The following is a 56,311-nucleotide window of genomic DNA, read 5'->3' as shown; positions in this document are numbered from 1 at the left end:
CGCCATCACCTCCGCCTGGTTGTAGGGCGCGGGGCGGGGTGGCAGGTCGCGGGCGAGGTGGAAGACGAATTCCGGCTCGGCGACCAGCATGGCATTGGCGCCGAGCGGCACCTCTGCCCCATCGGCGAAGACCCGGCTGGCGAGGATGCGGCCAGCGAGCGGCCCGTCGACGCCGATATGCGCCTGCCCGGCCCGGCTGGTGGCGGCGATCTTCCAGCCGAAGAGCGGCCGACCGTCGCGCCCTTCGAAGCGGGACTGGATCGCGTAGCCCTCGGCCCGGCTGCCGGGCCGCAGCGAGGCGGGGAGGGCATCGAGGCGCCGTCCCTCCTGCCAGTGGCGCCAGAGCAGCGCGGCGGCCTCCTTGGCCGCTCCGTCGTCGAGCATCGTCGTCTCCCGGTCTAGAATCCTTCGAGCACGATCTTGCCCCGCACGCGCCCCGCCTCGATGACGGCATGGGCGCGGCGCAGGTTCTCGGCATTGATCCGGCCGTAGTTCTCTGGCGCCGCCGGGCGCAGCCTGCCGGCATCGATCAGCGCGGCGGCCTCGGTGAGGATCGCGTGCTGCCGTTCCATGTCGGCGGTGCGGAACATCGGCCGGGTGAACATCGCCTCCCAATGGATCGAGACGCTCTTGAACTTCACCAGCCGCAGGTCGAGCGGCTCCGGGTCGTCGATCAACCCGAATCGCCCCTGCGGCGCGATCAGCTTGGCGATCTCGGCCCAGACGGCGGCATCGGTATGGGTGGAGAAGACGTAGCGGACCGGGCCGAAGGGTTTCACCTGCGCCGCGAGTGGCTGGCTGTGGTCCACCACCTCATGCGCGCCGCATTCGCGGACCCAGGCGGCGCTCTCGGGGCGGGAGGCGGTGCCGATGATGCGCAGCCCGGTCAGCGCCCGGGCCAGGGCGATGGCGATGGAGGGCACGCCCCCGGCGCCGCCGAGCATCAGCAGCGCCTCGCCCGCGCCGCCGTCGCGCGGGATCTCCAGCCGGTCGAACAGCATCTCCCAAGCGGTCAGCGTGGTCAGCGGCAGGGCGGCGGCCGCCGCATGGGAGAGGGTCTCCGGCTTACGGCCGACGATCCGCTCGTCGACCAGCTGCAATTCGGCATTGGAGCCGGGCCGGTCGAGCACGCCGGCGTAGAAGACCGCATCGCCGGGGCGAAAGAGCGTGCAGCTTGGCCCCACCGCCTCGACGATGCCGGCGGCGTCGTAGCCCAGCACGCGCGGCGCCTCGGCCGAGGCGTCGAAGACGGCCCGGCTCTTCGCGTCGCGCGGATTGACCGAGACGGCCTCCACCCGGACCAGCAGGTCGCGCCCCTCGGGCTGGGGCGGGGCCGGCAGGTCGAGGTCCTGGAGCGAGCGCGGATCGCCGATCGGCAGGCCGCGCTCGGCATAGCCGACGGCCTTCATGCCGCGCCGCCCCGGAGCGGGCGGAAGAAGGCGGCGATCTCCTCGGCCAGCGCCGCCGGCTGCTCCATGGCGGCGAAATGCCCGCCGCGCTCCATCGGCGTCCAGCGGCGGATGTCGGTATAGGTCCGCTCGGCGATGCTGCGCGGCGGGCGGCGGATCTCCTTCGGGAAGGCGGCATAGCCCATGGGCACGTCGACGGTGCGCCCCTCTGGAATCGGCCAGGCTCCGTGCATCCGGGCGTAGTAGGGCCAGAAGGAGGCGCCGATGCAGCCGGTGAACCAGTAGAGGGCGATATTCGCCAGCAGCCGGTCGCGCGGATGGACGCTCTCCACGTCGCCGTCGCAATCCGACCAGGCGCGGAATTTCTCGACGATCCAGGCGGCGAGCCCGGCTGGGCTGTCGTTCAGCGCGAAGGCCAGGGTCTGCGGCTTCGTGCCCTGGATCCATTGGTAGCCGGTCTCTTCCCTCATCCAGTGATCGACCTCGGCGAGGTAGCGCCGCTCCTCCTCGCTGGGGTTCTCGGGCGGCTTCTGGTCGGGGCGGAGGGAGAGCAGGTTGAGGTGGATGCCGACCAGCTTCTCCGGATGCGCGACCCCGAGGCGGGAGGCGGTGAAGCCGCCCCAATCGCCGCCCTGCGCACCGAATCGCTCATAGCCCAGCACGCCGGTCATGAGATGGGCGAGGCAGTCCGCCACCGCCTCGATCGGGAAGCGCGGCTGGCCCGGCTTGAAGGAGAGGCTGTAGCCCGGCAGCGAGGGGACGACCACGGTGAAGGCATCCGCCGGGTCGCCGCCGAAATGCGCGGGGTCGGTCAGGCGCGGGATGATGTCGAGGAATTCGAAGACCGAGCCGGGCCAGCCATGCATCAGCAGCAGCGGCATCGGCGCCGGCCCTTGGCCCTGGACGTGCAGGTAATGCAGGTCGATCCCGTGCAGGGGGACGGTGAATTGCGGGAAGGCGTTCAGCCGAGCCTCGGCATGACGCCAGTTGAAGCCGCTTTGCCAATAGGCGAGCAGGCCGCCCAGATAATCGACATCGGTGCCGGTCGCCCAGGGCTCGCCAGGCGCCTGGTCGGGCAGCCGGGTCAGGGCGAGGCGGGCCTTCAGATCGGCGATGGCCTGGTCAGGGATCTCGAGCCGGAACGGGTGGGGGGTGGGGAGCATTGTTTCCTCCTCCGCCCAGGCGAGCGCGCGGGGCGCCGCGCGTCAAGCGACGAACGCTGCCCGATGCGTCGCGCCCGGCTTGACGGCGGTGCGGCGGCCACGGCCAATGCGCCCCAACGAACCGGGAAGGAGCACGCCATGCATCGCCGTCAAGTGATCGGGGCCACGGGCCTGCTGCTCGCCAGCCGCGCGGCGCGGGCGGAGGAGGAATGGCCTTCCCGCACGGTGACGATCGTGGTGCCCTTCGCCCCCGGCTCTTCGTCCGACATCATCGGCCGCGCCCTGGCGCAGGGGATGCAGCAGTCCCTCAGCAAGCCCGTGGTCGCCGAGAACCGGCCGGGCGCGACCGGCGAGGTCGGCGCGCGCGGCGTCATCCGCAGCGCGCCCGACGGCTACACGCTGATGCATGCGCCGATCAGCACCTGGGCGATCAATGTCGCGCTGCGGCCGAACCTCGCCTACGACCCCGTCACGCAGCTGACGCGCATCACCCAGACGGTGCGGACGCCGAACGTGCTGGTGGTGCATCCCGGCCAGGTGCCGGCGAAGACGCTGCCGGAACTGATTGCCTGGCTGAAGGGCAGTGGCGGCCGCGCCTCCTACTCCACCAGCGGCATCGGCTCGTCGGACCATCTGACGATGGAGATGTTCAAGCAGGCGACGGGCACCGAAGTGGCGCACGTCCCCTATGCCGGCGGCGGGCCGGCAACGACCGACCTGATCGCGGGCACGGTGCAGATGTCCTTCCAGAATCTCGGCTCCATCGCGCCGCAGATCAGGGACGGCCGGGTGCGGCCGATCATCATCACCAGCGAGGCGCGCAGCCCGTTGCTGCCGGAGGTGCCGACGGCGGGCGAGGCGGGGCTGCGCGACTTCGTCGTCTATTCCTGGCAGGGCTTCGGCGGGCCGGCGGGGATGCCGGCACCGCTGGTCGCCAAGGTGCATGCCGCCGCCATCGCCGCGCTGCGCGCGCCGCAGACCGAGTCGCGGCTGGCCGACCTTGGCTTCGAAGTGGTGGGCAATTCGCCGGAGCAGTTCGCCGCCTTCCAGCAGGCCGAAATCGCCCGCTGGAAGCGCGTGGTGACGCAGGGCGGGATCACCGCGGAATAGCGGAACCCTGCTGCGGCGCCTGGCGTCCGGCGGCGGCGCCGGCGAGCCAGCGGTCGCGGTAGCGGATGCGGAGGCGCCGCGGCGAGTGCGGCATCAGCCGCATCCCCTGCGCGGCGATGCGGTAGACAACACGGCGCAGGATGTCCTTCGGCAGCGAGCCGGCGACATAGTTGCGGCCCTCGCCGGCGCCGTAGCGGAAGGCGCGCTCGAGGATCCAGCCTTCCTCCATCTGCTCCGGGCGGATGATGTGGCGCAGGCGGGCCGAGGCCTCGAACCAGCCGCGATGCCCGGCCATCTCCAGCCGCCGCAGCAGCTCCGTCTCGCTGCCCATGGCGTAGAGCGGGTTGGTGCCGTCCGGCCCGACATGCTCGGCGAAGCGCGTGCCGGCGCGGAAGATATCGGCGCGAATCGCCATGTTGGGGCCGAAGATGTCAGCGAAACCGCAGGGCCCGCTCGGCCGCAGCTGCTGCGAATAGAGCATGCTGAACTCGACGACCTCTTCCGAAAGCCAGTCTGGCTTCGGCCGCGGCCATTCCGGCGCCACCGTGCCGCCGAACATGTCCGCCTCCGGATGCTCGTCGGCCGCGGCGAGCAGGCGGACCAGCCAGTCGGCATCCGGCAGCACGTCATCATCGGTGAAGACGGCGAGGCGGCCCTGCAATTCTGGCAGGGCCAGGTTCAGGGCGCGATTCTTGCCGGGCTTCGGGCAGGAGAGGATGGTCAGCGGCAGCCGCCCGGCAAAGCCCTCCAGCACGTCGAGGGTGCCGTCGCTGCTGCCGTTGTCGGTGACGACCAGCTTCCACCCGGCTTCCGGCGATTGCAGGCCGGTGAAGGCCTCCAGCACGCGCGGAATCGCGTGCGCGCGATTGCGCGTGGCGAAGAAGACGGTAAGGGCATGCTCGCTCATCGATGGGTCTTGCCGGCTTCGTCGGCGCGGGCGCCGATGTCAAGGGTCGGGATGACGGGCTCGCCGTCGCGGCGCAGCAGGGCGCGCAGCAGGCGGCCGGGCAGGCTGCGCTTCTTCTGCTCGCCCATCAGTGCCATGCGGGTGAAGCCGCGCGCATAGGCGAGGCGCCAGCGCAGCGCCAGCAGCGCCGTGCTGCTCGCCGGCAGCAGCGAGCTCGGCAGGGTGAGGGCCTCGACCACGAGGCGACGCGGCAGCTCGCGCCAAACCTGCTCCGGCGCGCCGAGGATGCGGCGCGTGGCGACCGTCGATGCGCCCTGCCAGTAGAGCCGGTCCAGCAGCCATTGCGGATTCAGACGCTTCGCCTGGATCTGATGGCGGACGACGATGCTGCTGTCGTACCAGGCGGAATAGCCGCGGTCCTGCAACCGCCAGCCGACCTGCACATCCTCGTCGGAAAGCAGCAGCTTGCCGACGCGGCCGAGCCGGTCGGCGAAGCCGCCCATCTCCAGCAGCGGCAGGCGCTGCACGATCATGTTGACACCGTAAGGCTCCAGCCCGGCCGGCACTTGCGGCGTGCGGAACTCGCCGGTGCCTTCCCATTCGATGATGGAGAGCACGCCGCGCAGGCTATCCGGCCACCAGCCCGGCAGCGGCGCCTCCCAAACCGGCAGCACGCGGCCGGCGAGCACGCCCGGCCACGGGTCGCGCTTCGCCGCGACCTGCTGGATCCGCTCGATCCAGTCCGGCATGGCCAGCGCGTCGTCATCGAGATAGGCGACGAAATCCGCCTCGCTCGCCTCGGCGCCCAGGTTGCGCGCGGCGCTGGCGCCGGGTCGATCCACGCGCAGCAGCCGTGCATTCGGCAGCGGGGCGACCAGCGCGGCGAGCTCCTCGCTGACCGCGGGCGCGGAGCAGCTATCGACCACGATGATGTCGAAGCCGTCCGGACCGACCGTCTGCTGGCGCAAGCTTTCGAGGCAGCTGCGCACGTAGTGCGGCCTATCATGCGTGACCAGGCAGGCGGTGACGCTCGGCACGCGGGCGGTGGGTGGCACCGCCGCCTCACCATGGTGTGTCGTTGTCATCCTGTCCTCGGTAATGACCGTATCCTGCATCCGCCACCATGTCCCGGAAGCCGCCGGAAAATAGGAGCGGAACACATGTAAAGGAAAGATCGTGCCGCCTCACGGTGCTGCGGTTGCGGTCACGTTGCGTTGCGTGCGCGGACCGGCCCGGAAACGCGCCAGAGTTGCACCAGTCTTGTGCATTTGTGGTCAAACCTTAGTGTGCATAACGAGACGTTTCTGCGTGAAGTTGCATGTCTCACGCCAATGGCATTACCCGAAGCCGGGAGCAGATGTGATTTTGCGCTGCGGCATAAGATCGGATCGGTATTGTATGGAAGACGTGCAGACGAGCGAGGCGCTTCCCGGGACGGCGCGGTTGTTGCCGCTCGCTGTCGACCTCGATGGGACGCTGCTGGCCACCGATACGCTGCATGAAGGATTGGTGGAGGCGCTGCTGCACAGCCCCACCGCCGTTCCCGGCCTGCTGCGCAGCCTGCCGGAGGGCCGTGCCGCCTTCAAGCGCCGCGTCAGCCAGCAGGCGCCCGCCGATGCCGCGGGGCTGCCGCTGCGCCAGCCCTTCCTCGACTGGTTGCGCGAGCAGCACAGCCTCGGCCGCGAGCTGCACCTCGTCACCGCCGCCGACCAGGCGATTGCCGATGCCATTGCGGCCCATGTCGGCCTTTTCCGCAGCGCGACGGGCAGCGATGGCACGCGCAACCTGCGCAGCGAGGAGAAGGCGGAATTCCTCCGCCGCTCCTTCCCCGAAGGCTTCGCCTATGCGGGCGACAGCCGGCACGACCTGCCCGTCTTCGCCGCCGCCACCGAGATCGTCCTGGTGAATGCCAGCCCGGCGACCGCCGCCGCGGCGCGCAGCATCAACCCCGCCGTCGCCGCTGAATTCCCGCCCGAGGGCTCGCGCCTCCGCACCTGGATCAGCGCGCTCCGCATCCATCAGTGGTCGAAAAACGTCCTGGTGCTGGTGCCGCTGCTGCTCGGCCACAAGCTGCACGACGCGACGGCCATCCTGCACTGCGTGCTGGGCATGCTCCTGCTGAGCCTCGCCGCCTCCGGCACCTACCTGCTGAACGACCTGGCCGACCTCAACTCGGACCGGCAGCACCGCAAGAAGCGGCACCGCGCCATCGCCTCGGGGCGCATCCGCCCGCTGCATGCGCTGGCCGTGGCGCTCGGCCTCATCACCTTCGCCCTGCTGGCGCCGCTGCTGTTCCGGCCGATGCTTTCCGTCGCCATCATCGGCTATTGCGGGCTGTCGCTGCTTTATTCCGGCGGCCTCAAGCGCATCGCGCTGATCGACACGCTGACCATCGCCGCGCTCTTCACCATGCGGCTCTCGCTCGGCATCGAACTCGCCGATGTTCCCTATTCGCCCTGGCTCGTCGCCTTCGCCGCCTTCTTCTTCTTCTCCCTGGCGCTGGCCAAGCGGCATTGCGAGCTGATGGAGGCGCGCGACGGCGGCGGCCTCGCCCGTCGCGGCTGGGAGGTGGAGGACTGGCCGCTGACGCTCGGCTTCGGCGCGGCGGCGGGGATCGGCGCCCTGCAGATCATGATCCTTTATGTCGCCAACGATGCGCTGCCCTCGCGCATGTACAACAATCCGGCCTGGCTCTATGTCGCGCCGGGCGCGGTCGCCATCTGGCTGATGCGAATCTGGCTGCTGGCCCATCGCCGGGAGTTGCAGCATGACCCGGTGGTCTTCGCCCTGCGCGATCCCTGGTCCTGGGGCATCGGCCTGGTCGCCGCCGTCGCCATCGTCCTGGCGCTGTAGGACAGGCCCCCATGCCCGATACGCTGACCGCGCAAGCGGCGACGCGCACCACCGCCTGGAAGCAGACGGCCCTGCAAGGCTGGGGCCGCTCCAGCCTCAGCCCCTGCCTCGCCGCGCGGCCGGAGCGGCTGCGCGAGCTGCGCGCCGCGCTCGAGGCGCCGGAGGGACGTACGCTCATCGCCCATGGCGGCGGGCGGAGCTATGGCGATGCGGCGCTCAACACCGATGGCGCCGTGGTCATCACCGGCCGGCTCGACCGCATCCTCGGCTTCGACCCGGCGACGGGCGAACTGGTGGCGGAGCCCGGCGTGACTTTCGCAGATCTGCTGGAGGTCTTCCTGCCGCGCGGCTTCGTCGCCCCGGTCTCGCCGGGCACCTCGCATGTGACGCTCGGCGGCGCGCTGGCGAATGACGTCCATGGCAAGAACCACCACCATGCGGGCAGCTTCGGCGAGCATGTGCTCTGGTTCGACCTGCTGCTGCCCGACGGGCGGATGCAGCGCGTCTCGCCGGAAAGCGACCCCGCCTTGTTCCAGGCAACGGTCGGCGGCATCGGCCTCACCGGCCTCGTCGCCGCGCTCTGCGTCCGGCTGATGCGCGTGCCCTCCAACGCGCTGGCGGTGCGCCGGCGGCGGGTGCGCGACCTCGACGATTTCCTTGCCGGCTTCGCGGCCGCGGCGGGCGCCACCTGGTCGGTCGGCTGGATCGATGCGCTGGCCGGCGGCGCCTCCCTCGGCCGCGGCGTGCTGGAGACGGCGGAGCCGGCCGAGTCGGGCCTCGAGGCCCGGCCGGCCAAGGCAAGGCGCTTTCCCATCGACGCACCGGGCTGGCTGCTGAACGGCGCCAGCGTGCGCGCCTTCAACGAAGTCTACTGGCGCCGCGTGCCGGCTTCCGGCCAGCAGGTGACGGTGCCCTACCGCCAGTTCCTTTACCCCCTCGATGCCATCGAGGGCTGGAACCGGATGTACGGCAGGCAGGGCTTCCGCCAGTTCCAATGCGTGGTGCCGCCCGGCCCCGGCGAGGCGGCGCTGCGCCAGCTGCTGGAGACGGTGGCGGCGGGCGGCAATGCATCCTTCCTCGCCGTGCTCAAGGTGATGGGGCCGCAGGGGCAGGGAATGCTTTCCTTCGGCATGCCCGGCTATTCGCTGGCCCTCGACATTCCCGCCCGGCCCGGCAGCGAGGCGATCTTCGCCCGGCTGGAGCGCATCACCCGCGATGCCGGCGGGCGCATCTACCTGGCGAAGGACAGCCTGCTTTCGGCCGAGGGCTTCGCCGCCATGTATCCGCGGGCGGACGAGTTCCGGGCAGTGCGGGAGCAGGTGGACCCGAACCGGCGCCTTTCATCCGATATGGCGCGGAGGATCGGGCTGTGAGCGACACCTGGCTGATCCTCGGCGCCTCCTCGGCCGTGGCGCGGGCCTTCGCGCGGGAGGCTGCTTCGCATGGCGCGGCGCTGCTGCTGGCCGGGCGCGACATGGAGGACCTGGAGCACCAGGCTGCCGACCTCTCCATCCGCTACGGCGTTCCGGCCCGGCCGATGCGCTTCGAGGCGCGGGACCTCGCCAGCCATGCCGGCTTCGTCGCCGAATGCCGCCAGCATGCGGCCAGCGGGTTGCTCAACGTCTTCCTCGCCTTCGGCGTCATGCCGGAGCAGGCGGAGGCGGATGCCGACCCGGCGGTCGCCGCCGGCATGGTGGAGGCCAATTTCACCGGCGCCGCCTCGGTGCTCGGCGCGCTCGGGCCGGTGCTGGAAGCGCAACGGGGCGGCACGGTCGTCGCCCTCGGCTCGGTCGCCGGCGACCGCGGGCGGAAGCGCAACTTCCTCTACGGCGCCACCAAGGCGGCGCTCTTGGTCTATCTGCAAGGCTATGCGGCGCGGCTCTCGGGGGCTGGCGTGCGGGTGCTTTGCATCAAGGCAGGGCCGGTCGACACGGGGATGACCTGGGCGCTGCCGCGGCTCCCCTTCATGGCGTCGCCCCGCCAGTTCGCCGCCGCGGCCTGGCGCCGGGCGGGGCGCGGCGGGGGCAGCGCCTACCTGCCGATCATCTGGTGGCCGGTGATGACCATCATCCGCCTGTTGCCGACGCCGATCTTTAACAAGCTGAACATCTGAAGGCTGGACATCTGACTTTCTGCACCGTCTGACGCTGGCTGCAGCTTCTCTAATATACCATTAACATACATGAAATACCGAGGACATGAATGGCGCAAGGCATGGCGCGGTTGAATCGCAGGGACCTTGATTCGCCCAGGCTGGGCTTGGCCAGCCGATGATCGGCGTGGCACGGCGGATTCTGCCCGCTTCCGGCTCCCCTGCCTGGGTGGCGGCGGAAACCCTCGCCTCGGCGGCCTTCTCGCTGGTCGGGCTGCTTTTCATCGCGCGGCTGATCGGGCCGGAGGCGGCAGGCATCGGCGCCATCGCGGCGAGTGCCTTCCTCACCATCGACTTCCCCATCGCCGCCCTCTTCGGCGACGCCTTGCTGCAGCGGCGGAACCTCGAGGAGCGGCACCGCTCCTCCGCCCTTTGGGTGACGATCGGCGTGGCGCTGATCGCCGTGCTCGGCCTTGGCCTCGCGGCGCCGCTGATCGCGCGCGCCATCGGCGCGCCTATCCTGACCGACATGATCCATGTGCTGGCCCTGCTGCTGCCCTTCTCCGCCGCCTCCGGGCTGATGGCGTCGCTGGCGCTACGGGCCCGGCACTACCGGCTGCTGGCGCAGCGGGTGCTGATCTGCCAACCCCTCTCGGTCGGGCTCGGGATGCTTGCCGCCGCCGCCGGATGGGGTCCCTGGGCGATGGTGGTGCAGCAGGCGGCGGCGACCTTCGGCGTCTTCCTCCTTCTCAGCCTGCTGTCCGGCTGGCGGCCACGGCTGATGCTGGACCGGGCGGCGATCAACGACCTTTGGCCGATCGCCGGGCCGCAGATCCTGGCGCTGCTGGTGCTGAACGGGCGCTACCGGATCTTCATCCTCGTCCTCGGCACCATGGTGGCGGAAACGGTGGTGGCGGTGACGCACATCGCCTTCCGCCTGCTCGATGTCTCCATGTCGGTGGTGAGCGGCGCTTCCGCCCGTCTCGCCATGCCGCGCCTTTCCGCCCTCCAGCATGACCGGGACGCCATGGCGCAATGCTACGGCGACTTGGCGCAGCTCCAGGCGTTGATCGGCCTGCCGATCGCGGTCGGCCTCGCCATCACCGCGCCGCAGCTCGTCACCCTGTTGATGGGCGGCCCCTGGGTTGCCGCCGCCGACCCCGCCCGGCTGGTGGCGCTGGCGGCGATACCGGCCTTCCTGATCGGCCCGGCGCCGGCGCTCTGGCTGGCGCTCGGGCGGACGCGGATGAACCTTATTACCCAGCTCATCGCCTTCGCCGTGCCGCTGCTGGCGCTGCTGGCGATGCGTCCAGCCGATGCCGCCGGGGCAGCCGTCTGCTGGGTGGGCGGGACGCTCGCCGTCGTGCCCTTGCAGCTGACCCTCGGCCTGCGCGCCCTAGAGCGGCCGCTGCGCTGGCTCTGTGCCCAGCTGGTGGTCCCGGTGGTGGCGACGCTCGCCATGGCGGCGGTCGCTATGCTGGTCGCGCAGCATGTGCAGGGCAAACCGGCACTGATGGCGATCTCCATGATCGGCGGCTGCGGCGCCACGACCTATGTGGCGATGCTGGCGCTCCTGCTCGGCGGCCGCTGGCCGCGGGCGCTGAGGGAGGCGTAGGGGGCATCATGGCCGGGGCCCCGACCCGGCCATCTTCCCCTAGATGAACTGGCCGCGGAGGAAGCCCAGCGCGGGGAGGGGGGTCCATTTCCGCGGCAACTCGGCCCGGGTGATGGGCGCCACGCTGTAATGCGGCACCGGCTGGCGGCTGCGGCGGAGGAAGTCCTCATAGGCTTTCACCTGCTGCGCCCGCCAGTCGCGGTCCGCGAGCGCCGCGGCGCGGCTCCGATAGACATCGGCTACGCGGTTGATGCGCCCGACCGTGGCGTAGACGGCCCAGAGACGATCATCGTCACGGCCGACGGGAAAAAGGTCCCTCACGCCCCATAGGTCGCAACCCGCTTGGCGCAGGTCAAGGGTTCAGCCCAGTTCGCGCCGACCTTCCTCAAGCTGTGTCCGCGCCTCCGCCGTCATCACCGGGTAGTGCAGGTCGAGCGATTCGAGGGTCTGCGCCAGCGCCTCCGCCACCACCAGCCGCGTGAACCACTTATGATCGGCGGGGACGACGTACCAGGGCGCGGCCGGTGTCGCGGTCGCGCGGATCGCCTTCTCATAGGCCTCCTGATAGGCGTCCCAATGCCGCCGCTCGGCGATATCGCCCATCTCGAATTTCCAGTTCTTCTCCGGCTCGTCGATCCGCTTGAGGAAGCGCCGGCGCTGCTCTTCCTTGCCGAGATGCAGGAAGAACTTCACCACCACCACGCCCTGCCGGCCGAGATAGCCCTCGAAGGCGGCGATGTCGGCCAGCCGCTCCTCCCAGATGCGCTTGGTGCGCAGCGCGGCGGGCAGCTTCTGCCGGTCCAGCACCTGGGCATGGACGCGGGCGATCAGCACCTCCTCATACCAGGAGCGGTTGTGGATGCCGATCTGCCCCCGCGCAGGCAGCGCCATCACATGCCGCCAGAGGAAGTCGTGGTCGAGCTCCACCGGCCCCGGCGCCTTGAAGCTGGTGGCATGGCAGCCCTGCGGATTGACGCCGGTGAAGACGTGCTTGACGGCGCCGTCCTTCCCTGCCGCGTCCATTGCCTGGAAAAGGCAGAGCACCGCCCAGCGGTCCTGCGCATAAAGCTTGTCTTGCAGCCCGGCGAGGCGCTCCACGCCCTCCTGCAACAGCCGGGCGGCCTCCTCCTTCTTCAGGTCGAGGCCGGCGGTATCGCCGGTTTCCCAATCCGCCAGGCGGAAGCCCTTACCCTGCTCCACCTGGTAGCGTTCAACCAGCTTGCGGCGCTGCTTGATGTCCATCGTCATTCTCCTCGGGGCAGGCGCAGGCGGATGCTGAGCGGGCAATGGTCGGAAAGGCGCTCGCGCCAGTCCCGCCCCTGCTCGGCATAGGCAAGGACGCGCAGGCTGTCCGGCACCAGCCAATCGCGCGCCCGGCCACCCAGCAGGATATGGTCGATGAAGGCCCGTCCGCCACGCGGCCCCGCCCAGCAGGGGTTGGAGACGCCCTCCGTCACGCGCGTGAGCGGGGCGGCCGCGCTGAGCCGGCCCCAGAGCGGCTCCTCCGGCCGTTCGAAGGCGCGGTTGAAGTCGCCGAGCAGGGCGAAGGCCACGCCTTCCCGCCGCCGCGCCGCGATCCAGCCGGCAAGGACCTCGCCCTGGCGCGCGAGCTGCTCGCAATCCCGGTCCTCCCGCTCCAGCCGCCCGCTGCTGCACCCGCTCTTCAGATGCAGCGAGAGCAGCCGCAGCCGCGCCCCGCCCGCCTCCACGGTGACATCCGCGCCACGCCGGAGCGAGCGCTGGGCCTCCGGGTTGAGGTCGAGCGCCTCGAGATCTGGGTTGCGGATGACGCGCAGGCCCCGCCGGATGGCGAAGCCGGAGCGCTGGAGGTCGTCCTCCTCCGGAAAGTAGAAGGCATAGGCCCGCGGATCGAGCACCTGCGCCGCCGCCTCCGGCCCATCGACCTCCTGCAAGGCGACGATATCGGCGTCCAGCCGCCGCGCATACTCGGCGAGCCGGGCGACGTCGCCGCTCTCCCGCGGCGCCCTGTCCCGCGGCAGCAGCGCCGTGCGGCTGGTGAGCCAGGCGATGTTCCAGCTCGCCAGCTTCAGCTCCGCCCCCAGGGCGAGGCCAGGGGCGAGGAGAAGCAGGGCAAGAATCAGGATGCGCATGGGAGGGAGCTTGCCGGGCCGCCGCCGGGGTGCCTAGCCTCCTGCATGACCCGGCCGCTCGTCGCCCTCGCCCTGTTGATCGCGCTCCCCGCCGCCCAGGCTCCGAAGGATGCGGCGACGCCGCTGCAGCGCATCGCAACCCTGCCCGCCGAGGCCGCCGGCTGGCGCCGCGCCAGTGTCACCGATTTCGAGGCGAGGCCGAACGGGGCCGGGCTCGGCGCCGCCGCCGAGTACCGCCCCTCGCCCGGCGGGCCCGGCGTCGCCACCCTCTACCTCTACGACCGCAGCCTCCCGGGCGGCGCGACCGCCGAGAGCCTGGCCGCCGAGTTCACCCAGGCGGTGCGCGAGGTCGAGATGCTTGGCCCCATGCGCCGCTACCGCATCGAGTCGCGCCAGCCCGGCCCGGTCATCACCCTGTCGTCCGGCGCCGAGGCGATGCGCTGCGAGGAATTCAGCCTCGCCTTCGACGGCGGCAGCCGGTCGGACAGCTATCTCTGCCTCGGCCTCTCGCGCCGTGCCTTCGTGAAGCTGCGGGTGAGCCTCCCGTCCGTCGTGCCGGCGGTGGAGGCACAGCAGCTCCGGATGCTCGGCGGCGAGTTGGCCGCGGCTATTCGATGAGGGAAGGAAACAGGATGCAGGACAACACGGCGCCGCTCACGGTGCGGCTCGACGGATTACGCGTGGCGATCAGCGCCGGCGCGGGCGGCATCGGCCGCGCCATGGCCGATGGTTTTGCGAGTTGCGGGGCGAAGGTCTTCCTCTGCGACGTCGATCAGGAAGCGCTGGCCGCCTCGCCCCACCCTTCCATGCTGGCCGACATGGAAAGCGTCGAGGGCTGCGAGGGCTTCGTCGATGCCGCCGTGGCCCATCTCGGCGGGCTCGACGTGCTGGTGAACAATGCCGGCATCGCCGGCCCCACCGCCCGCGTCGAGGACGTGACGCCGGAGGCACTGAGCCGCACGCTGAAGATCGACCTCGAGGCCATGTTCCATTGCGCCCGCCGCGCGGTGCCGGCGCTGCGCGCGGCGGGCGGTGGCTCCATCGTCAACCTCTCCTCGGCCGCCGGGCGCTTCGGCTTCCCCCTCCGCAGCCCCTATGCGGCGGCGAAATGGGGCGTCATCGGCTTCACCAAGTCCCTTGCCATCGAGCTTGGGCCGGAGCGAATCCGGGTGAACGCCATCCTCCCCGGCCTCGTCGCCGGCGACCGCATCCGCCGCGTCATCGAGGCCAAGGCCCAGGCGAACGGCCGCAGCTTCGCCGAGCAGGAGGCGGAGGCGCTGCGCGCCGTCTCGCTCCGCTGCTACGTCACGCCGCAGGACATCGCCAACATGGCGCTCTACCTCTGCTCGCCCTTCGGCGCGACGATCAGCGGCCAATCGCTCTCGGTCGACGGCGACATGCAGGTGCTGGCGTGAGCCTCGCACCCATCGCCTCCTTCGACGAGCTTTCGGTCGGCCAACGCTTCGACTTCGGGACGCTGGAGATGACCCGCGACGAGATTCTCGATTTCGGCCGCCGCTTCGACCCGCAGCCCTTCCATGTGGACGAGGCGGCGGCGGAGGAGGGGCCTTTCGGCGGCCTCATCGCCTCCGGCCTGCACACGCTCTCGGCCAGCTTCGCCACCATGATCCGCACCGGCGTGCTGGCGAAGGTCTCGATGGGCGGGGCAGGGATGGAGATCGCCTGGCCTGCCCCGGTGAGGCCCGGCGACACCCTGCACGTCACCGGCGTGGTGGAGGAGCTGACGCCGAGCCGCAGCAAGCCGGACCGCGGCGTGGCCAAGCTGCGCTTCACCGCGCACCGCGTCGCCGACGGGGCCAAGGTGCTGGACGTGCTGGGGACGGTGATCCTGCGGCGCTAGGTCTTGGCCCGCGCGATGATCCCCGTCGTCGAGCGCCCCGGCAGCAGGTCGAGCAGCACCACCTCGCCGCCGGCCGCCTCGACCTCGGCCGCGCCGACCACCGTCTCCTTCGTGTAGTCGCCGCCCTTCATCAGCACGTCGGGCAGCAGCAGGCGGATCAGCTCGATCGGCGTGTCCTCCTCGAAGGCGATCACCGCATCGACCGAGGCGAGGCCGGCGACGACCGCGGCACGATCGGCCAGCGGGTTCACCGGCCGCGTCGGCCCCTTCAGCCGCCGGACGCTCGCATCCGCGTTGAGCGCCACCACCAGCCGGTCGCAGCGCCGCCGCGCCGCACGCAGCGAGGCCACATGGCCGGCGTGGAGAATGTCGAAGACACCGTTGGTGAAGCCGACCCGCAGCCCATGCGCCCGCCACTCGGCGACCAGGCGCCGCGCCGCCTCCCGGTCGAGCAGCGCGCCCTCGTCCGGGGCAGAGCCGCTTTCGGCCCGCAGCGCATGGGTGAGCTCATCGACCCCGACCGTCGCCGTGCCGAGCTTGCCGACGACGATGCCGGCCGCCGCATTGGCGATGCGCATCGCCTCCTCCAGCGGCTGGCCGGAGGCATGGACCAGGGCGAGGGTTGCGATCACCGTGTCCCCGGCACCCGAAACGTCGAAGACCTCGCGCGCCAGGGCCGGAACGCTGCTGGCCCCGGCGCCGGCGCGGACCAGCACCATGCCATGCCCGGCCCGCGTGCAGAGCAGGGCGGCGAGCCCCGCCTCCGCCATCACCCGTTCGGCGGCCGCCACCACCTCCGCCTCGGTCCCGACCGGCATGCGGGTGGCCCGCGCCAGCTCCCGCGCATTGGGCTTCACGCAATCGGCGCCGCGATAGACACGGAAATCCTCGCTCTTCGGATCGACCAGCACGGGGATGCCCCGCGCCCGCGCCGCCGCGATGGCCTCGGCGATGACCGGGGGCGAGAGCACGCCCTTGGCATAGTCCGACAGGATCATCGCCTGGCAGCCGGGCAGGGCAGCCCGCACCGCCGCCAGCATCGCCTCGGCCTCCTCGGGCTCCGCCGCCCGCGTCGCCTCGTCGTCGACGCGCACCACCTGCTGGGTCCCGGCGATGATGCGCATCTTGCAGATGGTCGGACGCCCGGCGCTTTCCACCATCCGGTCCTCGATGCCGGGATCGGCGCCGAGCAGCGCCCGGAACTCCGCCCCGGCCGCATCCGGCCCGAGCAGCCCCACCAGCACCGCCCGGCCGCCGAGGGCGGTGATGTTGCGCGCGACGTTGCCGGCGCCGCCCGGCATCGCCATCAGCCGGCGCTGGCGCAGCACCGGCACCGGCGCCTCGGGCGAGATGCGCTCCACCTCGCCATAGAGGAAGCGGTCGAGCATGGCATCGCCGAGGACGAGGATGCGGAGGGCGCTGAAGTCGAGCATGGCAGGGGCATAATCCCCTGCCGCGCTTAAGAAAAGCAAACGGCGCGGGGGTTGGCCCCCGCGCCGCCGGCCTGCCGGACCCTGCCGAGAGGGATCAGGCGCTGTTCTTCATGATCTCGTCCGCCACGTTGCGCGGCACCGGATCGTAGTGGTGGAACTGCATCGAGAAGGACGCACGCCCCTTGGTCATGCCCCGCAGGTTGGAGATGTAGCCGAACATCTCCTTCAGCGGCACATGCGCGCGCACGATGACCGAGGTGCCGGCCATGTCCTGGCTCTGGATCACGCCACGGCGGCGGTTGAGGTCGCCCACCACGTCGCCGACATGATCCTGCGGCGTCGTCACCTCGACATCCATGATCGGCTCAAGGATGACCGGGCCGGCCTTCTTCATGCCCTCGCGGAAGCAAGCCTTGGCGGCGATCTCGAAGGCCAGGGCCGACGAGTCGACGTCGTGGTACTTGCCGTCCACCAGGCTGTACTTGAAGTCGACCGTCGGGAAGCCCGCGAGCACGCCGGTATCGGCCTGCACCTTGATGCCCTTGTCGACCGCCGGGATGTACTCCTTCGGCACCGCGCCGCCGACCACCGAGTTCGAGAACTCGATGCCGGTGTTCCGCTCCTTCGGCTCGAAGGTGATCTTCACCTCGGCGTACTGGCCCGAGCCGCCAGACTGCTTCTTGTGGGTGTAGGTCTCGGTGTGGCTCTTGGTGATCGTCTCGCGATAGGCCACCTGCGGCGCGCCGATATGGGCGTCGACGCCGTATTCCCGCCGCAGCCGGTCGATGATGATCTCGAGATGCAGCTCGCCCATGCCGGAGAGGATGGTCTGGCCGGTCTCCTGGTCGGTCTTGAGGCGCAGCGAGGGGTCCTCGCCGGCCAGCTTCTGCAGGCCGAGCGTCATCTTCTCGACGCCCTCCTTCGTCTTCGGCTCGACCGAGATGTCGATGACCGGGATCGGGAAGGCCATGCGCTCCAGCACCACCGGGTCCGCTTGGTCGGCCAGCGTGTCACCCGTGCCGGTGTCCTTCAGCCCGACGAAGGCGGCGATGTCGCCGGCGGTGACCTCCTTGATCTCCTCGCGCTTGTCGGCATGCATCTGGAACATGCGGCCGATGCGCTCGCGGTGGCCCTTGGTCGTGTTCATGACCATGTCGCCCTGCTTCAGCACGCCGGCATAGACGCGCACGAAGGTCAGGTTGCCGTACTTGTCGTTGATGATCTTGAAGGCGAGGCCAGCGAAGGGCAGCGTCTCGTCGGCCGGGATGATGCGGCGGTCGGCGGTCTCCTCCTCGCCTTCCTCGGCGGCGACCTTGATGCCGGGGATGTCGATCGGGCTCGGCAGGTAGTCGAGCACGCCGTCCAGCAGCGGCTGCACGCCCTTGTTCTTGAAGGCGGTGCCGCACATTACCGGGCGGAAGGTGCCGTCGATCGTGCCGCGCTTGATGGCGCGCTTCAGCGTCTCGACCGAAACGTCACCCTTCTCGAAATACTCCTCCATGCCGGCGTCGTCGACGCTCAGCGCGGTGTCGAGCAGGAGCTGGCGGTACTCGGCCGCCTTCTCCTTCAGATCCTCCGGGATCTCCTCGTCGTGGTAGGCGGCGCCGAGCTCGTCGCCCTCCCAGATGATCGCCTTCATCTCGACCAGGTCGACGACGCCCTTGAAGGTGTCCTCGATGCCGATCGGCAGCTGCAGGGCGATCCAGGTGATGCCGAGCTTCTCGGTCAGCGTCGCGGCCGCGCGGTAGAAGTCGGCGCCGGTGCGGTCGAGCTTGTTGATGAAGATCAGCCGGGGGACGTTGTAGCGGTCCGCCAAGCGCCAGTTGGTCTCGGACTGCGGCTGCACGCCCGCCACGCCCTCGATGATGAAGACGGCGCCGTCGAGCACGCGGAGCGACCGGTTGACCTCAATGTTGAAGTCGATGTGGCCGGGCGTGTCGATGATGTTGATCCGGTGGTCCTTCCACACAGCGGTCACGGCCGCGGAGGTGATGGTGATCCCCCGCTCGCGCTCCTGCTCCATGTAGTCGGTCGTGGTGTTGCCGTCATGGACCTCGCCGATCCGATGCGACTTGCCGGTGTAGTAGAGGATCCGCTCGGTCGTCGTGGTCTTGCCCGCGTCGATATGCGCGGTGATGCCGATATTGCGGATTCGGTCGAGCGGGGTGCGCGCCACGATGGGCCTCCATAGGCAAAAGCGGGCCCGGCCGCGGATATCTCTCCGCACCGCCCGCCGAGGTCTGACTCAATCGGTCTGGTATCGCGGGGGAGATGCCCCCTCCGGCCCGGTTTTGCAAGCGGGTTTCGAGCAAGGCGCCATTAACCGGATGACAATCACAAGGGCGTTACGAAACTCGATCGGTTCGAATTCCCGGGCCGCAGCATCGGACGCCATCATGCTGAACGCCTTTCGTCATGCCCGCCTGTCCTTGAAGGTCATGCTGCCCCTGGCCGTGATGGCTTCGGTGGCGCTGGGAGCCGGCGCTTTCGTCAGCCGCTCCCTGGTCACGCTCGATGCCGCCTATGCCAGCCTGCTCGCGCGGGAAAGCCAGGGCGCAACCCATGCCACCCGGGTCAACGTCACGATCGTCGACATGCCCCGCGCCCTCTGGCGGGCCTTCGCAGTGCCGGAGGCGGTGAACATCGCCCAGTCGGCCAAGGATCTGGAGGCCATCGGGTCGACCTTCGCGGAGCGTGCCGCGGCGCTGCGGGCGGCCGTGGCGGGAACGCCGCATGCCGCGACCCTCGCCGGCATCGAGCGCGAGTTCGAGGCCCTGCACGCAACCGGGCTGCGTGGCATCGCCATGCTGCAGGCGGGGCGCGGCGCCGAGGCGATGGCCCTGTTGCGGACGGAGTTTTTCACTCAGATCACCAAGCTGCGCGAAGAAAGCAGGGAGATGACGGCGTCCCTGCTCGCATCGGCCGCCGCGAAATCTGCGGCGCTGCGGGACGAGGCTCAATCCACCATCTGGACAGCCGTCACAGTCCTTGGCACTGGCATCCTGCTCAGCCTCGGCCTCGGCCTCTGGATGGCTCGCCTCACCGTGATCCAGCCCTTCGCCCGCCTCCAAGGCGCCATGCAGCGGCTGGCCGGCGGCGACCTCGCCACGCCGATCGACGATGCCGACCGCCGCGACGAGATCGGCAGCATGGCCCGTGCCCTCCAGGGCTTCGCCACCAGCCTGCAGCAGGCCGAGACACTGCGCGCTGGCCAGGAGGCCGCCAAGCAGCGGGCCGAGGAGGAGCGCAAGGCCGGCCTCGCCAGCCTCGCCTCCAGCCTTGAGACCAGCATCGGCGGCGTCACCGAGCACATCGCCTCGGCGGCGGCCGAGCTCAACGCCGCCGCGACATCCAAGGTCGCCATCGCTGACGGCACCAGCGAGCGGGCCGGCACGGTCAGCGGCGCCACGCAGGAAGCGAGCGGCAACGTCAACACCGTCGCCGCCGCGACCGAGGAACTGGCAGCCTCGGTTGCCGAGATCAGCCGGCAGGTGGCTGAAAGCGCGCGCATGGCGGCCAGCGCCGCCGACCAGGCCAACCGCACCGATGCGACGGTCGCCAACCTGAACGAGGCCGCGGCAAGGATCGGGGAGGTGACCCGGCTGATCGACAGCATCGCCGGCCAAACCAATCTGCTGGCGCTGAACGCGACGATCGAAGCGGCGCGGGCCGGCGAGGCTGGCAAGGGCTTCGCCGTGGTGGCGAGCGAGGTGAAGGCCCTGGCCAATCAGACGGCGCAGGCCACCGGAAACATCGCCGCCCAGATCCAGTCGATGCAGGCTGCCACCCGTCAGGCAACCACCGATATCGGCGTGATCCGCGACAGCATCGGCGCCATCAACGAGGTCACCGCGGCCATCGCCGCGGCGGTGGAGGAGCAAGGCGCCGCGACGCGGGACATCGCCCAGAATGTGCAGCAGGCGGCGGCCGGCACCGCGGCCATCGCCGGGGCCATCGACGGCGTTACCGCCGCAGCCGGCGAGACCGGCGGCGCCGCCAGCCAGGTGCAGGCAACCTCGGCCACCCTCGCCGAACAGGCGGAAACCCTCCGCCGCGCCCTGGGCGAAACCCTCGGGCGGCTCCGCGCCGCCTGAGGATGAGGACCGAGCCCGGCCGGATGCGATCATCCGGCTGGGAATGCCGGTTCAGCCGAGCAGCCTGGCCGTGATCCCCGCCACATGCCGGCCCTGGAAGCTCGCCATTTCCAGCTCATTGGCACTTAGCTGCCGCTCGCCCTTGCCGCCGGCGATGGTTGTCGCGCCATAGGGGCTGCCGCCGCTGACCTCGTCGAGCCGGGTCAGCCCCGATGCCGAATAGGGCAGGCCCACCACGACCATGCCGTGATGCAGGAACATGGTGTGCATCGCCATCAGGGTCGTTTCCTGGCCGCCATGCTGGCTGGCGGTGGAGGTGAAGCCGCTGGCGACCTTGCCGATGAGCGCGCCACGTGCCCAAAGCCCGCCCGTCTGGTCCCAGAATTGCGCCATCTGCGCCGCCATCCGTCCATAGCGGGTCGGGCAGCCGAGGATGATGGCGTCGTATTGGTCCAACTCCTGCGGCGAGGCTTCGGGCGCCGCTTGGTCGAGCTTCGCTCCGGCCTTCTCCAGCACGGGGCGCGGCGCGAGCTCCGGCACCCGCTTTACCGTCACCGTGGCGCCAGCACCGCGGGCGCCTTCGGCGACAGCCCCGGCCATGGTCTCCACATGGCCATACATGGAATAATAGAGCACCAGAATACGCGCCATCGGTCCCTCTCCGGCAGTCGCAATGACTGCGCTACGCAGCACCCGGCCGAGCGTTCCGCTACCAGATCAGGCGTTCCGTTTCCGTATCGGTGTAGAGGCGCCGGGCGAGATCGGCGTGGCCAGCCTCCGTCGCGTAATCCGCGGCGCTACGCCCCTCGCGGTCGCGCAGCGCCGGGTCGGCGCCGAATTCGAGAAGAAGGGCGATGGCATCCTGCTGCCCCGCCGCGGCTGCCTGCATCAGCGCCGTCGGTGCCTCGCGCGGGTCGCCCTCCGGCTCGCCCTGGCCGCCGCGTTCCAGCAGCAGCCGCAGCACGGTGAGATGGCCGAGCCGGGCCGCCAGCGCCACCGGGTCATCCGCCCGCCCGCCGCGCGGCGCGGCCAGGTCCGGCGCCGCATCGAGCAACGCGCCGACCGCCACCGCATCGCCCCGGCCGACCGCTGCGAGCAATTCCTCCCGCTCCGTCATGCCTGCCTCCCTCGCCGAAGCAGGCGAAACGCTCAGGACCCCCGGTAGGTTGTGTAGCCGAATGGCGAGCAGAGCAGCGGAACATGGTAATGCCCCTGGTTCGCCTCGAGCCGCACCCGCACCGGAACCACGTCATAGAAGCTTCGGCCCGCCGCGCGCCCCGCGAAATATGCGCCGATGCCGAAGCGCAGCTCGTGCAGCCCCGCGACGAACCCCGCCCCCTCCGGGTAGAAGGCCTCGGCATTCCGCCCATCCGCCATCGTCACCGTCCGCGCGACGAGCACCGGCACCGGCTCCAGCCGCCACAGCTCCACCGCGATGCCGGCGCCCGGCACCCCCTCCGCCGTGTTCAGCACATGCGTGCTGAGATACCCCGCCATCGGCCATTCCCCTTCGTTGCAGGGCGCGGTCTAGCACGGCTTGACGCCACCCTGCCGCCTGCGGTTTGTCCCCGGGCGAATGAGAAGGGATGGGACGATGAGCGAAGCGGTCGCGCCGAACCTGGTCGCCGCGGTAAGCGAGCAGCGCCAATGGGATCGGCTGATGCAGATGGCCCGCCTCGGCGCCATCACCGGCGCCGACGGCTCCCCCGGCGTCAACCGCCCCTGCCTCTCCCCCCTGGACCGCGAGGCCCGCCGCCTGCTCATCGCCTGGGGCGAATCGATCGGTCTCACCCCCTCCATCGACGCGCTGAACAACCTCTTCCTTCGCATGGAAGGCCGCGAGCCCGGCCTCGCCCCCGTGCTGACCGGCAGCCACATGGACAGCCAGCCGGCGGGCGGCCGGTTCGACGGCATCTGGGGCGTCCTCGCCGGGCTGGAGGCGATCCAGGCGATGCGCGAGGCCGGCATCACCCCCCGCCGCCCGATCGAGCTGGTCGCCTGGACCAATGAGGAGGGCGGCCGCTTCGCCCCCGGCTGCATGGGCAGCATGGCCTATGCCGGCCACAGCGCCGCCGACACCTGGGACGCGGTGGAGGATGGCGAGGGCATCCGCTTCGGCGACGCCCTCCGCGAGCAACTGGCGCTCGAGGCCGACCTCCCCCGCCGTCCCCTCGGCGTGGTCGAGGGCCGGGCCCCCCACGCCTATGTCGAGGCCCATATCGAGCAAGGCCCGCGGCTGGAGGCGGAGGGTCAGGACATCGGCATCGTCACCGGCATCCAGGGCAGCCGCTGGTTCCTGGTCGAGCTGCGCGGCGAGAGCGCCCATGCCGGCACCGCGCCCCTCTCCATGCGGCGCGACGCGGTGCAGGACATGCTCCGCGCCATCACCGCGCTGAACGCGCTGATGGACGACCCGACCGACATCCTCCGCTTCACCGTGGCGCGGATCGAGGTCCACCCCAACAGCTCCAACAGCGTGGCGGAGCGGGTGCGCTTCACCATCGATTTCCGCCACCCCTCGGCCACGGTGCTGACGGAGCGGGGCGACGCCATCGCGCCCACCATCCGCGCCGCCGTGCAGCACTGCGAGGTGACGGTGACGGAGCGCTTCCACGCCCTGCCGGTGGACTTCGCGCCGCAGGTGACGGAGGCGGTGGCGCGCGCCGCGGCGGCGCAGGGGCTGCGCGCGCTGCGCATGCCCTCGGGCGCATTTCACGACGCACAGTTCATGGTGCCGCTCTGCCCGAGCGGGATGATTTTCGTCCCGAGCCGCAAGGGCATCAGCCACAACCCGGCGGAGTATTCCTCGCCGGCCCAGCTGGCGGCGGGGGCCCGGGTGCTGGCGCAGGTGCTTCACGAGGTAGCGGAGGGGTAGGGGGAAGGTAACCCGGTTTAGTGTAATAAAACGCTACTATAGTATAATAAAAATGGCCAAACAGAAATGAATTTGCAGATTAATACCTTTCGCAACCATCATACATAGCGGCAAATCAATGTAAGAAAAAAATATGGAGGGGTAATTCCTGGAGATCAGGACCGGTTGGCTGTTTCCATGTTTCATTATCATGAACACGACTTCTACGCTGCGTGTCTCGCCGGTTATCGGCTCATCCTCTGTCCCGCAGCCGTCACCACCGAACACATTACTAAAGATGCTGTCGCACAACAAAGTGAGCGATGGTGTTGCGTAGGTGAACTGCACGTTAGGAAGCCAAGTGAGCCTACGAGAGACCCGACAATGTCCGATACCATACATCCCGCCGAACCAAAGTCATCTCCGCTGCGGAATGTAGTACGGCATGCTGCCCAGTATGTACCAGCCTTGGACGCGGTTTTGCGGGAGCGACATCTTCGCTACCGCATGCGTGCCGCTTTGGGATATGACCCCAATCTTTCTCAACCAGCGACTTTCAACGAAAAGCTTGGTTGGCGGATACTCCACGATAGGAATCCGCTGCTGGCGCTGACGACGGACAAGATCAATGCCCGCCGCTACGTCGTGGATCGCGTCGGAAATGACGTGCTCGTGCCGCTGCTCGGCATCTGGAGCCGCGCCGAGGACATCGAGTGGGAGAAATTGCCCAGCCGTTTCGTGCTCAAGGGCAGCCACGGCTGGAACATGAATCTGCTCGTCCATGACCGCACGGCGCTCGACATCCCCACCGCCGTCTCCCAAGCGAATGGCTGGCTGCGTCGCAATCATTATGAAACAGCTGGGGAATGGGCCTACCGTGATCTCACGCCGCGCCTCCTCGCTGAGGAGATGTTGCTGGACGCGGATGGCGGCATCCCAGCCGACCTGAAATTTTACGTCTTCCATGGGCGCGTCAGGCTGCTGCGTGTCCATATCGGGCGACATGGCCATCATCGGGCCAACAGCTATAACGAACGGCTCGAGCCGTGGTCGGTCCGGCAGGCGCACGAACCCGATCTCGGCTATGTACTCCCCCCGGAAACACAGGACGCCCTGCGCCTGGCGGAGCAGATCGGCGGGGAGTTCGACTTTGCGCGCGTCGATCTGTACTGCGTGGGTGGCCGGGTGTTTTTCGGCGAGATCACCCATTATGACGGCAACGCGTGTTCGCCCTTCAGCCCCGCCGGCTTAGACCGGGTGATAGGCGACTACTGGACCCTGCCGTCCAGCCATCGCAGCGCCTCCTCAACGGCCATCGTCTCACGCTGAACTACGATCTGGCTGATACACCTGGGCGGGTTCTCCCAACGGAAATCCCCCCTTACGGGCGCCAGCGAGGTACGATTCCCAACCATCCCAAGCTTGCGCAGAGGTTCATCGCTGGCACCTGCCGAAGCGGGACACAGTTCGTCAAACCCCGCTACAACGGTGGAGGCGGCGAGCGGACGGCGGTCACCATGAACACCGACGCCCGCTTGGCCTTGGCGGCGATCCATCAGGCCATCGCTGTCTTCGTCCTTGCCGCCGCTACCGTCCCGCGCCGGGCCGCCCAACGAAGCGAGTGCGCCCGCCGAAGCTGGCACCTGGCAGGGGTGTCCGGCAGTCGAGCCGGCTCACCAGCGCCTCCTCGTAGGGCAGGCGAAAGGCTACGGGCGGACTTCGGGCAGGTCGAGGCTGCCGCCGAAGGGCAGGGTGCCGAAGGCCTCCGCCGCCACCCCCGCCGCCGCACGGGCCTCGGCGAGCCAAACCTCCGGCCCCTCGATCGCCTCGTCGGTCAGCCCGGCGAAGGTGCCGAAATGCATCCCCACGCTCCGCCGCGCCCCAAGCGCCTGGTGCGCCTGCACCGCCTCGCCCGGGTCCATGTGCTGGGTGCGCATGAAGAAGCGCGGCTCATAGGCCCCGATCGGGATCAGGGCGAGGTCGATGCGTGGGAAGCGCGCCGCGATCTCCGCGAAATGCGGGCACCAGCCGCTGTCGCCCGCGAAGTAGACGGTGGCCTCCTCGGACTCGAGGACGAAGCCGCCCCACAGGCTGCGGTTGCGGTCGCGCAGCGTGCGGGCGGAGAAATGCTGCGCCGGCACATAGGTGACGCGCAGCCCCGCCACCTCAACGGATTGCCACCAGTCCAGCTCGGTGGCGCCCCGGATGCCGGCCTTCGCCAGGTGCCGCGCATTCCCGAGCCCGGTGACGGCCGGTGGCCCCCAGCGCTGCCGCACCCGCCGCAAGGTCGGCAGGTCGAGATGGTCGTAGTGGTTATGGCTGACCAGCAGCAGGTCGCAGCCGGGCAGCGCCTCCAGCGCCTGCCCCGGTGCCCGCACCCGCCGCGGCCCGGCGAAGGCGAGGGGGCTCGCCCGCATCGACCAGACCGGATCGACCAGCACGCAGCGCCCGCCAAGCTGGACGAGGAAGGAGGCATGCCCGATGAAGGTCACGCCGATCCGCCCCGCCGGCAGCCGCGCCGGTGCGGGCTGCGGCGCATCCTCGATCCAGCGCGGCCAGGGCACCGGCTTGCTCTCGCGCCGCCAGCGGAGGACGTCGCGGAAGCTCTTCACCGTCCGGTCATGGACATTGTGGAAATGCCTGCCGTCCCAATGGTCGGAGGGGGCTATTTGCAATCGAGGACCCGGAGGTCATAGACCGGGTGCTCCAGCATGCTGACGCCCGGCGCATTGGCAAACATCCAGCCGCGGAACACCTCCTGGAAGCCGGCCGCCCGGCGGCTGTCGCTCACTTCGAGGAAGGCGGCGGCATCCGGCACCTCGTCTGGCGGGCGGGCATTGCAGGCGGCGACCTTGACGGTGAGCGTCCCGAACTGCGTCGCCTGCCCGACCGGCGCCCGGAGGACGGAGACGCGCGCCGTCACCTTGTCGAGCAGCTGCAGCTCGGCCTGCCCCTTCGGCAGCCAGTCCTGCGACTGCGCCCAGGCGGCGACCGGCAGCAGCAAGGCAAGGGCGGCGAGGCGCCTCATGGCTTGCGCTTCGGGCTCGGGAGTTCGGCGACCATCTCGTTGAACATCCGCCGCAGCGCCGCCTCGTCGACGCCCATCAGCACGGCATCCTCGAAGGCGTCGCGCATCACCTGAGCGAGCTCCGCATGGTTCTCGGCCAGGACCTTCAGCTTCTCCCGGCAGGAGATCGGGCTGCCATCCGCCCCCAGCCAGGTCTCGGGCGGGGCGAGGCTCATCGTGCCGGGGCGGGCGGGGGGGCCGCGCCGCCCTGGCCGCCCTCTTGCTGCTGGTTCTGGCTGTTCATCTGCGTCACCGAGAAGATGAAGCGGCCAAGCAGGGATTCCAGGCTGACCGAGCCCTGGGTCTCGGTGATCCGCCCACCATCGGCGAGGAGCTTGTCGCTACCCCCCGGCACCAGCGAGACATATTTGCCGCCGAGCAGCCCCTCCGACGTGATCTCGGCCGAGGTGTCGTCCGGCAGGCGGAGGCTGCGGTCCACCCGCATGGTCAGCACCGCGCCGAAGCTTTGCGGGTCGATCCGGCTGTCGGTCACGCTGCCAACCTTGACGCCCGCGATGCGGACGTCGGCGCCGTTCGAGAGGCCGTCGATCTTATCGAAGCGTGCGGTCAGCGACATGCCGTCGGCATTGGCGCTGCCCCGGCCGCTATGCAGCACCGCATAGGCGAGGAAGACGGCGGCGATCAGGAGCACGATGCCGCCGGTGGCGACCTCGGCGAGGCTGCGTCCCTTCATGCCTTACGAACCCGGCGTCCAGGCTTCGTAGTCGCCAGTGGTCGTGGGGCGGGCGCCACCGACATAGTCGTGCCCGGACGGACGATAGGAATGCGCCGTGCCGGTGAGGTTCGGCAGGTGCTCCTTCTGCCAGGGATAGCGCTTCACCTCGGGCATCGGCGCATCCGTCGTATGATGCAGCCAGGCATGCCATTCCGGCGGCACCACGGTCGGGTCGCCGCCCTTGGCGAAGATCGCCCAGCGCCGGGTGCGGTTGTAGATGGGCTGCTTCGAACGGCTCTCGAAATACACATTGCCGAAGCGGTCGGTCCCGACCTTGCGGCCGAAGAGAGCGGATTGGAGGCGCAGCAGGACAGGCATGGGGCCGGGAAAGCTCCTGGGGGATGGCGGCCCAGCACATGGGGGCGGGATCGCGGGCGGACAATCGCATAAGCCCTGCTGCGGCGCAAAGGCGGGCGGGCCGACGCAGCTATCCACAGGATGTTGCGTCCTTGGAGTGGCCTCAGCACCAGATACGGCTTCCCGCCCGGCCCGAGGCGCCGTAGCATCACGTCATGGCACTGATCACCGGAACCCTGTGGGAAGAGGTCGCCCTGCGCCGGACCCGCGCCGCGGCCGACCCTGATGCGCCGCCGCGCGCCGTCGCCCTGCCGCTCGGCTGGGATGCGGGGGCCGCCGCGGCGCTCGCCGCCCTTGCCCCGGGGCAGGGGCCGGTCACCCTGCCGCGCCTTGCCGAAGGCTGGATCGCCCGCGTCACCCGCGCCGGCCAGAAGTCCGGCATCGTCGATGCCGCCGGCGCCGCCCGTCTCGCCGAAGGGTTGCGCGGCCTGCTGCTGACCCGGCGCGGCGCGCCGGGCGCCGAGGTCTGGCGCGGCGAGGGGAGCAAGGCCGAACCCCGCTTCGTGCTCAACCTGCCGGCCTTTCTTGAGCCCGGGGGCGGTTTCGACCTCGAGGGCTATGCCGAGGCCTGCGCCCTCGCCATCCGGTCCCTCGACGCGCTCGGCGGGGCGAAGGCCAGCCGCCTGCGACTCGGCTTCGCCGATCTTGCCGGGCTGCTGGCCGCGCTCGGCCTCGCCTATGACAGCCCCGAGGCACGCGCCACCGCCACCGCCATTGCGGCGCTGACCCGCGGCGCGGCCGAGGCCGAGTCGGGCCGTATCGCCGCGACGCTCGGGGCGCGGGAGCCGGTCGCCCTGCTTTGGCCGGCACCGCCCGCCGAGACGCCGGTGCCTGGCCTCGCCGCCGCCGCCCGCGCCGCGCTCGATGCCGCCGCGGCCTCGCCGGGGCTCCGGCACCAGGGCCTGCTGGCGCTCGCCCTGCCCGACGCGGTCGAGGCACTGCTCGGTGCCGAGACGGGCGGCATAGCGCCCGCCGCCGGCTCCACCCGCGCCGTGCTGACCGAAGCCGGCGAGGTGGCCGAGGTGCCGACGCGCGCCGCCCTCATCGTCACCCGCGACCATCCCGCCCGCGCCGGCACTCTGCTCGCCTCGGTCCCGGACCGCGCCCGGGCCGCAATGCGGGAGGCCGTCGCCCAGTTCCTGCACGCCGCCCCGCCGGCCCCCGTCGCGCTGCCCGCCCCGGCCCAGCCGGTGCCGAAGCCGCAGCCCATGCTCCGCCGCCATGCCGGGACGACGCTCCACGTCACCGTCGGCGGCCACAAGGTGGCGCTACGGACGGCGGAGGATGCCGCCGGCCGCCTGCTGGAGATCGCCTTCACCCTGTCCAAGGAAGGGGCGGCCTATCGCAGCCTGATGGACGGCTTCGCCCAGTCCGTCTCGCTCGGCCTCCAGGCCGGCGTGCCGCTGGCCGACTATGTGGAGGCCTTCGCCTATACCCGCTTCGGCCCGGCCGGGCTGGTGGAGGGCGATCCGGCCATCCCGCGCGCCACCTCGGTGCTCGACTGGGCCTTCCGCCGCCTCGCCCTCGACTATCTCGGCCGGCGCGACCTGCCGCAGCCCTCCGAGGAGGACTGCCTGCCGGACTCGCCCGGCACCGCCGCGCAGCAGGCGCCGCTGCTGCCGCTCGACCTGCCGCCGCAGCCGGCGCCTGGGCGCGAGGCCGCCGCCGCCAGCCCGCGCGGGCGGCGGCGCACCCTCAGGCTCGTAGGATAAGGATAGCATCATGGCCGGACGCATCGAGGCCCGCCTCGCCGAACTCGGCATCGCCCTGCCGACCCCGGCGGCGCCGATCGCCAACTACGTGCCCTTCAACATCAGCGGCAACCTCGTCATCGTTTCCGGCCAGATCCCGCTGCAGGACGGCAAGATCGCCGTGACCGGCAAGGTCGGCGCCGGGGTCTCGATGGAGGACGCCGTTGCCGCCGCCCGGCTCTGCTTCGTCAACCTGATGGCGCAGGTGAGGGCCGCCGTGGGCGATCTCGACCGCGTCGCGCGCGTCGTCCGCCTCGGCGGCTTCATCGCCGCCGGCCCGGACTTCACCCAGCATGCGGTGGTGATGAACGGCGCCTCGGACCTCGCCGTCGAGGTCTTCGGCGATGCCGGGCGGCATGCGCGCACGACCATCGGCGTGCCCTCGCTGCCGGGCGATGCCGCCGTCGAGGTCGAGGGGATGTTCGAGATCGCCTGACCTGACGCGAGTGGCTTGACGCGCCGGGCCATGCGTCGCCTCTTTCCCGTCAAAGGCAGGAGACGCGCATGAGCCAGACCACGCCGACGCCCCGCTACCGGGGCGTCTTCCCCGTCGTGCCGACCATCTTCGACGAGCGCGGCGCCCTCGACATCGAGGGCCAGAAGCGCTGCCTCGACTTCATGATCGAGGCCGGCTCCGAAGGCCTCGCCATCCTCGCCAACTTCTCCGAGCAGTTCCTCCTCGCCGACGAGGAGCGGGAGCGGCTGACGCCGCTGATGATCGAGCATGTCGCCGGCCGCGTGCCGGTGATCGTGACGACGACGCATACCTCGCCACGCGTCTGCGCCGAGCGCTCGCGCCGCGCGCAGGAGGCGGGGGCGGCGATGGTGATGGTCATGCCGCCCTATCACGGCGCGACCATCCGCTTCCCCGAGGCCGCGATCCACGCCTTCTACCAGACCGTCTCGGATGCGATCGACATCCCGATCATGATCCAGGACGCGCCGGTCGCCGGAACGCCGCTCTCCGCGCCTTTCCTCGCCCGCATGGCGCGGGAGATCGAGCATGTCGCCTATTTCAAGATCGAGGTGCCCTTCGCGGCGAACAAGCTGCGCGAGATCATCGCCCTCGGCGGCGAGGCGATCGAAGGGCCTTGGGACGGCGAGGAGGCCATCACCCTCATGGCCGACCTGGAGGCCGGCGCGACCGGCTCCATGACCGGCGGCGGCTACCCGGACGGCATCCGCCAGGTCACTGATGCCTGGTTCGCCGGCCGGCGGGACGAGGCAGCGGCGGCCTACCAGCGCTGGCTGCCGCTCATCAACTACGAGAACCGGCAGTGCGGGCTGCTGGCGGCCAAGGCGCTGATGAAGGAGGGCGGCATCATCACCTGCGATGCGCCGCGCGCGCCGCTCGCCCCGCTGCATCCGGCGACGCGGGCCGGTCTGATCGAGCTCTCCCGGCGCTGCGACGCGATGGCATTGCGCTGGGGCAAGTAGCGGGAGGGGGCCTTGCCCTCGCGCTGCGCCGCAGCACATGCTCCGGGCAATGGCCCCCACCAACCTGACCCTCAGCCTCCACCGCGCCATCGCCGAAGTGCCGGCCGCGGAGTGGGATGCTTGCGCCGGCGGGGGCAACCCCTTCGTCAGCCACGCCTTCCTCGCCGCGCTGGAAGAGAGCGGCAGCGCCACCGCGCGTACCGGCTGGCTGCCGCAGCATGCCGCGCTGCGCGACCCCGAGGGGCGGCTCCTGGCCTGCGCCCCCTGCTACGCCAAGAGCCACAGCCAGGGCGAGTACGTCTTCGACTATGGCTGGGCCGATGCCTTCGAGCGGGCAGGGGGGCAGTACTACCCGAAGCTGCAGGTCTGCGCCCCCTTCAGCCCCGTCCCCGGCCCGCGCCTGCTGATCCATCCGGAGGCCGGGATCGGCCCCGCCGCCATGGCGCAGGGCCTCTCCCAGGCCTGCGAGGATCTCGGCCTCTCTTCCGCCCATGTCACCTTCTGCGAGGGCGCCGAGTGGGAGGCGCTGGGCGAAGCCGGCTGGCTGCAACGGTTGGGGACGCAGTTCCACTGGCACAACAAGGGCTATGCCAGCTTCGAGGATTTCCTCGGCGCCCTTTCGTCGCGCAAGCGGAAGGCGATCCGGCGCGAGCGGCGCGATGCCGCGGCCTCCGGCTTCGTGCTGAAGACGCTGCGCGGCCATGAGATCACGCCGAAGCACTGGCGCGCCTTCCACCGCTTCTACCGCAGCACCACCGACAAGAAATGGGGCCGCAGCGCCTACCTCACCCAGCGCTTCTGGCCGCTGATGGGCGAAGCGCTCGGTGATGCCGTGGTGCTGATGGTCGCCGAGCAGGAGGGCGAGCCGGTGGCCGGCGCGCTGAACCTGCTGGGGCGGGAGGCACTCTACGGCCGGAACTGGGGCAGCCTGGTGGATGCGCCCTTCCTGCATTTCGAGCTCTGCTACTACCGGGCGATCGATTTCGCCATCGAGCACGGTCTCCCGCGCGTCGAGGCCGGCGCCCAGGGCGAGCACAAGATCCAGCGCGGCTACCTGCCGACGCCGACCTACAGCGGCCACTGGATCGCCCATACCGGACTGCGCCGCGCCGTTGGCGACTTCCTCGAGCGCGAGCGCCCGGCCATGCTGCGGGAGATCGAGGCCCTCGCAACCCTCTCCCCCTTCCGCAAGGATGGCGAGGGCGAGTAGCCCGCCTGGCGCCGTTGCTGCATTGCGGTAAGGTAATCCGTCTGTTAGGATGAGAATGCTTCTCAGTGGCGGGCTGCTATTCCCCCGTCCCGGCGACGCTGCGCGCCGCCATCGAGAATGTCGCCGTTGCCAGCTACCGGCGGTTCGCTCTTCCTCGCCCGGCTGCGGACCTGCCTGCCGTTCGTCGGTACTGCTTTCCAGGGACTTCGCCATGCGCCGCATCCTCACCCTGCTGCACCGTTGGGTCGGCCTCTGCATCGCCGCCTTTCTCTTCGTCGCCGGCTTGACCGGAGCGGTGATCTCCTGGGACCATGAGCTCGACGAATGGCTCAACCCGCACCTGAACGAGGCACGGGCGCCGGGGCCGGCCCTGCCCGCGCTCGACCTCGCCCGGCAGATGGAGGCGCGCGACCCGCGGATCGAGGCGATCCATGTCCCGCTGGCGGCGGAGCCGGGCCATTCCCTCTCCCTTTTCGTCCTGCCGCGGCTCGACCCGACGACGGGGCGGCTGTTCGAGCCGGGCTACAACCAGGTCTTCCTCGACCCGGCGACGGGGGAGGAGCTGGGCCGGCGCCAATGGGGCCAGGCTTGGCCGATCACCAGCGAGACCTTGATCTCCTTCCTCTACAAGCTGCACTACAGTCTCCACATCCCGGAGATCTGGGGGATCGACCGCTGGGGCATCTGGCTGATGGGCGGCATCGCCATCGCCTGGACGCTCGACTGCTTCGTCGGCCTCCTGCTGACCCTGCCGGGACGGCGCGCGACGGGCGGGCGCGGCTTCCTCGCCCGCTGGGCGCCGGCCTGGAAGGTGAAGACCGGCGGCAGCGCCTACCGCACCACCTTCGACATCCATCGCGCCTTCAGCCTCTGGACCTGGGCGCTGCTGCTGGTGCTGGCCTTCACCGCCTTCTCGCTGAACCTCTACCGCGAGGTCTTCCTGCCGGTGATGTCGCAGGTCTCGACCCTGTCGCCGACGCCCTTCTCCGAGCGCAGCCCGACCGCGCTGCATGCGCCGGTCGCGCCCCGCCTGACCCGGGAGCAGGCCGTGGCGATCGGCGCGGCGGAGGCGGAGCGGCGCGGCTGGGCGGAGCCGCCGGGGTCCGTCTCCTACGCCCTGCAATACGGCGTCTACACGGTGCGCTTCTTCCAGCCGGGCGACGACCATGGCGCGGCCGGCGTCGGGCCGGCGGCGATCCACCTCGATGGGCAGGACGGGCGGGTCCTCGGCGAGCTCCGGCCCTGGCATGGCACGGCCGCGGACATCTTCGTCCAGGCACAGTTCCCGGTGCATTCCGGCCGCATTCTCGGCGTGCCGGGGCGCATCCTCATCTCGGCGATGGGGCTGGTCGTGGCGGTGCTGAGCGTGACGGGGGTGGTCATCTGGTGGCGGAAGCGGGCTGCCCGCCGCGCCATGGAGCAGCGCCGCGCCCTGGCCGGGGCGGCGCCGCTGCCGGCCGAGTGATCAGACCCGCTTCACGCCCCAGAAGGAGACGACTTCCGAGATCGGCTCGGTGATCGTCTTCCGCCAGGCAGTCGAGGCGAAATACTGGCCGAGCGGCAGGTAGGGCACCTCGTCGAGCACCACCTGCTGGATCTCGGCGGCGACCTTCTGCTGCGCGGCGAGGTCGGGCGCGTCGAACCAGGAAAGGCGCAGCGTCTCCAGCTTCGGCACGTCCGGCCAGCCGAACCAGGCATTCTGCCCGTTGGCCCGCAGATAGGTCATGACGCCGGGACTGATGCCATCGATCCCGTTCCAGGTGGTGTGGAACATGCTCCACCCGCCCCGCTCCGGCGGCTCCTTGCTGGAGCGGCGCTGCACCAGCGTACCCCAGTCCGAGACGCGGAAATCCACCTTCATGCCGAGGCGCTTCAGCAGGTCCTGCCCGACCTCGCCGAGCGCGGTCAGCGCCGGCTGGTCGGTGGGGCTCATCAGCACCACCGTCTCGCCGTTGTAGCCGGCCTCGCGCAGCTCCCGGCGGGAGCGCTCGATGTCGCGCGGCCCGGTGACCGCCTCCAGCCCCGCCTCGTTCGCCAGCGGCGTGCCGGGGGTGAAGACGCCGACGCCCGCCTTCCACAGCGAGGGGTCGGCCCCCGCCGTCGCCGTCATGTAGTCGGCCTGGGACAAGGCGCGGAGCACGGCGCGGCGCACCGCCGGCTTGTCGAAGGGCGGGTGCAGCGTGTTGAAGATGCCGGTGCCGAAGGTGCCGAGCGGATTGCCAGTCTTCATCATCACGTCCCGCACGCGGCGGAGCACCGGCAGCAGGTCGTTCGGTGGGTTCTCCCACCAGTCCACCTCGCCGTTCTGCAGGGCGGCGGCCGCCGTCGCCGGGTCCGGCATCACCGCCCATTCGACGCGGTCGAAGAAGACCTGCTTCGGCCCCGCGGCCCAGTCCGCCGTGCCGCCCTCGCGCGGCTTGTAGTCCGGGTTGCGCTCGTAGACGACGCGGGCGCCGACGACGCGCTCATCCGCCTTGAAGCGGAAGGGGCCGGAGCCGATCACCTCGCGTATCTGGGTGTTGGCATCGACGCTGGCGATGCGCTCCGGCATGACGAAGAGGGCGGAGGGGCCGACCTTCGCCAGCGTCTCCAGCATCGGGCCGAAGGGCTTGTTGAGGCGGATGGTGAAGACCCGGTCCTCCGGCGCCGCCATCTCCGCGACGCGGGCCATCAGCGCCTGGCCGAGCGCATCCCGCTGCGCCCAGCGCTTAATGGAGGCGATGCAGTCCCGCCCGCGCACCGGCTCGCCATCATGGAAGCGCAGGCCCTCGCGCAGGGTGAAGCGCCAAAGCAGCCCGCCCTGCTCCGCCACATGGCCCTCGACCATCTGCGGCTGCGGCCGCAGCTTGCTGTCGAGGCCGTAGAGCTGGTCGTAGACCATCATCGAATGGTGGCGGGTGATGTAGGCGGTGGTGAAGACCGGGTCGAGCACGGTCAGGTCGGATTGCGGCACGAAGCGCAGCACGCGGGCGGCGCTGGGCTGCGCCAGCGCGGGGCCGGCCAGCCCGGCGGCAGCGGTGGCGGCGGCCCCTGTGAGCAGGGTGCGTCTCAGCATAAGCGGTCTCTCCCGGCGCGGATGGGGGACCGGCGTCTCCGGCGCGGAGGCAAGCACCCCCCGATGCGGTGCGCAAGCACCATGCTATGAGCCGGAAGGGAAGGGGGATTGCCGCCGGTGCTGCTTGCCTATGCCCAGCTGGCCGGCGCGATGGCGCTGGTCGGCGCCAATGTCGGCGTCGCCAAGCTGCTGGCCGCGGCGCTGCCGATCCCGATGATCGCCTGCCTCCGCTGTCTGCTCGCCTGCCTGGTGCTCTGGCCGCTGGCGCGGGCGATGGAAGGGCGCGTCCGGGTCGGCCCGGCCGCGCTGCGCAACCTCGCCCTCCAGGCCCTCTTCGGCACCGCGCTTTACAATGCCGGGCTGTTGGCCGGCCTGCGGCTGACCACGGCGCTGGAAGGCGGCCTCGTCCTGGCAACCTTGCCGGCCGTGGTGGCGCTCGGCAGCGCGTTCTGGCTGCGCGAGCGCCTCTCGCCCCGGCAATGGGCCGCGGCAGGGCTGGCTGCGGGCGGCATGGCGGCCATCACCCTGGCCCGGCTCGGCGGCGGTGGGGCTGGCCATGCGCTCGGCAACCTGCTGGTCTTCGGCGGGGTGCTGGGGGAGGCGGCCTATGTGCTGCTCGCCAAGCGCATCGCCGGCTCCGTGCCGGTGGTGACGGCGAGCCTCTGGATGCAGGCCTTCAGCGCGGCGCTGCTGCTGCCGCTCTCCCTGCCGGGGATCGGCGCGCTCGCCGCGCTGGCCGAGCCTCGCCTCGCCGGCCTGCTGGTCTTCCACAGCCTGACGGCGAGCGTGATCTGCCTGCTGCTCTGGTATGCCGGCCTCAGGCGCGTGCCGGCGGGGGTGGCGGGAATCTTCACCGCCTTCCTGCCGGCCAGCTCCTCGCTGGTGGCGGTGGCGGTGCTGGGAGAGGCGTTCACCGCCGTGCACGGGCTCGGCTTCGTCCTGATGGGAGCGAGCCTGCTGCTAGCGACCTGGCCGAGAGGTCGGGCATGAGGGCCTGGCTGTCGCTCTCGCTCGGCGAGTTCCGGACACTGTCGCCCGAGGAGGTAGCGCGACGGCTCGCCTATGCCCAGGCCGGACGCTTCGCCACGCTGGAACTGGCGCAGCGCCATGCTTGGGAGGCGGCGGCGCAGATCCTTGGCGAAGCGCTGGCGGATGGCGGCCCGGATTGGCGCATCCTCTTCGAGTTCGACCTGATGCGGCTCGAGAAGCGGGCCGATGCGGTATTGCTGACCGACCGGGCCGTCGTCTCCGTCGAGTTCAAGCATGGCGCCCGAAGCTACGCTGCCGCCGACCTGCGCCAGGCGGAGGATTATGCGCTTGACCTGCACGACTTTCATGCCGGCAGCCGGAGCCACCCGATCCTGCCGATACTGGTAGCGACGGAGGCATTGCCGCCGCGGCAGGCGATGCCGCTGATCTGGCATGGCGTGGCGCCGGTGCTGCTGGCCAGCCGCGCGACGCTCGGGCCGTTGCTGCGCGAGGCACTGGCGGCGATTGGCCCGCCGGCCCGGCCGCTCAGCCCCGCGGCCTGGGAGATGGCGCCCTATCGCCCGGTGCCGACGGTGCTGGAAGCCGCGACCCTGCTCTATCGTCGCCACTCGGTCGCGGAACTGGCTGAGGCGAGGGCGGATGCGCCGAACCTCACCCGCACCACGGCAGCGATCGGCCAGGCGATCGAGGCGGCCCGGCGGAACAAGGCCCACAGCGTCGTCTTCGTCACCGGCATCCCCGGGGCGGGCAAGACTTTGTGCGGCCTCAACGTCGTCTTCGGCGCCCTGCGCGAGCACGGCGCCGCCTTCCTCACCGGCAACGTCCCGTTGGTGAGCGTGCTGCGCGAGGCGCTGGCGCGGAATGCGGCGCCCATGGGCGGCAAGGCGCGCGGCCGGGCCCATGCCGAGGCCAGCCGCGTGTTGCAGAACGTCCACCGCTTCCTCGATGAGCATGTGACCAACCGCGCGCATGAGGCGCCCGAACACGTCATCGTCTTCGACGAAGCGCAGCGCGCCTGGGATGCCAGGCAGGCAACGCGCGACACGCAGCGGCGCACCAGCCGCCTCACGATGAGCGAGCCGGCGCATGCACTGGAGATCATGGGCCGCCACCACGACTGGTCGGTGATCGTGGCGCTGATCGGCAACGGCCAGGAGATCAACACCGGCGAGGCCGGGCTGGCCGAGTGGGGCCGGGTGATCGCCGCCGATTCACGCTGGCGCGCGGTCGCCGCCCGACGCGTGCTGGAGGCAGCGGAGCCGGCGCAGCGTCTCGCCGAGGGGCAGCCGGACTGGCTCGCCATCGATGACAACCTCGACCTTGCCGTGCCGATGCGAAGCGTGCGCGATGCCGCGGGCGCGCCCTGGGTCGATGCTGTGCTGCGGGACGAATCTGACCTTGCCTGGCGCATCGCAGCGGAAGCGGGTGGCGTGCCCTTCTATGTCACCCGCGACCTCGACGCGGCCCGGGTCGCCTTGCGGACCTTCTGCCGCGGGCTGCGCCGGGCGGGACTGGTCGCCTCGGCCGGCGCCAAGCGGCTGCGGGCGGAAGGGCTCGGCGTCCAGGTGGCGGATGTGGCCGACTGGTTCCTGAACCACTGGCCGGACATCCGCGGCTCCGAGGCGCTGGAGACCTTCGCCACGGAGTATGATTGCCAGGGGCTCGAGCTGGATGCCGTCGGCCTCGCCTGGGGCGGCGACTTCATCCGCGGCGAGTCCGGCTGGGGGCCGCGTCGCTTCGTCGGCGCTGGCTGGCAGCGCGTGCGCGGCGCGGAGGAGCGCCTCTTCATTCGCAACACCTACCGCGTCCTGCTCACCCGCGCCCGCTACGAGACCGTCATCTGGGTTCCACCTGGTTCCCCTATCGGCGACCCCTTCCACGACCGCACCCGCCCCGCCGCCGAGATGGACGCCATCGCCGCCTACCTCCTGGCCTGCGGTGCCCGCCCGCTGCCACTTCCGGCCCCGCCCCGCCCGGCGCCATCGCTGCTATGATGGCCGCTCCCCCCTTCGGAGCTCCCGGATGACCGGCACCACGATCGTCCTCATCGTCCTCCTGCTGCTCGCCATCGTCACCGCCGCCCGCGGCATCCGCACCGTCCCGCAGGGCCAGGTCTGGACGGTGGAGCGCTTCGGCGCCTTCACCCGGCTGCTGCAGCCGGGGCTCAACTTCCTCATCCCCTTCATCGACGCGGTCGGCCACAAGCTGAACGTGCAGGAGGTGGTGCTCGACATCCCCGAGCAGTCGGTCATCACCAAGGACAACGCGACCGTCGTGGTGGACGGCATCGTCTATTACCGCGTGATGGACCCGGCCAAGGCCGCCTACCAGGTGCAGAACCTGCAGCAGGCGTTGAATGCCCTGGCGATGACCAATATCCGCGCCGTCATCGGCGAGATGGACCTCGACGCCACCCTCTCCTCGCGCGAGCGCATCAACTCCTCCCTGCTCGCCATCCTCGACGGCGCGACCGACCCCTGGGGCGTGAAGGTCAGCCGCGTCGAGCTGCGCAAGGTGGAGCCGCCGGAGAACCTGGTCCGCGCCATGAACCTGCAGATGACTGCCGAGCGCGAGCGCCGCGCCACGGTGATGAAGGCCGAGGGCGACCGGGCGGCGGCCATCCAGCGCGCCGAGGGCGAGAAGCAGGCCCTCGTCCTCCAGGCCGAGGGCCGGCAGCAGGCCGCGTTGCGCGATGCCGAGGCGCGCGAACGCCTCGCCGAGGCCGAGGCTCGCGCCACCGAGATGGTCGCCGCCGCAGCGGCCGGGGCGGGCGGTGATGCGCTGCGCTACTTCATCGCCGACAAGTACGTGAAGGCCTTCGAGGCGCTGGCCGCCAACCCCGCCAGCAAGCTGGTGGTGGTGCCGATGGAGGCCTCGGCGATGGCCGGCGGCATCACCCAGGCGATGGAGTTGCTGCGGCAGAACCCGCCCGCCTCCGGGCCGGCACCGGTGGGGAGCGGCCCGTGGAACCGGGGCTGATCTGGATCCTCGCCGGGCTGCTGCTGCTGCTGGCGGAGCTGGCGATTCCCGGCGTTTTCCTTGTTTGGATCGGCCTCGCCGCTCTCGGCACCGGCGTCCTGCAGCTGCTGGCCGTGCTCTCCTTCGGGATGGTGGTGACGGTCTTCCTGCTGCTGCTCGGGGCCGGCATCTGGCTCTCGCTGCGGCTCCGCCGCGCCGCCCCGCCGCCAGCGCTGAACACGCCCAGCTCCGGCCTGGTCGGGCGGAGCGGCATGCTCCTGCCGCTTGGTGAGGCGGAAGGTCCGGGGCTTCGCGTCCGCATCGGCGATTCGGAATGGCAGGCGCGGCTGCCGCTCGAGATCCGCGCGCCGGAGCGGCCGCTGCGCGTCCGGGTCGAGGCGGTGGAGGGCACCACGCTGATCGTGCGGCCGGAATAGCGGGACGGGCTTGAACCGGGCCGGGGTTGCGGCAACATCTCCCCCATGGACGCTTTTCGGCGCCCCGGCCCGCCTGGCCGGGACCCATCCCCGCCCGTGCTCGACATGACGCCCGAAGGGGAGTTCCGGGACCCGCTCCCGCCGCGCCGAACCTGGCTGGACCGGGCGCTGGGCCGTGTCGGCGGGCTGGCCCTGCTGGTGACGCTCGCCACCGGCGGGTTGCTGCTGGTGGCGCTGGCCGTGGTCTTCGTCGGGCTGCTGCTGCCGGTGGTGATCGGCGCGGGGCTGGTCGCCTTCGTCTCGCTCTGGTGGCGGGTGCGGCGCGCGCGCCGGGCCGGCGCGCCGGGGGGCGGATCGGGGCCTGTGCGCTTCGTCGTCATCCGGCGCTGAGCCATTTCCGTCTCCGCATCGATGGCGGACGAGCGGCTTCCCTTCCGCATCGACCCCGCACGCCTCTACGAGGTCGGGCGCGACGGCACCCCCCGCACCGATAGGGGCGAGGCGCCGGAATGGCTTGGCCCGCGGCACCGGCTGATCCTGGGTTGGGTGATGCTGACCGGCTTCGCCGTGGGCGGGCTGGCCGGGCTTTCGGCGCTTTGCTTCGTGCTCGGGGCGAGGCTCTGGGCGGCCGGCTTCGCCCTGGCCATGCTGGCGACGACACCGCTGCTGGCGATCGGGCCGGGGCTCGACTGGTGGCGCCACCGCCGGCCGCATCGCCGCCGGCACCACAGCCGCAGCCTGGATTTCCCACCCGGTTGACCCAGGCCTATCCGGCGGCGAGCGGGGCCGCGGCGGGCTTCAGCCCGAAGGCGTCGGCGAGCAGGCGATAGCTCCGCTGCCGCGCCGCCGGGTCGTGGCAGGGGCTGAGCACCGCCACCTCCTGCGCGCCATGCGCCGCAGCCAGCGCCTCCAGCTTCGCCTTCACCTGCTCCGGCGCGCCGACGATCGCCTTGGCGCGGATGCGGTCGAGATGCGTCCGCTCCGCCTCGCTGTACGGATAGGCCTCCGCCTCCTCGACGCTCGGCAGCGGCGGGAAGCGGCCAGTGTCGCGGAACAGCCGCCAGAGCTCGCGCGACTTGTAGAGCCGCCAGGCCTCCGCCTCCGTATCCGCGGTGAGGGCGAAGACGCCGAGCGCGCAATGCGGCGCACCGAGTCGCCCCGGCTGCGGCCGGAAGCCCTCGCGGTAGAGCGCCGTCACCCCCTCCGACCCGCGATCCGAGATGAAATGCGCGAAGCAGTAGGGCAGCCCCAGATAGGCCGCGAGCTGCGCCCCGTAGTCGCTGGAGCCGAGAATCCACACCTCCGGCCGCGTCGGCACCTGCGGGTTGGCCGCGACGGCGCGGAACGGGTGCCCTTCCGGCAACCCGTCGCCAAGCCAGCCGAGCACGTCCATCACCTGGTTCGGGAAGCGGTCCGCCGCCTCATTGGCCTGCGGATTGAGGGCGTAAGCCGTCCGCCCATCGCTCCCCGGCGCCCGGCCAAGGCCGAGATCGATCCGCCCCGGCGCGATCGCCTCCGCCACCTTGAACTGCTCGGCGACCTTCAGCGCCGAGTAGTGCGGCAGCATCACCCCCGCCGTGCCGACCCGGATGCGGTGGGTGGTGGCCGCGATGGCGGCGACCAGCATCTCCGGCGCCGAGCCGGCATGGGACTGGCTGTTGTGATGCTCGGCCAGCCAGTAGCGGCCATAGCCCCAGTCGTCGGCCAGCCGGGCGAGGGCCAGCGTCTCGCGGATCGCCGCATCGGCGCCGCGGCCGGAGGCAATGGTCGATTGGTCGAGGATGGCGAGGCGCAGGGTCATGGAGGAAATCTGGCCCCCATCGCCCGTCGGCGGAAGGGGTCCAGACGGGCTGGGCCGGCAGGCCGCGATGCTCGGCGAGGGTGTCGAAGTCCCGGTCCCGGTCCCGGTGCGGCAGCCGCACCGCATGGGCGATGCACCAGGCGGTATGCCTGGATCAGAAGGTTACCCGACCGAACGCCGCCGTGAGCAGGGCGAAGAGTGCGCCACCGACCAGGAAGCCGACCAAAGTCCCGTTCATCCGCACATATTGCAGGTCGCGCCCGACCCGCAGCTCGATCTTCTCCGTCACCTGCGTCGTATCCCAGCCGGCGACGACCTGGGCGATGAAGCCGGCAAGCTGCGCCCGGGCGGAAGGCAGGATGGTGGCGATCAGCCCTTCCGCCGCGCGGTTCAGCCGGTCGCGCGCTGCCGGGTCCTGCTCCAGCAGGCTGCCGGCATTGACGAAGGCGGCCTCCAGCAGCGCCACCGTCCGCCCCTGCGGATTTCCGGCATCGGCGATCAGCGCCGCCTTCAGCCGGTCCCAGATATCGCCGATCCAGGCGGCGACGGTCGGGTGGGAAACGGCTTGGCGCAGTGCCCGGCCCACGGCAGCCGCCCGCTCCGGATCGCTCTCCAGCTTGTCGATCTCGCTCTGAAGCCAGGCTTCGAAGGCGCCGCGCAGATCGCTGTCGGAAGGCTCGACCCGCGCCAGCTCGGCATTGACGGTGGTGAGGATGCGCCGCGCCACCGCCGCCCCGGCCAGCCAGCCGACCAGCGCCCCGCCCTCCGCCCGGACGCGCTGCTCGATCGCGCCGCGCAGCTGGTCCTCCTTGCTGGCAAGGATGATGCGGAGCTGGCCGATGGCGAGGTCGAAGACCTCGTTGTGCCGCCCCCCTGCCATCAGCGTCCGCAGCGCCCGGGCGAGGATGCGCGCACCGCCCGGCCCGCCCGCCATGCGCGGCAGCAGCCGACCGAGCAGCCGTCGCGCCCGGCCGTCCTCGATGCTGGCCAGCAGCTTCGGCAGGCTGGCGGCGATCGCCTCGGCGGTGGGGCGGGCGGCGGCCGGGTCGGCCATCACCCCGCGCAGGATGCCGGCGAGGTCGAGCCGGCCGATCACGCGCCGCACCTCGGCCTCGGTGAAGACATGGTTGGCGACGAAGCGCCCGAGCCCCTGGCCCAGCCTTTCCTTCTGACGGGGGATGATCGCCGTATGCGGGATCGGCAGGCCGAGCGGCCGGCGGAACAGCGCGGTGACGGCGAACCAGTCGGCGATGCCGCCGACGACGCCGGCCTTGGCCGAGGCCTGGAGCATGTCCGTCCAGTAGCCGGGCGGCAGCCAGTAGGCGAACACCAGCAGCCCCGCCATGCCGACGAGCAGGCCGGTGGCGATGGCGCGATGGCGGGCGAGCGCGCGGCGGAGCGGCGCCTCGGGGTCGGCGCCAGTAGGCGGGGAAGCAGGCGGCAAGGTCAGGCCAGGCTCTCCACCACATGCGGGAAGACGGACTGGTAGCCCTCCCCATAGGTCACGGCACGTTCGGAATTTCGCGCCGCCTGGGCGCCGCGCTGGAGCGCGACGCGGGTGTAGTAGTCCCAGAGGTGCTCCTGCCCCGCCATGCAGCGGATGGCGGCGAGCTTCCGCTCCCAGACTGGCGTGATGTCGAGCAGCATGTCGGGCGCCCAGGCGCACTGCTCCGGCTGATGCGGCTCGAACAGAAAGACCGGCGGCGCGCCGATCACCGGCACGCCCGGCTCATGCCCATGTGCCTGGGCGATGATGCGGGCATGCTGGGCGAAGTCGGTCGTGGCCGGATGGTCGTGGTTGTAGGGGTCCGCCTTGCTGTGCGTCAGCACGAAGCGGGGGCGGAGGGCCCGGTAGAGACCGGCGAGGCGAAAGAGGCTCTCCTGCGTGAGCGTCAGCGGATAGTCGCCAAGATCCCAAAATTGCAGGTCGTGCACGCCGAGCGCGGCGGCGGCGCGCTCCGCCTCGCCCCGGCGCTCCGCCTTGACGCGCTCGAGCGTCATCCCCGGCTGGCGCCAGAGCTTGGCGCTCTCGCCCCGCTCGCCGAAGGACAGGCAGACGACCGTTACCTGCCAGCCACGCTCCGCATGGAGGGCAATGGCACCGCCCGCGCGCCAGACGAAATCCGCCGAATGGGCGCTGACGACGAGAGCGGTGCCGGCACTCATTTCACCGCCTTGGCGCGCTCGACGGCTTCCTCGATCAGCTGCTTCGCCTCCGCGGCGTCGCCCCAGCCGGTGATCTTCACCCACTTGCCCGGCTCGAGATCCTTGTAGTGCTCGAAGAAGTGCTTGATCTGGTCGAGCGTGATCTGCGGCAGGTCGGAATAGTTGGTGACCTTCTCGTAGCGCCGCGTCAGCTTCGTCGAGGGCACCGCGATGATCTTCTCGTCGATGCCGCCGTCATCCTCCATCTTGAGGACGCCGACCGGGCGGACATTGATGACGGCGCCCGGCACGATCGGACGGGTATTGGCGATCAGCACGTCGATCGGGTCGCCGTCGTCGCTCAGCGTGTGCGGGACGAAGCCGTAATTCCCCGGGTAGCGCATCGGCGTGTAGAGGAAGCGGTCCACGACCAGCGTGCCGGCTTCCTTGTCCATCTCGTATTTGATCGGCTCGCCGCCGATGGCGACCTCCACCACCACATTGATGTCCTCGGGTGGGTTCTTGCCGATGGCGATGGCGTCGAGACGCATGGACCTTAAATCTCCAGAAAGGGGCCCCATACTGGGCCGGACCCCTTTCCTTAGCATTGACGCCCCATACTGGGCGACTCCCCGGCCGATGACCCTCTGCCGAAGCCGGAACCTTCCGCGACTTTGCCGCGGAAGGATGACGCACCTCCTGCCGTGAAGGCAGATCCGTGGGAAAGCCTAAGCGGCCTTCGCCAGGTGGATTGCCTTCCACACGCTTTCCGGCGTCGCCGGCATGTCGACATGGGTGACGCCCATGGTCGAGAGCGCATCGACCAGCGCATTCATCAGCGCCGGCGGCGAGCCCACCGCCCCCGCCTCGCCGGCACCCTTGACGCCGAGCGGATTGGTCTCGCAGGGGACGGAAAGGAACTCCACCTCGATATCCGGCAGGTCCTCCGCCCGCGGCAGGGCGTAGTCCATGAAGGAGGCCGAGAGCAGCTGGCCGCTCTCCGGGTCGTAGGCCGTGCGCTCATGCACCGCCTGGCCGATGCCCTGGGCGACGCCGCCATGCACCTGGCCGCGCACGATCATCGGATTGATGGCATGCCCGACGTCGTCGACCACCACATAGCGCGGCACCTCGATCAGCCCCGTATCCGGATCGACCTCCACCTCGGCGATGTGGCAGCCATTGGGGAAGGTGTGGGACTTGATCTCCGCGACCTCCGCCGCGTCGAGCAGCGTCGCGGACTCGCCCCGCGCCGCCCGCTCCCGCTGGATATTGGCGAGCGAGAGGATATCGACGCCCCGATCCGTGCCGACCACCGAGAAGCGGCCGCCGGTGGTGGTGAACTCGATATCGGCGACCGAAGCCTCCAGATGCTCGGAAGCGGCCTGCTTGCCCTTCTCGATGACGGTCGCGGCCGTCAGCAGGATTGCCTGGCCCTCGGAATACAGGCTGCGGGCGCCGCCCGTGCCGCCGCCGGTCGGGATCTCGTCCGAATCGCCCTGGACGATGCGGATCTTCTCCATCGGGATGCCGAGCTCATGGCTGGTGAGCATGGCATAGGCCGTCTCGTGCCCCTGGCCGGTGCTCTGCGTGCCGACCAGCACATCCACCATCCCATCGGCGGCAAAGCGCACCTCGGCCCGCTCCGTCGGCCCGCCGCCCGTCGCCTCAAGATAGTAGGCGACGCCGATGCCGCGCCGCCGGCCCTTCGCCTCGGAAGCCTTGCGGCGCGCGGCGAAGCCGGCCCAGTCGGCATTCCTCAGCGCCGCATCAAGCACCGCGCCGAACTCGCCGCTGTCGTAGCGCTGGCCGACGGCGGTGACATAGGGCATGGCGCTCGCCGGCACCATGTTGCGGCGCCGCAACTCGATGCGGTCGATGCCCATCTCGCGCGCCGCGGCATCGATCAGCCGCTCGACGACGTAATTGCTCTCCGGCCGCCCGGCGCCGCGATAGGCATCGACCGGGACGGTGTTCGTCAGCACGCCGATGACATGGGCATGGATCGCCTGGAAGTTGTAGACGCTTGCCAGAACCTTGGTGCCCGCGCCGGTCGGGATCATCGGCGCGAAGGTCGAGAGGTAGGCGCCCATCCCCGCGTAGTTGGTGGTGCGCAGCGCGAGGAACTTGCCGTCCTTGTCGAGCGCCAGCTCCGCCTCGGTGATGTTGTCGCGGCCCTGGGTGTCGGACTGGAAGGCCTCGGTCCGCTCGCTCGTCCACTTCACCGGCCGGCCAAGACGGCGCGCCGCCATGCAGACCAGCGCATACTCGCCGTACAGGTAGAGCTTCATGCCGAAGCCGCCGCCGACATCGGGCGTCACCACGCGGAACTTCTCCGGCGGCAGGTGGAAGACGCTTTCGGCCAGCAGGTTCTTCACCAGCCAGCTGCCCTGGGTGCCGCAGAACAGGGTGAACTTCTCATTGGCCGCGTCGTATTCCGCGGTCGCGGCGCGGACCTCGAGGCTGTTGACGATGACGCGGTTGTTGACGACCGTCAGCTTCGTCACATGCGCCGCCTGCGCGACAAGCGCCTCGGCCTTCGCCTTGTCGCCCGTCTCCCAGTCGAAGACGGTGTTGTTCGGCACCTCGTCCCAGACGAGCGGCGCGCCGGGCTTGTAGGCGGTGGCGAGGTCGGTCGCCGCCGGCAGCACGTCGTAATCGACCATCACCGCCTCGGCCCCGTCCCGCGCCGCCTCATGCGTCTCGGCGACGACGAAGGCCACCGCATCGCCGACATGCCGCACCCGGTCCGTCGCCAGCGCCCCGCGCGGGGTGTTGAGGCGCTCGCTCCCGTCGCGGTTCTTCAGCGGGATGACGCAGGGAATCTCGCCGAGCCCCTCCGCCTCCCAGTCCTTCCCGGTGATGACGGCCAGCACGCCTGGCACCGCCATGGCGGCCGAGGTGTCGATCGACAGGATCTTCGCCGCCGCATGCGGGCTGCGCAGCACCATGCCATGGGCGACGCCCGGCATGGCGATGTCATCGGTATAGCGGCCGCCGCCGACCAGCAGGCGCGGATCCTCGATGCGTCGCACCGGCTGGCTCAGACCGAATTTCGCCATGGGGATACCCCTCCCGTTCGATTTCTCCCCCATCATCTGCGGAGGAAGGGGGGAACGGGAAGGGGGGTCGGCGTGAAATCACCGCGCGCGGAGCGCGGCCTCCACCCGGTCGCAGGCGGCACCGACCCCGTCCTCCGCCCGGACCGTCCGGCCGATGGACCCGGTGCGGACTTCCACCTCCGGGTCCTCCAGCAGCGGGGCGAGCGCCCGGGCCGCGCCCTCCGCCGTGTAGCGCCCGGCCGGCAGGCTGGCGGCGATGCCGAGGCGCGCCAGCCGCGCCGCATTGTCCGGCTGGTCATGGCTGAAGGGCACCACCAGCATCGGCCGCCCGGCCCGCATCGCCTGCGCGCAGGTGCCGATGCCGCCCTGGTGGATGATGGCCGAGGCCGCCGGGAAGAGCGCCGCATGCGGCAGGTAGTCCACCGCCAGCACCCCCGGCGGCAGCGGCCCGAGTGCCGCCCGGTTCGCCGCCGTTCCGGTCAGCAGCACCGCCCGCTGGCCGAGCCGCCGCGCCGCCTCCAGGCTCTCGGCGAAGAACCGGCCCGGTGCATAGATCGCCGCCGAGCCCAGGGTGAAGACCAGCGGCGGCGGCCCGCCCGCGAGGAAGCGCGCCAGCTCCCGCGGCATCGCCGCCGGCTCGTCCCAGAAGGGAAAGCCCGTCGCCGCCGGCTCCCCCGGCATCAGCAGCGGCGAGAAGAGCGCGAGGGCGAAGGGCGGCGGCCCCGCGGCATTGAGGATCGGGTCGGAGGCCGCCGCCAGGCCGAGCTCCGCCCGGAAGGCCGCGACCTCGCGCGACCAACGTCCGGTCGTCCACCGAGCCACGCCGCGGATCGCCGGCCCGGCCAGGCGCCGCAGCCAGTCCGCCCGCCAAAGCCAGTCATAACCGCCCGGTATGCCGGGGTCGCGCGCCGAGAACAGGGTGAAGGGTTGCAGATAGGCCGGCGCCCAGGGCAGCCCGCGCCGCTCCGCCACCATCGGCGCCGCGGCCGCGACCGGGCTGGCGAGGATGAGCTCCATCCCCTCCGAGGCCGCCATCAGGTCGGCATAGGCCTCACGGATCGGCTCGACCACCAGGGTCCGCCAGACGAATTCGGAGCCGGTCCGCGGGTCCATCGCCCGGGCGAAGGCCTCAAGGTCCGGCTCCCCCTCCGGCATGGTCGGGCGCATCGGGGCGAAGCCAAGCCCGGCCGCCTCGACCCGCCCGCGGTACCCCTCAGCCGTGGCGATGGTGACTTCGTGCCCCCGCCGCTCCAGCCCCGTCGCCACCGCCAGATAGGGGAAGAGGTCCCCGAGCGAGCCGGTGGTGGCGAGGAGGATGCGGCTCAAGGCCGGGTGCTGTCCGGCTTGTCCGGCGCCGGCTGTGGCGACTGGCCCGGCCCGACCGAGGCATGCGCCTCCACCGGCCGCACGCCCATCCACCCCTTCACCCGCTCCCGCATTGCCTGGAAGACGACATAGAGCATCGGGATCATGAAGATGCCGAGCAGCGAGGCCGCCAGCATCCCGCCGAAGACCGGCGTCCCGACCGCGCGCCGGGAGAGCATCGCCGCGCCCGAGGCCGTCACCAGCGGCACGAGGCCGAGGACGAAGGCGATCGAGGTCATCATCACCGCGCGGAACCGGAGCCGGGAGCCCTCGATCGCCGCATCGCGGATCGACATGCCGCGCTCCCGCGCATCCTTGGCGAATTCGATGATGAGGATGCCGTTCTTCGCCGCCAGCGCGATCAGCACGACGAGGCCGATCTGCGCATAGACGTCGAGGCTGAGCCCGGCGATCTGGATGGCGAGGAAGGAGCCGAGGCCGCCCACCGCCACCGACAGCAGCACCGGCACGGGGATGGTCCAGCTTTCGTAGAGGGCGACAAGGAACAGGTAGGCGAAGAGGATGGCCAGCGCGACCACGTAGATGGTCTGCCCCGCCGCCAGCCTCTCCTGATAAGCCGTGCCGGTCCATTCATAGCCGTAGCCCGCCGGCAGCACCCGGCGCGAGAGCTCCTCCATGGCATTCAGCGCATCGCCCGAGGAGACGCCGGGCTTCGGCGCGCCGTTCACCAGCACCGCGCGGTAGTTGTTGTAGCGGCTGATGGTCTGCGGCCCGACCACGATCCGCACATCGGCGAAGGCGCGCAGCGGCACCATGTCGCCGCGGCTGTTGCGCACCCGGATGCGCCAGATGTCGTCGATGTCGTCGCGGTCCTGCGCCTCGGCCTGGATGTTCACCTGCCAGGTGCGGCCGAACAGGTTGAAGTCGTTGACGTAGAACCCGCCGAGCGAGGCCTGCAGCGCCGAGAAGATGTTGGAGATCGGGATGCCGAGCGCCTGCGCCTTGTCCCGGTCCACATCGAGGAAGAGCGAGGGCGTCGCCGCCGAGAAGGTCGAGAAGACCTGCTGCAGGCGGGGGTCCTGGTTCGCCGCGACGACGAGGCCGAGCATCGCGCTGCCCAGCTCCGCCGGGTCACGCCCTTGGAGGTCCTGCAGCTGGTACTCGAAGCCGCCGCCGGTGCCGAGGCCGATGATCGGCGGCAGGTTGAAGGCGACAACCGTCGCCGTCCGCACATTCGCCCCGGCGCCGAAGACCCGCCCGATGGAGGCAAAGACGGAGTCAGCCGGGTCGGTGCGCTGGTCGAAGGGCTTCAGCCGCGCCACGATGAAGGCGGAGTTGGACTGCGCGCCCTGGTCAATCAGCGAGAAGCCGACGATCGCCAGGACGTTCTCGACCGCCGGGATGCCCTTCAGGATGCCCTCGACTTGCTCCACCGTCGCCCGCGTGCGGGAGAGCGAGGCCGCCTGCGGCAGCGAGACCTGCACGAAGAATGTGCCCTGGTCCTCCTGCGGTAGGAAGCCTTGCGGCGTCTTCGAGCCGATGGTGAAGATGCCGAAGCCGATGGCCGCCGTCAGCACCAGCGAGACAACCGAGAGCCGGACGATCCGCCTGACGATGCCCGCATAGCCGTCGCGGACCTTGTCGATGCCGCGCAGGATGTACTTGATCGGCCCCCGCTTCGGCCCGGTATGGCGAAGGAACAGCACGCAGAGCGCGGGCGAGAGGGTCAGCGCGTTCAGCGCCGAGATCACCATCGCCGCCGAGATGGTTACCGCGAATTGCCGGAACAGCACGCCCGAGAGGCCGGGGATGAAGGCGATGGGGACGAAGACCGAAAGCAGCACCAGGGTGATGGCGATGATCGGCGCGGTGATCTCGGCCATGGCCTGCTTCACCGCCCGGTTGGGCGTCCAGTCCGGGTGCTCCTCCATCACCCGCTCGACATTCTCGACGACGACGATCGCGTCGTCGACGACGATGCCGATGGCCAGCACCATGGCGAGCAGGGAAACGGTATTGGCGCTGTAGCCGATGGCGAGCAGGATGGCGAAGGCGCCGATCAGGCTCACCGGCACCGCGATGGTCGGGATGATCGTTGCCCGGAACGAGCCGAGAAAGAGGTAGACCACGATGACGACGAGGACGAAGGCCTCGATCAGCGTGTGGATCACCTCCTCGATCGTGTCCACGACGAAGGTGGAGCTGTCGTAGAGCACCTGCTGCCGCATCCCCTCGGGGAAGCGGGTCGACATCTCCTCCAGCGTGCGCTTCATGGCGTTGGAGACGGTCACGGCATTGGCGCCGGGCGAGAGGTAGACGCCGACGGTGACGGCGGGCTGGGCGTTCAGCCGGCTCACCGTGTCCATGCTCTGCGCGCCGAGCTCGACGCGCGCCACGTCGCGGACCCGCAGCACGGAGCCGTCCGGATTGGCCCGGATGATGATGTCGCTGAACTGCTCCGGCGTGATCAGCCGCCCGAGCGTCTGGATGTTCATCTGGAATTGCTGCGTGTCGGGGATCGGCTGGGCGCCGATGCGGCCGACCGCGGCCTGGATGTTCTGGCTCTGGATTGCCGCGATCAGGTCCTGCGGCGTCAGGTTCAGGCTGGTCAGCCGATCGATCTCGAACCAGACGCGCATGGAATAGTTCTGCGCGCCGAAGATGTTCACCTGGCCGACGCCCGGCACGCGGGACATGCGGTCGACCATGTTGATGGTGAGGTAGTTCGACAGGAAGAGCGGCGTGTGGTCCGGATTGGCCGAGGTCAGCGCGACGAACTGCAGCACCGAGGAGGACTGCTTGCGCACGATGAGCCCGGCCCGCTGAACCTCCTGCGGAAGGCGGGCGATGTTCGCCTGGATGCGGTTGTTGACGTTGACCGTGTTGATGTCCGGGTTGGACCCGAGGGCGAAGCTGACCGAGAGCTGATAGGTGCCGTCATTGGCGCTGTTCGAGCGCATGTAGATCATGTTCTCGACGCCGTTCACGGCGCTTTCGACGATCTGCGCGACGGTTGATTCGATGACGGCGGCCGAGGCGCCCGGATAGGTCGCATTCACCGAGACCTGGGGCGGGACGATGTCCGGGAACTGCGCCACGGGAATCCGCAGCAGGGCCAGCAGGCCGGCCAGGGTGATGACGATGGCGATGACGATCGCCAGCCGGGGGCGGTCGACGAAGACGCTGGAGATCATGATGCGTCAGCCCGGCCGGCCGCCAGCGGCAGGCGCGCCAGGTGGCCTGGCGCCCGGCGGCGGCGCGCCGGCCGGCCCTGCATTCACCTCCTGGCCCGGCCGCACCCGCTGCAGCCCGTCGCTGATCACCTGCTCGCCGCCCTGGAGCCCGTCCTCGACCACCACCTGGTCGCGGATGGTGCGGCCGAGGCGGACCGGGCGGCGCTGCGCCTTCTTCTCGTTGTCGACGACGAGGACATAGTTGCCGCCCTGGTCCTGCAGCACGGCGGCGCGGGGCAGCACGATGGCCTGCACCGGCTCCACGCCCTCGACCGCGACGGTGACGAACTGCCCGTCGATCAGTTCCCGGTCGCCGGGGCTGCCGGCTTGGACGCCGGCGCGCCGGGGGTTCGGGATGAGCGCGCGGATCAACAGGCTGTCCGTGTTGCGGTCGACCTGGGTATCGATGAACTCGATGCGCCCGGCTTGCGGGTAGGGCCGCCCGTCGCTCAGCCGCACGCGGACCACGACGGCATTGACCCCGCCGCGGCTCTCGTAGCGCGCCTGAAGCTCGCCCGCCGTGCGCGAGCTTACGGTGAAGACCACGCGCATCGGGTCCTGGCTGACGACGACGGCCAGCGGATCGGTCAGGGTCGGCGTGACGACGTTGCCGGGCGTCAGGCTGGCGCGGCCGATCTTGCCGTCGATCGGCGAAAGGATGTCGGTATAGCCGAGGCTGATTTCGGCAACGCGCACCGCGGCCTGGGCGCCGAGCAGCTGGGCATTCGCCGTCCGCTCCTGCGCCTGGGCATTGTCGAGCGCGACGCGGGTGCCGGCGCCGGTCTGCTGCAACTCACGGGCGCGGGCCAGCGCCACGCGGGCATTCTCGAGCGTCGCCTGGGCGGAGGCGACATTGGCCCGCGCCTGCTCCAGCTGCGCCTCGAAGGGCGGCTTCTCGATGCGGAACAGCACCTCGCCGGCCTTCACCTCCTGGCCCTCGGTGAAGGCGCGCTCCTGGAGGAAGCCGGTGACGCGGGCGCGGATCTCGACGCGGTTCACCGCCTCGATCCGACCGGTGAACTCGGTGCTCTCGGTCACCGGCTGGCGGTTCGCCGGCATGACGCCGACGGCCGGCGGGCCCTGGGGCCCGAACTGGGCCTCGGCGGGCAGGGCAAGCATGGTGAGCAGGAGAGCGGCGGGGAGGCGGCGCATCATGCAGGTCATCCGGATCGGAGCCGCTGGCGATACCAGGGCGTCCCACCCGGGACCAGATGAATTCCTCGAATAGCGGCCATCCGCGCGGAAGCAGTCTGTCCGAACTGTAACGGCCATCCGCCCCGCCATCCGCCGGAACCGCCGCGCCCTTCGCCCTGACCGGCACCAGGCGGGGGAGGGCGGGCTGCCGGTGACGAAATGTGATGATCTGCAACCTGGTGCGGAAGCATCACGGTATCGGGAGAGGCTGCCTCAACGCTGCGCGAGCACGGCGAGGGCGCCCCGGCCTGTCGTCGAGGGCGGGGAGGGGGCTCCTGAGCAGGACCCGAGGCTAGGCTTTTCGGCGCAGCAGGAGGAAGCCGCTGGTGCAAAGGATCAGCGCGACGGCGAAGCTCCCCAGTGCCGCGCCCACCCCGGCCCAGGCGGCGGCGAGGCCCGAGACCGCCTGCATTACCGCCGCGCCCCCGAAGAAGGCGATGTTCACCGCCGAAAGCGCCCGCCCCGCACGCTCCGGCGGCACCGCGGCGCGAACCTGGCCGAAGACCACCGACTGCACCGAGATCACCGCGCCAATCAGCGCGAAGATCGCCGCGTCCCAGGCCGGCGGCAGGCCGCGCCCGGCCAGCAGCGCGAGGATCAGCCCGGCCACGGCGTAATGGCTCGCGGCCAGCATCAGCACCGGCCGGCCGATCCGCCGCTCCGCCCAACCGCAGATGACGGGGGAAACGGTGAGCGCGAGCGCGCAGAGCGAGAGGACATGCCCGGCCTCGATGCGGGTGAGGCCCTTCGCCTCCATCAGCCAGGGCCCGCCCCAAAGCCCGCGCAGCCCGAGCACCACGGCCAGGCTGGCGAAGCTGAAGACCATCAGCGGCCGGAGCACGGGCGAAGCGGCGATGGCGACGACCTCACCAGCATCCTGAAGCAGCGAGCGGCGCCCGCCGCGCTCCGGGGGCGGGTGATGCACCGTCAGCGCGACGGCGAGCATCGCCAGCACCGCCAGCGCCGCCGTGGCGAGGAAGCCGGCCCGCCAGCCCTGCGCATCAACCAGCCAGGCGAGCGGGCTGCCGGAAAGCAGCATCCCGGTATTGCCGACGGTGAGGATGATGCCGGACCAGAGGGCGAAGCGCGCCGGCGGCACGCCGCGGGCGGCGAAGGTCATCGGCCCCATCAGCATCCCCGAGCAGCCGATGCCGAGCACGACCTGGGCGACCAGCATGCCGGCCGCACTCGTCGCCGTGGCGGCGAGCAGCGCCCCGGCGGCGGCGATCGCCAGCACGGTGAGCGCGGTGCGGCGGACGCCGAAGCGGTCCAGCCCCACCCCGACCGGCACCATGCAAAGGGCGAAGGTCAGCGCGAAGGCCCCGGTGACGGCGGCGAGGCCGTCCGGCGAGAGGCCGAGGTCGCGTTGCAGCACGTCGGCGGCCAGCGCCGGCAAGGTGCGAACGGCGTTGGAGAAGACATGGCCGAGCGTCAGCGCCAGGATCGGCACTGCGGGGCCGCGGATTGGCGGCACGTTTCCTACCCTTTGAACTCGAAGCTTAGTTCCGGAACAGCTTGCCCGGGTTGAGGATGCCCTTGGGGTCGAAGCCCGCCTTGATGCCGCGCATCAGCGCCAGCGCCTCCGGCCCGTGCTCCTGCTCCAGGAATTCGCGCTTGCCGAGGCCCACGCCATGCTCGCCGGAGCAGGTTCCCCCCAGCGCCAGGCCGCGCGCCACGATCTTGCGGTCGATCTCCCAGGCCTTTTCGTGGCCCTGCGGATCGTTCGGATCGTAGAGGATGACCTGGTGGAAATTGCCGTCGCCGACATGGCCGACGATGCAGGTGGTGGCGCCCGCCGCCACCGCATCGGCCTTGGCGCCGAGGATCGCCTCGGCGAGGCGCGAGATCGGCACGCAAACATCGGTGGTGATGGCACGATAGCCGGGGATCAGCGCGACGGCCGCCCAGTAGGCGTCGTGCCGCGCCTTCCACAGCCGGTTGCGCGATTCAGCGTCCGTGGCCCAGGCGAAGCCCTCGCCGCCCATCTCGGTGGCGATGGCCTCCACCGTTTCGGCCTGCTCCTGCACCGCCGCCGGGCTGCCGTGGAATTCGAGGAAGAGGGTCGGCGTCGCCCGGTAGCCCTCGAGCTTCGAGTAGCTGATGCAGGCCTGCATCTGGTCGGCATCCAGCAGCTCGATCCGGGCGACGGGAATGCCGGCCTGCATGGTGGCGATGGTGGTCTCCACCGCCGATTTCAGGTCGGGGAACTGGCAGACCGCCGCCGACATCGCCTCCGGGATGCCGTGCAGGCGCAGCCTGATCCTGGTGATGACGCCGAGCGTGCCCTCGGAGCCGATGAAGAGCCGCGTCAGGTCGTAGCCGTTCGCCGCCTTGCGGGCCCGCCCGCCGGTCTGGATGACGCGGCCATCGGCCAGCACCACCTCGAGGCCGAGGACGTTCTCGCGGATGGTGCCGTAGCGCACGGCGCAGGTGCCGCTGGCCCGCGTCGCGCACATGCCGCCGATGGTGCAATGGCTGCCCGGATCGACCGGGAAGAACATGCCCTGGTCGCGCAGGTAGTCATTGAGCTGATGGCGGGTGACGCCGGGCTCGATCAGGCAGTCCATGTCCTCGCCATTGACCTCGAGGATGTTCGTCATCCGCGACAGGTCGAGCGAGATGCCCCGCCGCACCGGGTTCACATGCCCTTCGAGGCTGGTGCCGGCGCCGAAGGCGACGAGGGGGACGCCGTGCTGGTGGCAGAGGGCCAGGATGCGGCTGACCTCCTCCGTGCTCTCGGGGAAGGCGACGGCATCGGGGAGGGTGGGCGGCGTCTGGTCCTCGCCGCGGCTGTGCTGCTCGCGCACCGCCTGGGCGGTCGAAAGGCGGTCCCCGATGAGATCGCGCAGGGCGGCGATGACGGCATCCACGGGGCGGGGGGCGATGGTATTCATGGGGTTTCCTCGGCCCGGTGCAGCGGGCAGGTCAGGCAATGCGGGCCGCCGCCGCCGGCGGTGAAGAGCGAAAGGGCGGGGTCGAGCACGGTGAGCCCCTCCGCCCGCAGCGCGGCATTGAGGTCGCGGCTCTCGGCTGCCGATATCACGCGCTCTTCGCCGAGGGAAAGGATGTTGCAGCCAAGCTGCATCGCCGCCCGGTAGGGCACGGGCAGGCAGGCGATGCCCCGCTCCGTCAACCAGGCGATGAAGTCATCGGGCAGCACGTCCAGGCAGGCGACGGCGAGGCCGGGCGCGGCCAGGCAGAACAGCACGTCGAGATGCAGGAAATGCTCGTCGAAGGGCTGGATGCGCACCTCCCAGCCCTCGGCGCGCAGCCAGAAGGCCAGCTGCTCCGCCCCGTCGAGATCGGTGCGGCCGCCAGAGGCGCCGACCAGCGCGAGGCCGGGGCGGAGGATGTGGACATCGCCCCCCTCCAGCGTCCCGGCCGAGGATTTCCGCCAGAAGTGCCCGCCATGCCAGTCGATAAGCGCGGCATACTCGCCGCGACGCTGCGGCCGCTCCAGCTGGCAGAGGACGGGGCCGCGATGCGTCACCACCACGCTGTCGCGGGTATAGGCCATGTAGGGCAGATGCGGCTCGGGCGGCAGGTGATGGGCGGTGGCGCCGCCCTGCTCCAGCGCCGCAACCAGTTCACGGTGCTGGGATTGCAGGCCCTGGAGGTCGGCCTCGCCGCCGCCGGCGAGCGTCCGGCGGGCGATGCTGTTGGTCGGCAGCCAGCGGTAGTGGTCGGGGGCGCAGACCAGCACGTCGGTCAGGCGGCCGGTTTCGGAAGTGACGGTCCAGTCGGGCATGCCGGCCAGGGTGCCGGGGCCGGGCGACGGCGTCCAGAGAGCGGCATCGAGACCTCAAGGCTTGAGGCGGCGCAGCAGCCGAGCCCCGGCAACCGCCGCCACGGGACCGGCTGGTGGCGAGGCGCATCCCCGCACGGATCAATGCTAATTCGCGACGTCCGCCGCGCGTTGACGCCCCCGCGGCCCGCGCCTAGCGTCGCCATCCCGATTATGGACTCCCAAGGGGGAAACGATGCCCAACAAGGTCAAGGCAGCATGGCAGGCCGGCAAGGCCGTGGTGAATGGCTGGCTCGCCATTCCGA

The 56,311-nt window shown here is 70.7% G+C and carries 53 protein-coding genes (2 of these 53 running past the window's edge); 23 read left to right on the top strand and 30 right to left on the bottom strand.

The genetic code is table 11. The features are described from left to right. The 3 genes in view from LH62_RS24415 to LH62_RS24405 are tightly spaced (at most 14 nt apart) and all read right to left on the bottom strand, a layout consistent with a single transcriptional unit that may run on beyond the window. Nucleotides 1-384: the beginning of a 2-keto-4-pentenoate hydratase gene (locus LH62_RS24415; protein WP_043364700.1), read on the bottom strand. 408 nt of this gene lie to the left of the window's left edge; only the first 384 of its 792 coding nucleotides appear in the window; it begins with the start codon at nt 382-384; its stop codon lies off the left edge, out of view. Nucleotides 385-398: 14 nt separating this feature from the next. Further along, nucleotides 399-1,409, bottom strand: a complete 1,011-nt coding sequence (locus tag LH62_RS24410) for a zinc-binding alcohol dehydrogenase family protein (RefSeq protein WP_043364699.1) — start codon at nt 1,407-1,409, stop codon at nt 399-401. After that, nucleotides 1,406-2,572: an epoxide hydrolase family protein gene (locus LH62_RS24405; protein WP_043364698.1), complete on the bottom strand. Its 1,167-nt coding sequence runs from the start codon at nt 2,570-2,572 to the stop codon at nt 1,406-1,408. Before LH62_RS24405 ends, LH62_RS24410 begins: the two co-directional genes overlap by 4 nt. A gap of 138 nt (nt 2,573-2,710) precedes the next feature. Here LH62_RS24405 and LH62_RS24400 point away from each other — a divergent pair, with 138 nt between their 5' ends. Further along, nucleotides 2,711-3,682, top strand: coding sequence for a tripartite tricarboxylate transporter substrate binding protein (locus LH62_RS24400; protein WP_043364697.1), 972 nt, complete (start codon nt 2,711-2,713; stop codon nt 3,680-3,682). Here the strand turns inward: LH62_RS24400 and LH62_RS24395 are convergent. Continuing rightward, complete coding sequence (locus LH62_RS24395) at nt 3,669-4,589, bottom strand: glycosyltransferase family A protein (protein WP_052214874.1); 921 nt, start codon at nt 4,587-4,589, stop codon at nt 3,669-3,671. The genes LH62_RS24400 and LH62_RS24395 overlap by 14 nt on opposite strands. Further along, nucleotides 4,586-5,674: a glycosyltransferase family 2 protein gene (locus LH62_RS24390; RefSeq protein ID WP_160299884.1), complete on the bottom strand. Its 1,089-nt coding sequence runs from the start codon at nt 5,672-5,674 to the stop codon at nt 4,586-4,588. The genes LH62_RS24395 and LH62_RS24390 overlap by 4 nt, the downstream gene beginning before the upstream one ends. A 313-nt stretch (nt 5,675-5,987) precedes the next feature. Between LH62_RS24390 and LH62_RS24385 the strand changes: the two genes are divergently transcribed. From LH62_RS24385 to LH62_RS24370, 4 genes are all read left to right on the top strand, one after another. Next, a complete protein-coding gene (locus LH62_RS24385) occupies nt 5,988-7,442 on the top strand; it encodes a UbiA family prenyltransferase (protein ID WP_043364695.1) in 1,455 nt (484 codons plus the stop codon). Nucleotides 7,443-7,453: 11 nt separating this feature from the next. Continuing rightward, complete coding sequence (locus LH62_RS24380; RefSeq protein ID WP_052214873.1) at nt 7,454-8,815, top strand: FAD-binding oxidoreductase; 1,362 nt, start codon at nt 7,454-7,456, stop codon at nt 8,813-8,815. Continuing rightward, on the top strand, nt 8,812-9,555 hold the full coding sequence (locus LH62_RS24375; protein WP_043364694.1) for an SDR family NAD(P)-dependent oxidoreductase: 744 nt from the start codon (nt 8,812-8,814) through the stop codon (nt 9,553-9,555). The genes LH62_RS24380 and LH62_RS24375 overlap by 4 nt, the downstream gene beginning before the upstream one ends. Nucleotides 9,556-9,721: 166 nt before the next feature. Continuing rightward, entirely contained in the window at nt 9,722-11,149 is a 1,428-nt protein-coding gene (locus tag LH62_RS24370; protein ID WP_160299883.1) for an oligosaccharide flippase family protein, read from the top strand. Between the two features lie 39 nt (nt 11,150-11,188). Here the strand turns inward: LH62_RS24370 and LH62_RS24365 are convergent, their stop codons facing one another. From LH62_RS24365 to LH62_RS24355, 3 genes are read right to left on the bottom strand one after another with little or no spacing between them, the layout of a single operon-like run. Then, nucleotides 11,189-11,470 (bottom strand): hypothetical protein, encoded by a 282-nt coding sequence (locus LH62_RS24365; RefSeq protein ID WP_043364692.1) that lies wholly within the window; start codon nt 11,468-11,470, stop codon nt 11,189-11,191. Between the two features lie 39 nt (nt 11,471-11,509). Beyond that, nucleotides 11,510-12,397, bottom strand: coding sequence for a polyphosphate kinase 2 family protein (locus LH62_RS24360; protein WP_043364691.1), 888 nt, complete (start codon nt 12,395-12,397; stop codon nt 11,510-11,512). Then, the gene (locus LH62_RS24355; RefSeq protein WP_043364690.1) at nt 12,394-13,260 is read right to left on the bottom strand and encodes an endonuclease/exonuclease/phosphatase family protein; all 867 of its coding nucleotides are present in this window, start codon (nt 13,258-13,260) and stop codon (nt 12,394-12,396) included. Before LH62_RS24355 ends, LH62_RS24360 begins: the two co-directional genes overlap by 4 nt. Before the next feature lie 45 nt (nt 13,261-13,305). Between LH62_RS24355 and LH62_RS24350 the strand changes: the two genes are divergently transcribed. From LH62_RS24350 to LH62_RS24340, 3 genes are read left to right on the top strand one after another with little or no spacing between them, the layout of a single operon-like run. After that, complete coding sequence (locus LH62_RS24350) at nt 13,306-13,878, top strand: hypothetical protein (protein WP_043364689.1); 573 nt, start codon at nt 13,306-13,308, stop codon at nt 13,876-13,878. A 14-nt stretch (nt 13,879-13,892) separates the two neighbouring features. Next, nucleotides 13,893-14,675 (top strand): SDR family oxidoreductase, encoded by a 783-nt coding sequence (locus LH62_RS24345; RefSeq protein ID WP_043364688.1) that lies wholly within the window; start codon nt 13,893-13,895, stop codon nt 14,673-14,675. Beyond that, nucleotides 14,672-15,121, top strand: a complete 450-nt coding sequence (locus tag LH62_RS24340; protein ID WP_201445578.1) for a MaoC family dehydratase — start codon at nt 14,672-14,674, stop codon at nt 15,119-15,121. The genes LH62_RS24345 and LH62_RS24340 overlap by 4 nt, the downstream gene beginning before the upstream one ends. On the opposite strand, the gene rfaE1 is transcribed toward LH62_RS24340, so the two are convergent. Both rfaE1 and fusA read right to left on the bottom strand, forming a co-directional pair. After that, nucleotides 15,118-16,554: a D-glycero-beta-D-manno-heptose-7-phosphate kinase gene (gene rfaE1, locus LH62_RS24335; RefSeq protein WP_043364687.1), complete on the bottom strand. Its 1,437-nt coding sequence runs from the start codon at nt 16,552-16,554 to the stop codon at nt 15,118-15,120. The genes LH62_RS24340 and rfaE1 overlap by 4 nt on opposite strands. Nucleotides 16,555-16,648: 94 nt before the next feature. Then, nucleotides 16,649-18,730: an elongation factor G gene (fusA, locus tag LH62_RS24330; protein ID WP_043364686.1), complete on the bottom strand. Its 2,082-nt coding sequence runs from the start codon at nt 18,728-18,730 to the stop codon at nt 16,649-16,651. 220 nt (nt 18,731-18,950) lie between these two features. Between fusA and LH62_RS32550 the strand changes: the two genes are divergently transcribed. Continuing rightward, nucleotides 18,951-20,648, top strand: a complete 1,698-nt coding sequence (locus LH62_RS32550) for a methyl-accepting chemotaxis protein (RefSeq protein WP_052214871.1) — start codon at nt 18,951-18,953, stop codon at nt 20,646-20,648. 51 nt (nt 20,649-20,699) lie between these two features. On the opposite strand, the gene wrbA is transcribed toward LH62_RS32550, so the two are convergent. Genes wrbA through uraH form a run of 3 tightly spaced genes read right to left on the bottom strand, consistent with a single transcriptional unit; the run spans nt 20,700 to nt 22,145 of the window. Beyond that, complete coding sequence (gene wrbA, locus LH62_RS24320; RefSeq protein ID WP_043364685.1) at nt 20,700-21,299, bottom strand: NAD(P)H:quinone oxidoreductase; 600 nt, start codon at nt 21,297-21,299, stop codon at nt 20,700-20,702. 58 nt (nt 21,300-21,357) lie between these two features. Next, nucleotides 21,358-21,765 carry an ankyrin repeat domain-containing protein gene (locus tag LH62_RS24315; protein WP_052214870.1) on the bottom strand — a complete coding sequence of 136 codons (408 nt, stop codon included), beginning with the start codon at nt 21,763-21,765 and terminating at the stop codon, nt 21,358-21,360. A 32-nt stretch (nt 21,766-21,797) separates the two neighbouring features. Further along, nucleotides 21,798-22,145, bottom strand: coding sequence for a hydroxyisourate hydrolase (gene uraH / locus LH62_RS24310; RefSeq protein WP_043364684.1), 348 nt, complete (start codon nt 22,143-22,145; stop codon nt 21,798-21,800). Between the two features lie 97 nt (nt 22,146-22,242). On the opposite strand from uraH, the gene LH62_RS24305 reads away from it, so the two are divergent. Both LH62_RS24305 and LH62_RS29560 read left to right on the top strand, forming a co-directional pair. Continuing rightward, nucleotides 22,243-23,523 carry a M20 family metallo-hydrolase gene (locus tag LH62_RS24305; protein ID WP_043364683.1) on the top strand — a complete coding sequence of 427 codons (1,281 nt, stop codon included), beginning with the start codon at nt 22,243-22,245 and terminating at the stop codon, nt 23,521-23,523. 447 nt (nt 23,524-23,970) lie between these two features. Then, the gene (locus tag LH62_RS29560; RefSeq protein ID WP_160299882.1) at nt 23,971-24,831 is read left to right on the top strand and encodes an ATP-grasp fold amidoligase family protein; all 861 of its coding nucleotides are present in this window, start codon (nt 23,971-23,973) and stop codon (nt 24,829-24,831) included. 377 nt (nt 24,832-25,208) lie between these two features. Here LH62_RS29560 and LH62_RS24295 read toward each other — a convergent pair whose 3' ends face one another. Genes LH62_RS24295 through LH62_RS24275 form a run of 5 tightly spaced genes read right to left on the bottom strand, consistent with a single transcriptional unit; the run spans nt 25,209 to nt 27,623 of the window. Beyond that, a complete protein-coding gene (locus tag LH62_RS24295; protein WP_043364681.1) occupies nt 25,209-26,177 on the bottom strand; it encodes an MBL fold metallo-hydrolase in 969 nt (322 codons plus the stop codon). Then, the gene (locus tag LH62_RS24290; RefSeq protein WP_043364680.1) at nt 26,168-26,530 is read right to left on the bottom strand and encodes a DUF2155 domain-containing protein; all 363 of its coding nucleotides are present in this window, start codon (nt 26,528-26,530) and stop codon (nt 26,168-26,170) included. The genes LH62_RS24295 and LH62_RS24290 overlap by 10 nt, the downstream gene beginning before the upstream one ends. Continuing rightward, a complete protein-coding gene (locus LH62_RS30575) occupies nt 26,527-26,745 on the bottom strand; it encodes a hypothetical protein (protein ID WP_043364679.1) in 219 nt (72 codons plus the stop codon). The genes LH62_RS24290 and LH62_RS30575 overlap by 4 nt, the downstream gene beginning before the upstream one ends. Further along, nucleotides 26,742-27,263 carry an outer membrane lipid asymmetry maintenance protein MlaD gene (gene mlaD / locus LH62_RS24280; RefSeq protein ID WP_043364678.1) on the bottom strand — a complete coding sequence of 174 codons (522 nt, stop codon included), beginning with the start codon at nt 27,261-27,263 and terminating at the stop codon, nt 26,742-26,744. Before mlaD ends, LH62_RS30575 begins: the two co-directional genes overlap by 4 nt. 3 nt (nt 27,264-27,266) lie before the next feature. Continuing rightward, complete coding sequence (locus LH62_RS24275) at nt 27,267-27,623, bottom strand: NADH:ubiquinone oxidoreductase subunit NDUFA12 (RefSeq protein ID WP_043364677.1); 357 nt, start codon at nt 27,621-27,623, stop codon at nt 27,267-27,269. Between the two features lie 194 nt (nt 27,624-27,817). On the opposite strand from LH62_RS24275, the gene LH62_RS24270 reads away from it, so the two are divergent. The 5 genes from LH62_RS24270 (at nt 27,818) to LH62_RS24250 (ending at nt 33,525) form a co-directional block, all read left to right on the top strand. Then, complete coding sequence (locus LH62_RS24270) at nt 27,818-29,374, top strand: hypothetical protein (protein WP_052214869.1); 1,557 nt, start codon at nt 27,818-27,820, stop codon at nt 29,372-29,374. 10 nt (nt 29,375-29,384) lie between these two features. Continuing rightward, entirely contained in the window at nt 29,385-29,849 is a 465-nt protein-coding gene (locus LH62_RS24265; RefSeq protein WP_043364676.1) for a RidA family protein, read from the top strand. 68 nt (nt 29,850-29,917) lie between these two features. Continuing rightward, nucleotides 29,918-30,850: a dihydrodipicolinate synthase family protein gene (locus LH62_RS24260; protein ID WP_043364675.1), complete on the top strand. Its 933-nt coding sequence runs from the start codon at nt 29,918-29,920 to the stop codon at nt 30,848-30,850. A 49-nt stretch (nt 30,851-30,899) separates the two neighbouring features. Next, nucleotides 30,900-32,060 (top strand): GNAT family N-acetyltransferase, encoded by a 1,161-nt coding sequence (locus LH62_RS24255; RefSeq protein ID WP_043366522.1) that lies wholly within the window; start codon nt 30,900-30,902, stop codon nt 32,058-32,060. 211 nt (nt 32,061-32,271) lie between these two features. Then, nucleotides 32,272-33,525, top strand: coding sequence for a PepSY domain-containing protein (locus LH62_RS24250; protein WP_043364674.1), 1,254 nt, complete (start codon nt 32,272-32,274; stop codon nt 33,523-33,525). Here the strand turns inward: LH62_RS24250 and LH62_RS24245 are convergent, their stop codons facing one another. Further along, on the bottom strand, nt 33,526-35,115 hold the full coding sequence (locus LH62_RS24245; RefSeq protein ID WP_043364673.1) for an ABC transporter substrate-binding protein: 1,590 nt from the start codon (nt 35,113-35,115) through the stop codon (nt 33,526-33,528). Between the two features lie 117 nt (nt 35,116-35,232). On the opposite strand from LH62_RS24245, the gene LH62_RS24240 reads away from it, so the two are divergent. From LH62_RS24240 to LH62_RS32170, 6 genes are read left to right on the top strand one after another with little or no spacing between them, the layout of a single operon-like run. Beyond that, nucleotides 35,233-36,105, top strand: a complete 873-nt coding sequence (locus LH62_RS24240) for a DMT family transporter (protein WP_043366519.1) — start codon at nt 35,233-35,235, stop codon at nt 36,103-36,105. Next, complete coding sequence (locus LH62_RS24235; protein WP_043364672.1) at nt 36,102-38,099, top strand: DNA/RNA helicase domain-containing protein; 1,998 nt, start codon at nt 36,102-36,104, stop codon at nt 38,097-38,099. The genes LH62_RS24240 and LH62_RS24235 overlap by 4 nt, the downstream gene beginning before the upstream one ends. A 28-nt stretch (nt 38,100-38,127) precedes the next feature. Then, the gene (locus tag LH62_RS24230) at nt 38,128-39,084 is read left to right on the top strand and encodes an SPFH domain-containing protein (protein ID WP_043364671.1); all 957 of its coding nucleotides are present in this window, start codon (nt 38,128-38,130) and stop codon (nt 39,082-39,084) included. After that, on the top strand, nt 39,069-39,500 hold the full coding sequence (locus LH62_RS24225; RefSeq protein ID WP_043364670.1) for an NfeD family protein: 432 nt from the start codon (nt 39,069-39,071) through the stop codon (nt 39,498-39,500). The genes LH62_RS24230 and LH62_RS24225 overlap by 16 nt, the downstream gene beginning before the upstream one ends. A 45-nt stretch (nt 39,501-39,545) precedes the next feature. Continuing rightward, nucleotides 39,546-39,890: a hypothetical protein gene (locus tag LH62_RS24220; RefSeq protein ID WP_201445577.1), complete on the top strand. Its 345-nt coding sequence runs from the start codon at nt 39,546-39,548 to the stop codon at nt 39,888-39,890. 21 nt (nt 39,891-39,911) lie between these two features. Further along, entirely contained in the window at nt 39,912-40,259 is a 348-nt protein-coding gene (locus LH62_RS32170) for a hypothetical protein (protein ID WP_043364669.1), read from the top strand. Between the two features lie 7 nt (nt 40,260-40,266). On the opposite strand, the gene LH62_RS24210 is transcribed toward LH62_RS32170, so the two are convergent. The 11 genes from LH62_RS24210 to LH62_RS24160 form a co-directional block, all read right to left on the bottom strand. Next, entirely contained in the window at nt 40,267-41,301 is a 1,035-nt protein-coding gene (locus tag LH62_RS24210; RefSeq protein ID WP_043364668.1) for an LLM class flavin-dependent oxidoreductase, read from the bottom strand. Nucleotides 41,302-41,455: 154 nt separating this feature from the next. Beyond that, nucleotides 41,456-42,745 (bottom strand): DUF445 domain-containing protein, encoded by a 1,290-nt coding sequence (locus LH62_RS24205; protein ID WP_043364667.1) that lies wholly within the window; start codon nt 42,743-42,745, stop codon nt 41,456-41,458. 2 nt (nt 42,746-42,747) lie between these two features. Beyond that, nucleotides 42,748-43,467, bottom strand: a complete 720-nt coding sequence (locus tag LH62_RS24200) for a PIG-L deacetylase family protein (RefSeq protein WP_043364666.1) — start codon at nt 43,465-43,467, stop codon at nt 42,748-42,750. Continuing rightward, the gene (gene ppa / locus LH62_RS24195) at nt 43,464-43,997 is read right to left on the bottom strand and encodes an inorganic diphosphatase (protein ID WP_043364665.1); all 534 of its coding nucleotides are present in this window, start codon (nt 43,995-43,997) and stop codon (nt 43,464-43,466) included. Before ppa ends, LH62_RS24200 begins: the two co-directional genes overlap by 4 nt. A gap of 177 nt (nt 43,998-44,174) precedes the next feature. Further along, complete coding sequence (locus tag LH62_RS24190; RefSeq protein ID WP_043364664.1) at nt 44,175-46,508, bottom strand: xanthine dehydrogenase family protein molybdopterin-binding subunit; 2,334 nt, start codon at nt 46,506-46,508, stop codon at nt 44,175-44,177. A 78-nt stretch (nt 46,509-46,586) separates the two neighbouring features. Continuing rightward, nucleotides 46,587-47,834: a glycosyltransferase gene (locus tag LH62_RS24185; RefSeq protein ID WP_043364663.1), complete on the bottom strand. Its 1,248-nt coding sequence runs from the start codon at nt 47,832-47,834 to the stop codon at nt 46,587-46,589. After that, nucleotides 47,831-51,028 carry an efflux RND transporter permease subunit gene (locus tag LH62_RS24180; RefSeq protein WP_043364662.1) on the bottom strand — a complete coding sequence of 1,066 codons (3,198 nt, stop codon included), beginning with the start codon at nt 51,026-51,028 and terminating at the stop codon, nt 47,831-47,833. Before LH62_RS24180 ends, LH62_RS24185 begins: the two co-directional genes overlap by 4 nt. Nucleotides 51,029-51,034: 6 nt before the next feature. Then, complete coding sequence (locus tag LH62_RS24175; RefSeq protein ID WP_160299881.1) at nt 51,035-52,222, bottom strand: efflux RND transporter periplasmic adaptor subunit; 1,188 nt, start codon at nt 52,220-52,222, stop codon at nt 51,035-51,037. Between the two features lie 331 nt (nt 52,223-52,553). Continuing rightward, the gene (locus tag LH62_RS24170) at nt 52,554-53,735 is read right to left on the bottom strand and encodes an MFS transporter (protein WP_043364660.1); all 1,182 of its coding nucleotides are present in this window, start codon (nt 53,733-53,735) and stop codon (nt 52,554-52,556) included. Nucleotides 53,736-53,760: 25 nt separating this feature from the next. Further along, a complete protein-coding gene (locus tag LH62_RS24165) occupies nt 53,761-55,155 on the bottom strand; it encodes an FAD-binding oxidoreductase (RefSeq protein WP_043364659.1) in 1,395 nt (464 codons plus the stop codon). Further along, entirely contained in the window at nt 55,152-56,009 is an 858-nt protein-coding gene (locus LH62_RS24160; protein ID WP_043364658.1) for a dimethylarginine dimethylaminohydrolase family protein, read from the bottom strand. Before LH62_RS24160 ends, LH62_RS24165 begins: the two co-directional genes overlap by 4 nt. Nucleotides 56,010-56,241: 232 nt before the next feature. On the opposite strand from LH62_RS24160, the gene LH62_RS24155 reads away from it, so the two are divergent. Further along, a protein-coding gene (locus LH62_RS24155; RefSeq protein WP_043364657.1) for an HpcH/HpaI aldolase/citrate lyase family protein crosses the window boundary here: on the top strand, nt 56,242-56,311 show its beginning. It continues 695 nt past the right edge of the window; the window shows 70 of its 765 coding nt (coding positions 1-70); the start codon lies at nt 56,242-56,244; the stop codon falls past the right edge of the window.

It is taken from the genome of Belnapia sp. F-4-1, from assembly GCF_000802185.1.
GTDB lineage: Bacteria > Pseudomonadota > Alphaproteobacteria > Acetobacterales > Acetobacteraceae > Belnapia.
Note: the sequence above shows the minus strand (reverse complement) of the source record. Positions and strands in the feature narration are given on the sequence as shown.

Coding starts and splice junctions, on each gene's coding strand:
- LH62_RS24410 (WP_043364699.1), bottom strand. CDS start 1,409: ATGAAGGCCGTCGGCTATGCCGAGCGCGGCCTGCCGATCGGCGATCCG.
- LH62_RS24405 (WP_043364698.1), bottom strand. CDS start 2,572: ATGCTCCCCACCCCCCACCCGTTCCGGCTCGAGATCCCTGACCAGGCC.
- LH62_RS24400 (WP_043364697.1), top strand. CDS start 2,711: ATGCATCGCCGTCAAGTGATCGGGGCCACGGGCCTGCTGCTCGCCAGC.
- LH62_RS24395 (WP_052214874.1), bottom strand. CDS start 4,589: ATGAGCGAGCATGCCCTTACCGTCTTCTTCGCCACGCGCAATCGCGCG.
- LH62_RS24390 (WP_160299884.1), bottom strand. CDS start 5,674: ATGACAACGACACACCATGGTGAGGCGGCGGTGCCACCCACCGCCCGC.
- LH62_RS24385 (WP_043364695.1), top strand. CDS start 5,988: ATGGAAGACGTGCAGACGAGCGAGGCGCTTCCCGGGACGGCGCGGTTG.
- LH62_RS24380 (WP_052214873.1), top strand. CDS start 7,454: ATGCCCGATACGCTGACCGCGCAAGCGGCGACGCGCACCACCGCCTGG.
- LH62_RS24360 (WP_043364691.1), bottom strand. CDS start 12,397: ATGACGATGGACATCAAGCAGCGCCGCAAGCTGGTTGAACGCTACCAG.
- LH62_RS24355 (WP_043364690.1), bottom strand. CDS start 13,260: ATGCGCATCCTGATTCTTGCCCTGCTTCTCCTCGCCCCTGGCCTCGCC.
- LH62_RS24350 (WP_043364689.1), top strand. CDS start 13,306: ATGACCCGGCCGCTCGTCGCCCTCGCCCTGTTGATCGCGCTCCCCGCC.
- LH62_RS24345 (WP_043364688.1), top strand. CDS start 13,893: ATGCAGGACAACACGGCGCCGCTCACGGTGCGGCTCGACGGATTACGC.
- rfaE1 (WP_043364687.1), bottom strand. CDS start 16,554: ATGCTCGACTTCAGCGCCCTCCGCATCCTCGTCCTCGGCGATGCCATG.
- LH62_RS32550 (WP_052214871.1), top strand. CDS start 18,951: ATGCTGAACGCCTTTCGTCATGCCCGCCTGTCCTTGAAGGTCATGCTG.
- wrbA (WP_043364685.1), bottom strand. CDS start 21,299: ATGGCGCGTATTCTGGTGCTCTATTATTCCATGTATGGCCATGTGGAG.
- LH62_RS24315 (WP_052214870.1), bottom strand. CDS start 21,765: ATGACGGAGCGGGAGGAATTGCTCGCAGCGGTCGGCCGGGGCGATGCG.
- uraH (WP_043364684.1), bottom strand. CDS start 22,145: ATGGCGGGGTATCTCAGCACGCATGTGCTGAACACGGCGGAGGGGGTG.
- LH62_RS24305 (WP_043364683.1), top strand. CDS start 22,243: ATGAGCGAAGCGGTCGCGCCGAACCTGGTCGCCGCGGTAAGCGAGCAG.
- LH62_RS24290 (WP_043364680.1), bottom strand. CDS start 26,530: ATGAGGCGCCTCGCCGCCCTTGCCTTGCTGCTGCCGGTCGCCGCCTGG.
- LH62_RS30575 (WP_043364679.1), bottom strand. CDS start 26,745: ATGAGCCTCGCCCCGCCCGAGACCTGGCTGGGGGCGGATGGCAGCCCG.
- mlaD (WP_043364678.1), bottom strand. CDS start 27,263: ATGAAGGGACGCAGCCTCGCCGAGGTCGCCACCGGCGGCATCGTGCTC.
- LH62_RS24275 (WP_043364677.1), bottom strand. CDS start 27,623: ATGCCTGTCCTGCTGCGCCTCCAATCCGCTCTCTTCGGCCGCAAGGTC.
- LH62_RS24270 (WP_052214869.1), top strand. CDS start 27,818: ATGGCACTGATCACCGGAACCCTGTGGGAAGAGGTCGCCCTGCGCCGG.
- LH62_RS24265 (WP_043364676.1), top strand. CDS start 29,385: ATGGCCGGACGCATCGAGGCCCGCCTCGCCGAACTCGGCATCGCCCTG.
- LH62_RS24260 (WP_043364675.1), top strand. CDS start 29,918: ATGAGCCAGACCACGCCGACGCCCCGCTACCGGGGCGTCTTCCCCGTC.
- LH62_RS24255 (WP_043366522.1), top strand. CDS start 30,900: ATGGCCCCCACCAACCTGACCCTCAGCCTCCACCGCGCCATCGCCGAA.
- LH62_RS24250 (WP_043364674.1), top strand. CDS start 32,272: ATGCGCCGCATCCTCACCCTGCTGCACCGTTGGGTCGGCCTCTGCATC.
- LH62_RS24245 (WP_043364673.1), bottom strand. CDS start 35,115: ATGCTGAGACGCACCCTGCTCACAGGGGCCGCCGCCACCGCTGCCGCC.
- LH62_RS24235 (WP_043364672.1), top strand. CDS start 36,102: ATGAGGGCCTGGCTGTCGCTCTCGCTCGGCGAGTTCCGGACACTGTCG.
- LH62_RS24230 (WP_043364671.1), top strand. CDS start 38,128: ATGACCGGCACCACGATCGTCCTCATCGTCCTCCTGCTGCTCGCCATC.
- LH62_RS24220 (WP_201445577.1), top strand. CDS start 39,546: ATGGACGCTTTTCGGCGCCCCGGCCCGCCTGGCCGGGACCCATCCCCG.
- LH62_RS32170 (WP_043364669.1), top strand. CDS start 39,912: ATGGCGGACGAGCGGCTTCCCTTCCGCATCGACCCCGCACGCCTCTAC.
- LH62_RS24210 (WP_043364668.1), bottom strand. CDS start 41,301: ATGACCCTGCGCCTCGCCATCCTCGACCAATCGACCATTGCCTCCGGC.
- LH62_RS24200 (WP_043364666.1), bottom strand. CDS start 43,467: ATGAGTGCCGGCACCGCTCTCGTCGTCAGCGCCCATTCGGCGGATTTC.
- ppa (WP_043364665.1), bottom strand. CDS start 43,997: ATGCGTCTCGACGCCATCGCCATCGGCAAGAACCCACCCGAGGACATC.
- LH62_RS24190 (WP_043364664.1), bottom strand. CDS start 46,508: ATGGCGAAATTCGGTCTGAGCCAGCCGGTGCGACGCATCGAGGATCCG.
- LH62_RS24180 (WP_043364662.1), bottom strand. CDS start 51,028: ATGATCTCCAGCGTCTTCGTCGACCGCCCCCGGCTGGCGATCGTCATC.
- LH62_RS24175 (WP_160299881.1), bottom strand. CDS start 52,222: ATGATGCGCCGCCTCCCCGCCGCTCTCCTGCTCACCATGCTTGCCCTG.
- LH62_RS24165 (WP_043364659.1), bottom strand. CDS start 55,155: ATGAATACCATCGCCCCCCGCCCCGTGGATGCCGTCATCGCCGCCCTG.
- LH62_RS24160 (WP_043364658.1), bottom strand. CDS start 56,009: ATGCCCGACTGGACCGTCACTTCCGAAACCGGCCGCCTGACCGACGTG.